Raw genomic sequence first — 56,103 nt, 5'->3', positions numbered from 1 at the left:
CTCCCATCGAGACCGGCCCCTGATCGATCGAGGCCCGCAGCCCGCCGCCATTCGCAATCGCGATCGCAATCCCCTGATCCTTGACCCGATCCAGCATCGCATCGGCGACAAGATTGCCCATCGCACATTCGCCGCTGCGACAGCTTTCGCGGCTGCCGTCGATCTCGGCCGCGGTTTCGGCCACGACCCGGGCGCGAAGCTCTTCCAGCGGGGCAGCCAGATCCTTCACCCGGGCCAGCGTCGCCGCATCCTCGGCCACGGACGCATCCAGCAGGCGCGGCGCACCCTCGGCCCGGATCACCTCGCCCGCGTCATCGAAGGTCACCGTCAACTCGCCCAGATACTTGCCATAGGCATAGGCGGTGACGATGGCCACCTTGCCCACCATCACCGGATAGGGGCCGGCGGCACCGTCGAACTGGCCCAGAAGGGTGTGGGAATGGCCGCCGACGATCACATCCACCCCGGTCAGCACCGACGCGATCCGCAGATCGGCCTCATGGCCCAGATGCGACAGCAGCACGATCTTTGTCACGCCCTCGGCGGTCAGGCGGTCGATCTCGGCCTGCGCGGCCTGAACCGGCTCGGTGAAGATCACGTTCGGGCCGGGGCTGGCCAGATCCGCGGTATCCAGCGGCGCCAGCCCGACAAGGCCGATCTTCTCGCCTGCCTTCTCGATCACGGCCGCTTTCACCACCTCGTCGCGCAACGCGGGTTCGGCCGTCAGATCGGCATTGGCCATCAGCAGCGGCGCCGAAAGCTGGCGGGCGAACTCGGTCAGCACCGCAGGCCCGTCGTCGAATTCGTGGTTGCCCACGGCCATCGCCTCATAGCCCAGCGCGTTCAGGAATTCGGCCGCCAACTGGCCCCTGTAGCGCGCGTAGAACAAAGAGCCCTGAAACTGGTCGCCCGCATCCACCAGAAGCGTCTCGTCCCCTTTCGCCCGCGCCTCGGCCACGGCCGTCACCAGCCGGGCGATGCCGCCGAAACACCCGCCCGCGGCATTGTCTTCGGGGGCGCAGGTCGAATCGGATTTCGAGATCGGCTCGAAACGGTCATGGAAATCATTGGTATGCAGGATGGTCAGCGCAAATTCGGCCCGCGCCGCCCCCGCGGCCAGCGCAATCACCGCGGCCGAGGCGAGAAGGGTGACTTTCATGGCAATGCTCCTGTTGCGGATAATGCGGTCAGAGTGGGGCGCCCCGCCCGCGGTTGTCAAAGCCGAAGGCACATGACGCAAGGGCAGGCCGGCGGGCGCCCGGCCATCCGCCGTATTGACCGGGGCGCAGGCAGGGTGCATGAGGCTTGCATGCTGATCTTCAAGATTTTCCGCCGAGCCGAATGGGATGACTTCCGCCTTGCCGGCGAAACCGCAGGCGCGCCGGTCGATCTGGCGGATGGCTTCATCCATTTCTCGACCGCGGCACAGGTCGCCGAGACCGCCGCAAAGCATTTCGCAACGGAAAGCGACCTTGTTCTGGTCGCGCTGAACCCCGACGCCCTCGGCCCCGCCCTGAAGTGGGAGCCGTCGCGCGGCGGTCAGCTGTTTCCGCATCTTTACCGCCGGTTGACGCTGAAGGATGTCGTCTGGGACAAATCCCTTCCGCTGGGCGCCACCGGCCATATTTTCCCCGAGGGCCTGTGGTGAACATTCTTGAACGCGCGGCGCTGACCGCGCTGCACCGAATCGACCCGGAACGCGCCCATGACCTGTCGTTGTCGGCCCTGCGCGCGAACCTTGTGCCACTGGCGGGGCCGGTCACCTCGGCCCGGCTGCGCACCACGCTGGCGGGGCTGACCCTGCCCAATCCGGTCGGGCTTGCGGCGGGATATGACAAGAATGCGGTGGCACTTCCGGCGCTGATGCGGGCGGGCTTCGGCTTCATCGAGGTGGGCGCCGCCACCCCGCGCCCGCAACCCGGCAACCCGCAGCCGCGGCTGTTCCGGCTGGCCGAGGATCGCGCCGCGATCAACCGTTTCGGCTTCAACAACGATGGCGCCGCCACGATCTGCGCCCGCCTTGCGATGCGCCCGCGCGGGGCGGTGCCGGTGGGGTTGAACCTTGGCGCGAACAAGGACAGCGCCGACCGCGCCGCCGATTTCGCCGCGGTGCTGGCGGCTTGCGGGCCGCATGTCGATTTCGCGACGGTCAATGTCTCGTCGCCCAACACCGAACGGCTGCGCGATCTGCAAGGCAAACAGGCGCTGGCTGCCCTGCTGGCCGGCGTGATGGATGTGCAGGCCGGCCTTGCGGTGCCGGTTCCGGTGTTCCTGAAGATCGCCCCCGACCTTGCCGACGACGATCTGGCCGAGATCGCCGAAGTGGCCCTTGCCTCGGGCATCGCCGGCATCGTCGCCACCAACACCACCCTTTCGCGCGAAGGGCTGCGCAGCCCGCATGCCTGCGAGGCCGGCGGCCTGTCCGGCGCACCGCTGTTCGAGCGATCGACCCGGGTGCTTGCCCGCCTGTCGCACCTGACCGAGGGCCGCCTGCCGCTGATCGGCGTCGGGGGCATCGCCAGCGCCGAACAGGCCTATGCCAAGATCCGCGCCGGGGCCTCGGCGGTGCAGCTTTACACCGCGATGGTCTATGAAGGGATCGGCCTGGGCGCCCGCATTGCGCGCGGTCTTGACTCCTTGCTGGAACGCGACGGTTTTGCCACCGTGGCCGAGGCAACGGGCACCGGGCGGGGCGACTGGCTTTGACCCGACGGGGGGCCATCGGCGGGCCGCGTCAGGTCAGCCGGTAAAGGTGTATCCCACGCCATGCACCGTGCGGATGAAGGGCGGCCGCCCCTTCTTCGGCGGGATCTTGCGACGCAAGCGGCTGATGATGCCATCCACCACGCGGTCATAGCTTTCCCACTGCCGGCCCTTGATCGCATTCATGATCTGATCGCGGCTGAGAACCTGCCCGCGGTGGGCGATCAGCGCCGCCAGCAGTTCGAATTCCGATGTGGTCAGCGCGATCTCCTGCCCGTCGGCGTTCCAGACCTGCCGGGCGACAAGGCTGACGGCATAGCCCTCGAACTCATGGTCGATCCGGGGCCGCACGGGCGCCGCCGCCGCCGCCTTCCCGGTCCTGCGCAACACCGCCGTCACCCGCGCCACAAGTTCGCGCTGGCGCAACGGCTTCACCAGCGCGTCATCGGCGCCGATCTCCAGCCCGTGCAGGCCGTCGCCCTCGTTGCGTCGGTCCGAAAGCAGGATGATCCCGCGATCGGACGCCTGCCGCAATTCGCGGACCAACGACAGGCCATTGCCGTTCGCCAGCGTGGTGGCGATCACATAAAGGTCGACCGCTTCTTCGGCATCGATCTTGCGAAACTGCGGCAGCGTGCGGGCGGGGATGACCCGGCACCCACGCTCTTCAAGCGTTTCCTGCACCAGCTTCAGAACCGACGCCTCGTCGTCCAGCACAAGAATGCATGGGGTCATGCGAACACTCTTCACCGTCAACTCTTATCAGGAAGACAACCTTAGCGTGTTTTCCGGCCAAGGCAACCGCTGGCATCACAGCGGACATGGCTTCAACGGAACATACCGTCCCGCCTGCCAAGGACCGATTCCCGCAACAGGCGGCCTTCCACCTTGCGGGCGCCCAAACCGATGGACTTGTATGCAATGATTGTAACGGAAATCGCGTTACAAACTTTAGACCCCGCCCGCAACAATCTTTCAAGGCACTGATTTTCTTACGACTATGCCGATAGTTGCATTTCTGCACTATGGATCAGGAAAACATCAGATGTATGCAATTAGCCATACCTGCCGCACATTCGTCGCAAACTTGTATACTACTCAGGATAGCGCGAAAGGGCCGCGAATCATTCTCGGGGTGAGAGGCGCAGGGGGCGCGCGCACTCGCCACCGGGGCAGGCCGATCGCACACGGACGAGGACCAAGGAGACGACACTTGAAACACGACTTCGACTTCAAGACCGACGGCACGCAGGGCTTCAGCATCGCCTGGCCGTTCCGCCGGAAGCCCCGCACAGACGCCGCCGCCGAACCGAAACTGCTGACCCGCGATGAGATGCGCGAGCTGTTCTCGATCCAGTCCCCGGCCCCCCGCACAACCGGCTGCGGCGGCCGCTTTCGTCCCGAAACCGACGAAGACCGGCGCTGACCACGCCCCATTTCCGCTGTCCTACGGTCGCATATCTGGTATTCCTAGCGGCGTGACCGCTATCGGAGGCCCCAGATGCTGACATACCTCTGCCTGCGCGAGACCGACGGAACCGGCCGGTTCTACCGCGTCGAACTCGGCTATAACCTGTTTGGCGAATATACCGTCCTGCGCGAATGGGGACGCCGCGGCGCACGCGGCACCGGACGCCGGCTGGTCACATGGTTCTCAAACCTGCGCGAAGCCTGCCTTGCCGCAGAACGCTGGCATCAGCGCGCACGGCGCCGCGGCTACCGCACCAGCATCGAAAGCAGCGCATGACGCATCTCTGGGTCCGGGCCGAACAGCGGCCGAACGAGGAACGGGTCGGACTGACCCCCGAAGGCGCAGCCGCGCTGATCGCCCGCGGCATCGCGGTCACGATCGAGGCCAGCCGCAGCCGTGCCATCTCGATCGAGGGCTATGCCGCCGCCGGCTGCGCCATCGCGCCCGAAAGCTCGTGGCCCGACGCGCCCCGCGACGCGATCATCTTCGGCTTGAAGGAACTGCCCGAAGACGGCACGCCCCTGCCCCACCGCCACATCCTGTTCGGCCATGCCTACAAGGGCCAACCCGCAGGCCGCATCCTGCTGCAACGATTCAAGGCGGGCGGCGGGACGCTTTACGACCTTGAATCTCTGGTCGATGACAGCGGCCGCCGCGTCGCCGCCTTCGGCTACTGGGCCGGCTACGCCGGCGCCGCCGTCGCGCTGAAATGCTGGGCGGCGCAAGCGCGCGGCGGGATCTGCGATCCGGTCTCGACCTGGCCGAACCGCGAGGCGCTTCTGGCCGACCTTGCCGCCGAACTGGCCGCCTCGGGCGCCGCACAACCCCGCGCGCTGGTGATCGGCGCCAAAGGCCGCGTCGGCACCGGCGCCGCGGATCTCTGCGAATCGATGGGCCTTGCCGTCACCCGCTGGGACATGGAAGAAACCGCCCACGGCGGCCCCTTCCCCGAGGTGCTGACGCATGAGATCTTCCTAAACTGCATCCTCGCCCGCCCCGGCTGCCCGGTCTTTGTCCCGGCAGATGCCTCTGCCGCCCCCCGCGCCCTGCGGGTCATCGGCGACATCGCCTGCGATCCGACCTCGGACTTTTCGCCGGTCAAGGTCTACGATCGCACCACCAGCTGGACGGCACCCGCACTGCGCACCCATGCCGACCCGCCACTTGACGTAATGGCAATCGACAACCTGCCCTCGCTTCTGCCCCTCGAAAGCAGCGAGGATTACGCAGCCCAGCTTCTGCCGTCGCTTCTTGCCCTTGCCGAACTGGATCAAGGCGTCTGGGCCCGCGCAAGAACCGAATTTGACCGCCACGCAGCCACGGCCTGATGCCGTCTGCCTTCAGTCTGGCTCAATATCCCGGGGTCGGGGGCACCCCAGCCATGACGATACATGTCAGAGGCCGCGCCCCCGGCGCGACCTCGTATCACGCCGCCGGACGGATCATTCCCGACTTCACCATCTTTTCGAGGCTGGTGATTCAGGCAGCAATAAACCAGACCCCTCCGGCGTAGGCCGTGGAGGGTCTCTGCCCCGCCCATCGCGGCCTGGGCCACCTCATGCAGCCGGTCGAGCCTGATCTTCCGCGGCACCGCGATCTGACGCATCGGCTGCGGATCGACATCGTTCAGGATGCCCCTTGTGGCGCGCTGCCTTCATCGCCTGCTGGCCTGCCGGCATCGGCTGCGGATCGGCATCGTTCAGGATGCCCCCTGTGGCGCGCGATCAGAGCCATGCGGCGATCCAGACCTTCACTCCGGCAGGAAACGCACTCATCGCGGCGCCATAGCCCAACCATTCGTGTGCGCCCTGCGCCTCTTCGGCGGTCAGCCAGGCCAGCGCGAAACAGGCGGCAAGGCCCCGATGGAAAAGGCGCACGACAAGATCCCAGACGCGGATCATGTTCTTTTACTCCTTTTGCTTGTCCGGACGGTCCCGGCCATTCCGCCCGTCGTCGTGGTCGGTCTCGATCTCGATCACTGCCAGCGTAGCCGGATCGAGCGTCACCTCGACCTTGATACCGTCGCGATCCCAGCCCTTGATCTCGTAGCAGCCGTCGTCCACCTTCAGCCGCCGGATCGTCCAGCCCTCGGTCACCGCCAGCGCCTCGACTGCGGAACGGGGTTGCCAGTCGGCCACCGGCACGTTGCAGTCGTCGTCGGCCCATGCCGACGTCGCCAGAGCCATCGCAAACATCGCCATCGTCGGCAGTCCGGACCTCATCCTGTTCGCCTCCATGGGATCGTCCCCGCCCTTATCCCCGGCGCGCCTTACGGCCACCTGACAGGCGGCAGGAAAAGCTGTCAGCATGCCGTCAGGCAAGCGGCCGAATATGACCGGGAACGGTATCGAGAGTGACATGCGCATCCTGCTGGTTGAAGACAACGAGGTTCTGGGAAATGCGGTGGCGGACCACGTCGCCGACGATGGGCACACGATCGACCGGGCGCGGCGGCTGTCCGAGGCCGCCGACGCGCTGGCCGTCGCGGCCTACGACCTGATTCTGCTGGATCTCATGCTGCCCGACGGGCTTGGCATTCCGTTCCTGCGGGGGCGGCGCGCGCGGGGCGACACGACGCCGGTGATCATCCTGACCGCGCTCGACCAGATCACCGAGCGGATCGACGGGCTGAATGCGGGCGCCGACGACTACGTTGTAAAGCCCTTCGATCTGGCCGAGCTTTCCGCCCGCATCGGCTCGGTCGCGCGGCGCTATTCGGGGAACCCCAACCCGCTCATCCGTGTCGGCCCGTTCGAGGTGGACCTCGCCGCCCGCAGCATCCGCCGTGAGGGCCGGCCGATCCCGCTTACCGCCCGCGAATGGGTGCTGTTCGAGGCGTTCCTGTCCCGCCCGAACCAGGTTCTGTCAAAAGCGCAACTGGAAGAGCGGCTCTGGTCCTTCGATGCCGAGGTCGAAAGCAACGCCATCGAGGTCTATGTCAGCCGCCTGCGCCGCAAGCTTGACCATACGGTGATCGAGACGGTGCGTGGCCTTGGCTACAAGCTCGGCTGCCCATGAGGGTGCGCTCGCTTCAGGCGCGCCTTGCGCTGATGCTCGGCGTGGGGGTGACGGCGCTCTGGGTCGGCAGCGCGACCGTGACCTTGCGCATCCTGCACGGCGAACTGGACGAGGTGTTCGATTCGACACTTGAGGAGACGGCGCAGCGCATCCTGCCGCTCGCAGTGATGGAGATCATGGGACGCGAGGAGCCGGCAACCAGCCAGCGCATCGCCGCGCTCCGCGCCCACGAGGAGTTCTACACCTACCTCGTGCGCGATGCAGGCGGTCAGGTGCTGATCGCCTCGCACCGGGCAGAGCCCGCCGATTTCCCGCCCTGCGCCGCGCCGGGCTTCACGCAGACCGCGACGCATCGGCTTTATTGCGATCTGGCGCTGCGGGGGACGGTGACGATCGCCGTGGCCGAACCGCTTGCCCACCGCGCCCGGATCGCGCGGGATCTGGGCATGGGGCTGGGGCTGCCGCTGGTCGTCATCATCCCGCTGGCGCTGGCCGGGATCGTGGCGGTGGTCCGTTGGAGCTTTCGCCCCGTCCGGGTCCTGCGCGACGCCTTGGCCCGCCGCGGCGCCGGCGACCTCGCCCCGGTGGGCGAGGCCGGACTGCCGGCCGAAATCGCGCCGGTCGCAGCCGCGGTGAACCAGCTGCTTTCGCGGCTGCGCACCGCGTTCGAGGCGGAACGGGCCTTCGCCGCCCATACCGCGCACGAGTTGCGAACGCCGGTCGCCGGCGCCACGGCGCAGGCACAGCGCATCCGCATCGAGACCTCGGACCCCAAGGCCGCCGCGCGCGCCACCGACATCGAGACGACGCTGAAGCGGCTGACGCGGCTCTCCAACAAGCTGATGCAGCTGGCGCGGGCCGAGGGCGGCCGGGCGCTGGCCGAGCAGCCCATTGACCTGCGCCCGATCCTGTCGCTGGTGGCCGAGGATTTCGCCCGCGCGGGTGCGGGGGATCGCCTTGCGCTGACCCTGCCCGAAACGCCGGTGTCCAGCCGGATCGACCCCGACGCCTTCGCGATCCTCTGCCGCAACCTGATCGAGAACGCGCTGCGCCACGGCGCGTCCGGCGCTCTGGTCGAGGTCACGCTGACGCCGGACCGACGGCTCCGGGTCCGCAACGGTTGCACGCCGGTTCCGCCCGATGCGCTCGCCGGCCTCACCCGCCGCTTCGAACGCGCGCCAGGTGCGGGCGAGGGGTCGGGCCTCGGCCTCTCCATTGTGCGGGCGATCGTCGAACGCACCGGCGCGACGCTCGACCTGCACTCACCGATCCCCGGCCGGGCCGACGGCTTCGAGGCGACGGTCCGGTTGCCGGACTGACCGGCGCTCGCCTCGCCATCCCGCCCTTGGCTTCCTGCGGCAGATCCCGGCCACGCCCCGCGCGCGGCCGGGATCTGTCGCAAGCCGGATCGAGGTCTCAGTCGTCGTCAAAGGTTCGCTTTTGGCGCCGGCATGGCGGGCCACGCGGTTGGCCATGGCCTTGGCCCTTTCCCGCATCCGCGGCGTCACCTTTTCCGAGTGTTCCCGCTTGAACCGAGGCCGTTCCGAAATCCTGCGCGGCGTATCAATGACCAGCCAGAAACAGATTGCGGCAGGCCAGGGCCGCGCCGGCCCGCCCCTTGACCGGCCGCCGGTCCCGCTCCACGAAGGATGTGGCGGAGGAGACCCCATGCGCATCCTGCTTGTTGAAGACGATCCCGGCCTCGGCGGCGCGATCCGCGACCAGATCGCCGCCGAAGGCCATGCCGCCGACTGGATGACCGGCGTGGGCGATGCGGCGGCGTCGATGTCGACCGCGGCCTACGATCTCGTCCTGCTTGATCTGAACCTGCCGGATGGCAGCGGACTCGACTTCCTGCGCGGCCTTCGGGCGCGGGGACATGCCATGCCGGTGATCATCCTGACCGCGCGCGACCGGGTGACCGACCGCATCGCCGGCCTGAACGCGGGCGCCGACGACTACATGGTCAAGCCCTTCGACCTCACAGAACTGTCGGCCCGCATCGGGGCGGTCTCGCGCCGCTATGCCGGGAACCCGAATCCGCGCCTTGCGATCGGCCCCTTGCAGGTCGATGTGGCCGACCGGCGGATCGACGGGCCAGAGGGCGAGATCACACTAAGCCAGCGCGAATGGGCGATCTTCGAGACGCTGCTCCGCCGGCCCGGCGTGGTGGTCCCGAAAAGCCAGCTTGAAGAGACGCTCTATGCCTTCGACGCCGAGGTGGAAAGCAACACGATCGAGGTCTACATCAGCCGCCTGCGCAAGAAGCTTGGGCGCGACCGGATCGAGACCCAACGCGGCATGGGCTACCGTCTGGTGCGGAAATGAGCCGCCCGCGCAGCCTGCGCCGCGATCTGTCGCTGGGCCTTGCCGCGGGCATCGTGCTGACCTGGACGCTGGCAACGCTGGGCACGGCCTGGGTGGTGCGCGAGGAGATGGACGAGACCTTCGACAGCGCGCTGCAAGAGACGGCCGAGCGTCTGCTGACGCTGGCATTGGCTGACGACCCCGCCAGCACAGGCGCCAGGCCGCGCCGCATCGCGCACGCCGGTGAGCACGGCGATAACCTGACCTGGATGGTGCGCGACCGCGATGGCACGGTGCTGGTGTGGTCGCAGGATGCCGAGCCATCGACCTTTGCCGGGCCGACCCCCTCGGGCTTCTCGACGACCGCCGACCACCGGCTCTATGCCGTGTCGGACCGAAGCGGGCGCTGGACGCTTGCGATCGCCGAGCCGCTTGCGAACCGGCGCGAGGCGGTGCGCGAGACGCTGCTGACCTTTCTGGCGCCGCTTCTGCTGCTTTTGCCGCTGACGCTGGTGCTGGTCGCGTGGCGGACCCGGGCGGGGCTGGCGCGGCTGGGCGATCTCTCGTGCGAGGTGCAGGGCCGGGACGAGACCGATCTGAGGCCGCTGGCCACCCAGTCACTTCAGATCGAGCTTCTGCCGCTGCGCGATGCGGTGGACCGGCTGATGGCGCGGCTCGGCCGGGCGCTGGCGACCGAGCGGAGCTTCACCGCGAATGCGGCGCACGAGCTGCGGACCCCCATCGCCGCGGCGCTGGCGCAGGCCCAGCGGCTGATGGCCGAGGCGCCCGAGGCGTTGCAGCCGCGGGCGGCACGGCTTGAACGGGAACTGAAGCGCCTTGCCCGGCTGTCCGAAAAGCTGCTGGAGCTGTCGCGGGCCGAAGGTGCGGGCGTGCTGAGCGATGCGCCGCAGGATCTGGCGCCGATCCTGGGCTTTGTGATCGAGGACGCGCGGCACGGGCCGGAAGGGCATCGGCTGCGCTGCGACATCCGCCCGCTTGCGGCGCGGCTGGACCCGGATGCCTTCGCGATCCTCGCGCGGAACCTTGTGGAAAATGCGCTGCTGCATGGCGAGGGGCCGGTCGAGGTGGCACTGGGGGACGGCGGCCTTCGCGTCACGAACGGCGGGCCACCAGTCGCGCCGGACCTGCTCGATCGGATCACGCTGCGTTTTCAGCGCGGCACCAGCCCGCGCGAAGGGTCGGGCCTTGGCCTTGCCATCGCGGCCGGGATCGCGCGGGGCGCGGGGTGGCGGCTTGACCTTCTCTCGCCCGCGCCGAGCCGCGTCGACGGGTTCGAGGCGCGGGCGATCCCGCCTCAGGTGGCCAGCGCATAGACGAGGAAGGCGAGGTTCGCGCCGATCAGGCAGAGGACGGCCAGCGAGCCCAGATCCTTCGCGTCGCGGGCGAACTCGGCCCAGCCGGGGGCGAGATGGTCCACCACCACCTCGATCGCCGTGTTCAGCGCCTCGGTGGCCAGCAAAAGCAGGAAAAGGACGGCCGCGCCCATGATCTCGGCAAGGCTCGCCCGCGCTGCCAGCAGCAGCGCAAGGCCCGCGGCGCCGGCAAACATCTCGTGGCGAAACGCCGTCTCGTGTGACAGACGCCGCAGCCCGCCCAGCGAGTGCCGGGCCGAGGCCAGCAGGTGAGACGCCCCCTCGGCGCGCGGCGGACGGGGCAGATCGGCATGGTCGGTCATGGGCGGCCTCCTCAGGACGCGCGGCAGGTCGAGACGCGGTCAAGCGCCGCGTCCCGCGCCGTGGTGCGGATGTCCATCAGCCCAAGGACCGAATGGAACATGTTGTCATGGCTTGCGGGCTCCGCCGCGCGGTCGCGCAGGCACCCCTGATCCAGCGCCATCGCGGCGCGGAACGGCTCGGACAGCCACAGCACCATCGGCACGCGGGTCTGCGTCTCGGGCGCCATGAAGCGCGGCGCGCCATGCAGATACAGCCCGTTCTCGCCCAGCGACTCGCCGTGGTCCGAGACATAGACCAGCGCCGGGATCGCCCTGTCCTGCGCCGCCATCCGGTCGATCATCGCGGCCAGCACATGGTCGGTGAAGGCGATGGTGTTGTCATAGGCGTTGCGGATCTCTTCGTCGGTGCAACGCGAAAACTCGGCGCTGTGGCAGGCGGGCGAAAATCGCTCGAACGCCCTCGGATAGCGCAGGTGATAGGCCGGCCCGTGGCTGCCGATCTGGTGCAGCACAAGGACCGTGTCGCGATCGATCGTGGCCAGCGTCCGATCAAGCAGCGGCAGGAAGGCCGCATCGGTGCATTCGCCCTCGGCGCAGGCCTCGCGAACCTCGGGCAGGCGGGCCGAGGCGACCCGTGCCGCGATGTCCTTGTCGCCGGTGTTGTTGTCCCACCATTCGACCGCGACACCGGCATGGGCCAGCACGTCAAGCAGGTTCTCGGTCGCAAGGCCCTTCTCCTGGCTATAGCCGCTGCGCGACAGGACCGAGAACATGCAGGGCATCGAGACCGCCGTGGCGGTGCCACAGCTTTCGACCGCGGGGAAGTTGACGACACCGCGGCGGCGCAGTTCCGGCGTCGTGTCGCGCGCATAGCCGTTCAGCCCCCAGTTCTGCGCCCGCGCCGTCTCGCCCACGACAAGAACGGTCAGCACCGGCTTTTCCGCCGCGGCCAGCAGCGGCCCCTTCCGCGCATCAAGCCCGAGGGGCGCCACCGCCACGTCGCGCGTCCGCAGCGCCAGCTTTGCATAGCGGATGGCCGAGCCGATCGGCATTGCCGGCTGCCAGGCCGCGACCAGATCCTTGCGTTCGCGCAAAACGGCCGAAAAGGTCTTGAAATCGCTGAGAATCAGGCCCGCGCCAAGCGCCAGCGCCAGACAGGCCGCAAGCGTCGATCGCATGAACCGGCCCCACCCTTTGTCCCGCACCGGCAGGCGCAGCACGACAAGGGCGGGCAGAAGGCCGAAGGCCACGAGATGGAGCAGGAAGCCCGGCGTGACGAGATGGCGCCCCTCGGCGACGGTTGTGGTGACGACGTTCTCGATCATGTCCCGGTCGATGGTCACGCCCAGCCGGTCCTGGAACCATCCGGTCGCGGCCCCGAGGATCAGAAGCGCCGCCAGCATCGGGCGCCGCAGTGGCCCGATCCCGAAAAGCGCGACGATGAAGAAGGTCAGCGCCCAGATCGCCGCGCCGAAGACAACAAGCTGCGGACCCGCCCCGAAGATGTCGAGGCAGCGCCGCCAGAAGGTGGCATTGTCCGCAACGAGAAGGAACCCCGCCACCACCAGGTTGACCTGAAAGACCGAGGGAAGCGCCCTTGCAGCGAAATCGACAGGAACGCGCGCGGTGGCCGCGCGCAGTTGGAATTGGAACATCCGGATAGACCTCTTGCCCGATCCGCTCCTGCTGATCGGGCAAGCTGACGCGAGGCTGAACTTGCACGGAAAACTTCGGATTTACGACGCCGTGTTCGCCGGTGACCGCCTTTCCACGGCGATCCCGGGGATCAGGCGGCACCCCGAATGCGCGGCAGTGGGGGGGCCAACAAGAACTGACCGCGAAGCCGGCTAACGTTATGGGAAGACCACGTTTTTTCCGAGCCGCCATCTTATTTGGGCCTTGGAGCGTGAGACACTTGCCGCCCTCTTCGCCAACAGCCCACGATTCAACGGAACAGCTGCCGCCAAGGCGCCATCAAAATGCATCATAATCCACCCTGACGCACAGGGGCCATCAACATGTATGTAATGGCTGGGGGTTGCCCCTTCAGGGACGATGGGGCGGTGGGGGGCAGACAGCCCCCCTTCTTGGTCCAGCTTCAGCGCCGACCGACCAGACGGAAGAACAGCCCGTCCGGCAGCAGTTGCGAAAACCGGAAGAATGCCGAGAACAGCGCCGGGAAGTTGCGGCGGAAGTTGTCCGAACACATGTGCTCGAACATGCACAGCGCCGCGGCTTCGGGCTCCATGATGAAGGGCATCCGGAAGCTGTTCTTGTCGGTCATCCGCGTGCGCACGAAGCCGGGGTTCACCAACTGCACCTCGACCCCGGTGCCACGCAGATCGGCATGCAGCGATTCGGCCAGGCTGACCACGCCGGCCTTGCTGGCGGCATAGCCGATCGCCCCCGGCAGGCCGCGGAACCCCGCGATGCTGCCCGTGATCACCAGATGCCCGCAGTCACGCGCGATCATCCCCGGCAGCACCGCCGACACCACCCGCACCAGCCCCATCAGGTTGATGTCAAGCATGGCATCCACCTGTTCGCGGTCCCACTGCTGGGCCGTCATTGGCCAGTAGACCCCGGCGTTGAACACGATGCCGTCGACATCGCCGATCTTTTCCAGCGCGGCGCGGATCGACTCGTCCGACCGCACATCCATGGCCACCGCCTCGGCGCGGCCCGGCATCGCCTCGACCGCCTCGGCCAGACGCGCCTCGTCGCGGCCCGACAGGACAACCTTTGCCCCGGCGCCGCTCAGCTTCTTCGCCAGCGCAAGGCCCAGTCCCTCGCTGCCGCCGATGAGCCAATACCGTTTACCAACAAAATCTCTCATCTCTCGATCCGTCGCATTGTCGCCACAAGCTCGGCAACCTTGATCCCGAACTTGCGGAACTGGCTCCGATTGATGATCGTGCCATTCTCCAGCAGGTACATCCAGTCAATCACATCCAGCACATGCCCCCCTGCGTCATCTTGAAGCCGCAGCCGATAGCGCAGGCAAAGCGCCGATCCTTCGGCTTTTCCGGTGCCCGTGCCCACCAGATCGGCAGCGTCTGCACGCAGGGTTCCATCGTTGGCCAGACTGAAGCGCCACTCGCGATGATCGACCGCGCCGCTGTCATAGCGGAAGCGTTCGGTCAGGGTGCCGGTGTTGCCCTGCCACGTCCCTTCCATGTCAGCGACAAAGCGCGAGGTGACCCGCCCGGTCGGGCCATAGATCACCCCTTCGCACAGGATCGGCCCCGACAGGTCGCGCCGCAGATCCAGCACCGGCCCCTTGGCGGCATAATCGGCGCTTTGCTGCCCCGCGAAGGCAAAGGCCCGCCCGCGCAGGATGACAAGGCCAAGGCACAGCAGGAACCCCAGGGCAAGGAACAGGACAGACATCACGGGTTCAGGTCTCCGGTATGGGGGTCACAAGAAGAAGGCCGATCGCCAGCAGCTTCAGCCCGCAGGGCACCAGCGCATACAGCACCGACAGCAGCGCCAGCGCCTGATCCGGCGCACCCGCGCCGGGGGTAAAGCCCGCCAGCTGCAACAGCGGCAGCGCCCCTGCCGCCGCCAGCGCCAGCGCCAGTTTCGAGGCGAAGGACCACAGGCCGAAGCCCGCCGCCTCGCCGCCCTCGCGGCCCGACAGGTGGCGCGCGAAGATCGCCGGCAACAGCACCATGTCCGCCCCCAGCGCCGCCCCCGAGGCCGCAGAGATCAGCGCAAAGGCAACCACATCGCCCGCCCCCAGCGTGTAGGCAAAGATGAAGGACAGGATCGCCAGCACCATCCCCGCCAGCAGCGTCCGCTTGGCGCCGATGCCGCGGGCAAGACGGCTCCAGCCCGGGGCGCTGGCGGCGGCGGACAGGAAGAACAGCAAAAGCAGCGGGCCTTCCATCCCCGGCGCCTGAAGCCGGCTTTCGACAAAGAACAGAAACAGCGTCGAGGTCACCGCCACCGGCGCCGCATTGACCAGCGCCAGCAGCAAAAGCCGCCGCACCATCGGATCGGCCAGCAGCCCGCGCAGATCCGGCGCCACGGCCGCGGCGCCGGCCCAGTCGCGCCGCATCGCCAGCACAGCCAGCAGCGCCAGCCCGGCAAAGATCCAGGCGAAGGCGGCGAAACTGCCCAAGACCACCGGCGCCACCGCCGCGACCGAGACACCCACCAGCGCGCCGGTTTCGCGCCAGCCGGCAAGCCGCAGGTGCCCCTTGGGGCCAAGACTGCGGGCCTTGCCCACGCCTTCGGCATAAAAGGCGATGGTCAGGAACGAGAACGCCGAAAACAGCACCGTCAGCACCAGCGCGAACCACAGCAGCGGCGCCACCGGCGGCGTCACGGCAAACAGCCCCAGCATCGCCAGCGCCATCAGCCCCGCCGCGCCCGCAACCATCGCCCCGCGCCGCGCCCGTGTCCGCTCGGCCAGCCAGCCCAGCGCCGGGTCTTGCACCACATCCACCAGCCGCAGCCCTGCCAGAACAAGGCCGAGCGCGCCCAGACCCACACCATATTGATCGACATAGACCTTCGGCGCATGGATATAGATCGGCAGGCCGGCCGCCGCGATCAGGCCGGCGAACAGCGACCACGGCGCAAGGTCTGCCTTCACCGGGTGACGTCTTGCGCAGGCGGCGTCGGGCGGCTGCGATAGCGCGCGCCCTTCAACGCCAGTTTCAGCGCCTGCCAATGGATCAGCGCCAGCACCCGCCGCGATCCGAACGGCCGGCGCAGGCAGGCGCGCAGGATCGCCCGATTGGTCAGAGGCACCCGCTTGCCGGTCAGCGTGGCATAGAGCCCGCCGCCCTGAAAGCTGAAGTCGATCCAGATCCCCACCCGCCCCGGCGCAATGTCGAAGCGAAAGCGATAGCCGCCCTCGATCGGCTGGAACGGCGAGACATGCATGATCTTCGTCGCCTCCAGCGTATCCTCGCGGGTGATGGGCGCGCCGTTTTCCTTGGCGCAGAGATACCAGTGCCGGTCGCCAAAGGTGTTGGACACTTCGGCGATCACCGTCCGCAACTCGCCGCAGTCATCGTGGCACAGCCAGAAGCTGACCGGATTGAACACATGGCCCAGAACCCGCGGCTGGGTCAGCAAAAGGATGCGATCCGACCCTGGCATCGCATGAGCGGCCAGAACCTCGCGCACCCAGGCGGTGCCGCGGCCCTGGCCCGGCGCGCCACCATAATCGGTCTCATGCACCGAAATCAGGTTGCCGCGGTTCTTCGACAACAGCGAAGGCCCCTCGACCGCATCGGGGTCAAGCAGCAGATAATCCACCCCATAGCGAAAGCTGTTTCCCACGGCGCCCTTGCGGCCGTGGAAGGTCTCGCCTGCGATATGCTCGACCTTCATGCCGCAACCGCAACGCCGATCCGGCGGCGCATCGCCTCGACCACATCGACGGCGCTGGCAAAGCCATCCTCGTGAAAGCCGTTGCGCATCCAGGCGCCGGCAAACCAGGTGTTGTGCTTGCCGTTCATCATCCGCAGCGCCGCCACCCCCAGTTGGGCGTTCAGATCGTAGACCGGGTGACGGAAGGTCACCACGTCATGCACCAGATCCTCGCGCACGGTGCGGTTGCCGTTCAGCGTCACAAACAGCGGGTCATCGTGCGGGATCGGCTGAAGCGAGTTCATCCAGTAGGTGATGTCGATCGGCGCCTGCGGATCATCCGGCTCGACATAGACCCACGAGGCCCAGGCGGCCTTGCGCTTGGGCATCACCGAGGTGTCGGAATGCAGCACCGCATGGTTCGGCTGATAGCGCACGCTGCCCAGCGCCGCGCTTTCCTCGGGCGTGGCGTCCGACAGCAGGCGCAGCGTGTCGTCGGAATGGGTGGCAAAGATCACCTCGTCAAAGGCTTCCCAGTCGCCACCCTCGCAGCGGACCTGCACGCCGTCGGGAAGGCGCCGCACCCCGGCGACCGCTGCCCCCGTGCGCATGTCCACGCCCGCCGAACCCATCGCCGCCTGAAGCCGGCTGACATATTCGACCGAACCGCCGGCAACGGTATACCACTGGTGCTGGTCACGATGCGACAGCAGCGCGTGGTTCTGAAAGAACCGGATCAGCGCCTGCGCCGGGAAATCCAGAATCCCGCGCGACGGCGTCGACCAGATCGCCCCCGAAACCGGCAGCAGATAGTAATCGCGGAACCATGCCCCCAGATCCAGCCGTTCCAGCAGGTCGCGGATCGTCATCACCGGATCGTCAGCATGTTCGGCCGCATGGGCGTTGAAGCGCAGGATATCCATCAACATGCCCAGAAACCGCGGATCAAGCGCGTTCTTCTTCTGGGCAAAGACCGCGCCCAGATCCTTCAAGCCGTATTCCAGCCGCCCGCCCCGGACCGAGGCGCCAAAGCTCATGTCGCTTTTCACCACCGGCACCTGAAGATCGTCGAACAGCCGCGTCAGATGCGGATAGTTGACCTTGTTATAGACGATGAAGCCCGTATCCACAGGCTGATCGCCGCGCTTGCCGGCAATCACCGTGCGGGCATGGCCGCCCAGACGCTTTTCCGCCTCGATCAGCACCACGGAATGATCGCGCGCCAGCAAATGAGCCGCCGCCATCCCCGAGATCCCCGCACCGATCACCGCAACGCGCCGACGCGCGAACTCAGACGTCTCGAAAGGCATGGCCCTCAACTCTCCCGCTTGACTTCACCTTGATACGGCGCCGGACGCCCGGCGGATCAACCGCGGGCAGGTTTTTTTGCCACCACCCCAAGGGCGGAAAAAGATCGATCCGATGCGACATGCCAGTGATCCAGTCACACGAAGGGCGCGTATCAGGTTCGTTGTCATGTCGCTTCCCACTCGAAAAAGCGGATGCATGCGGGAGAACCGGGGCATATGTTCTCCCGCAGGCGACGAACGGAAGGCCGACGTGACGGGGCAAACGGAAGAAACGGACTGGGTGGCGCTGATGCTGGCGATCCGGGATCACAGGGACGAGACGGCCTTTGCGCGGCTGTTTCAGCACTTCGCCCCACGGGTGAAGGGGTTCCTGATGAAATCGGGCACCGCCAGCGCACAGGCCGAGGAATACGCACAGGATGTCATGGCCGTGGTCTGGCAGAAGGCACATCTTTTCGATCCGTCGCGGGCATCGCTTTCGACATGGATCTTCACCATCGCCCGGAACCGGCGCATCGATGCGATCCGCAAGGCGCGCCATCCGGAACCGGAAGAGCTGTTCTGGGGCCCCGAGTCGGAACCGGATCAGGCCGATGTCTATGAAATGCAGCAGGAAAACGCGCGCCTGACCCGCGCCGTGCAAAGCCTGCCGGAAAAACAGCGTGCCTTGATCGAAAGGGCCTTCTTCGGCGACCTCTCGCACCGGGAGCTGGCCGACGAGACCGGCCTGCCGCTGGGCACGATCAAGTCACGGATAAGGCTGGCGCTGGAACGTCTGCGCCTTCACATGAGTTGAGCAAGCATGACGATCCGGCACCATATCTCTGACTCTTTGCTTATGGCCCATGCGGCGGGAACGCTGCCCGAGGCCTTCGGGCTGGTCGTGGCCACCCATATTTCGCTCTGCGACGACTGCCGCGCCCGTGCCGGCGCCTTTGACGCCGTGGGCGGCGCACTGATGGACGAGGCCCCCGCCGCAGCCATGTCCGAAGGCAGCCTTGCCGCCGTGATGGCCCGGCTTGATCGCCGGATCGAGATCCAAAGGCCCATCCCCCGCCGCGATCCGCGCGTGCCCGCGCCGCTGTCGGACTATATCGGCGGCAGCCTTGATACGGTGCGCTGGCGCCCCCTCGGCGGCGGCGTGCGTCAGGCGATTCTGCCCACCGGGCGCGAGGCCGTCGCGCGGCTGCTGTGGATTCCGGGCGGCCAGTCGGTGCCCGACCATGGTCACCGCGGGATGGAGCTGACACTGGTGCTGCAAGGCGCCTTCCGCGACGAGACCGACCGCTTCGGCCCCGGCGATCTGGAAATCGCCGACGAAGAGATGGAACATACGCCCGTGGCCGAACCCGGCCCCGATTGCATCTGCCTTGCCGCGACCGACGCGCCGCTGCGCTTCAACAGCCTGCTGCCGCGGCTGGTCCAACCCTTCGTGCGGATCTAGGCGCCAGCCGGCAACACGCCTGCGGGACCCAGGCCCCAACCGCACCGTAAGGGCCTGGGTCCAACAGACCCAGCCCGGCAGCCGGCGCTATTCGGCGGCGTCGCGAGACGGGGCCAGTTCCTCGAAGTCGAAATTGTCCAGCCGGCGCGCCTTCTTGCCCGCCTTGCCGGCAGAGGTGCGGATTTCCTCGACATCGCGCGCGGCTTGCGCGAAATGCCGGTCCAGGTTGCCGACCCTTTCCACCAGACGGTCAATCTCGCGCCCAAGCTCTGCCAGTTCGCGCCGGATCGCCCCCGCCTGCGCCCGCATCCGCGCATCCTTCAGAACCGCCCGCATCGTGTTCAGCACCGCCATGCAGGTGGTGGGCGACACGATCCAGACCTTCGCCGCGAAGCCTTCGCGCACGATATCGCCAAAATTGGCGTGCAACTCGGCATAGACCGCCTCGGACGGCAGGAACAGCATCGCACCGTCGGCCGTCTCGCCATCCAGAACGTATTTCTCGGCGATCGCGCGAATATGGGCGCGCACGGCCACCCGCATCAGGCGCTGCGCCTCCATTGTCTCGGCCGGGCCTTCGGCCTGGCGCAGCATCTCATAGGCTTCCAGCGGGAATTTCGAATCGATCACGATCGGGCCCGGCGGCTCGGGCAGGTGGATCAGGCAATCGGCGCGGCGGCCGTTCGACAGCGTGGCCTGCATCGTATAGCTGTCAGGAGGCAGCGCCTTCTTCACGATGTCATGCAGCTGGATCTCGCCAAAGGCGCCGCGGGTCTGCTTGTTCGACAGGATGTCCTGCAAGCCCAGCACGTCGCCCGACAGTTTCTCGATGTTGGCCTGCGCGCGGTCGATGGTTTCCAGCCGCTGGTGCAGATCACCGAGCGAGCGCGCGGTGCGCACCGCCGTTCCGTGCAGGCTTTCGGACATGCCGCGCTGCACCTCGGCCAGCCGCCGCTCCATCAGTTGCAGCATCGCGCCCTGACTGGCGGCCTGCGCGTCCGAGACATGGTGCAGCCCGCCCGCCAGCCGCTCCTGCCCGTCCGACAGCATCTGCACCTGTTGCGCCAGCCAGCCCAGTTCGCGCAGCACCGGCGCCGAGCCCCGCGCCCCCGCACGCCAGATCAGCAGCAGCACAACAAAAACAGCCCCCCCCGCCGCGGCCAGAACCAGCGGATCGTTCAGGGCGTAACTTTGGCCGCCGATGACGATCATCGCCGCCCGAACAGCCGTTCGATATCGGCCAGCTTCAGCTCGACATAGGTCGGGCGGCCGTGGTTGCACTGGCCGGCCAGCGGCGTGGCCTCCATCTCGCGCAGCAGCGCGTTCATTTCCTCGGCCCGCAGCTGCCGCCCCGACCGGACCGAGCCATGGCAGGCCATCCGGCTTAACACCGCATCCATCCGCGCCTGAAGCCGGTCGCTGGCGCCGGTCTCGGCCAGATCGTCCAGGATGTCGCGCAGCAGCGCCGCGGCATCCAGACGGCCAAGGATCGCCGGCACCTCGCGCACAGCCACCGCCGAGCCGCCGAAGGGTTCGATCACCAGCCCAAGATCGGCCAGCGGCGCGGCCGCGTCCAGCAGGCGGCCGGCGTCGGTGGGCGAAAGCTCGACGATCTCGGGGATCAACAGCGCCTGCCGCGCGATCCCTGCGCCGTCGCGCTGGCGTTTCAGCCTTTCATAGACCAGCCGTTCATGCGCCGCGTGCTGATCGACGATCACCATGCCGGTGGCGGTCTGGGCGATGATCCAGTTTTCATGGATCTGCGCCCGCGCGGCACCCAGCGGGCGGTCGTCGTCGGTCGGTGCCGGCTCGGCCGTGCGGACGGCGGGGGGCGCCTCGGCCAGTCCCGGCATGGCCGGCGGCGGCGCCTGAAAGGCAAAGCTGCGCGCAAGGGTCGGCTGCGAGGGGCGGTCCATCTGATAGATCCGCGGAGGCTCGGGGCGGAAGGCCGCCAGTGTCTCGCCCGCCACGGTGGTCGAGGCGCGATGCCCCGCCCCCGCCAGCGCCTGCCGCAAGGCCGAGACCACCAACCCGCGCACCTCGCCCGTCTCGCGAAAGCGCACTTCGGCCTTGGCGGGATGCACGTTCACATCCACCCGGTCCGGCGGGCAGATCAGGTTCAGCACCGCCGCCGGGTGCCGGTCGCGGCTGAGAACATCCATATAGCCCGCCCGCAACGCGCCGATCAGCATCCGGTCCAGCACCGGCCGGCCATTCACGAACAGGAACTGCGCCACGGCCGAGCCGCGGGAATAGGTCGGCAGCGCGGCGTAACCGATCAGCGCCAGCCCGTCGCGATCGACATCGATCCGCAGGGCATTTTCGGCAAATTCGGCGCCCAGCACACGGGCCACCCGGCCATGCAGCGCGTCGAACAGATCGCCGGTTTCCGGCTCGACCCGGAACAGGCTGCGCTGCTCGCCGCCCGAGACATCGGTCAGCGCAAATCCCACCGAAGGCTCGGCCAGCGCCAGCCGGCGGATCACTTCGGAAATCGCCTGCGTCTCGGCGCGATCGGTGCGCAGGAACTTCAGCCGCGCCGGCGTAGCGAAGAACAGGTCGCGCAGTTCGACCACCGTGCCGCCCGACAGCGGCGCCGGCCGCACCGGCCCGATGCGCCCCCCCGTCACCGCAACCGAGGCGCCATCTTCCCCCGCCGCGCGCGAGGTGATCGTCAGCCGGCCCACCGCCCCCAGCGAAGGCAGCGCCTCGCCGCGGAACCCGAACGAGCGGATGTCCAGCAGATCCGATCCGTCGATCTTCGATGTGGCGTGCCGCGACAAGGCCAGCGGCAGGTCGGCCGCCGTCATGCCGCAGCCGTCATCCGTCACCCGGATCAGCGTCTTGCCGCCGTCGGCAATCTCGACCGCGATCCGCCGCGCGCCGGCATCCAGCGCGTTTTCCACCAGTTCCTTCACCGCCGAGGATGGGCGCTCCACCACCTCACCCGCCGCGATCCGGTTGATCGCGGCTTCGTCCAGTTGCCGGATCACCGGACGGGCGGGGCTTATGTTGGGGCTGGCAAGGGTCATGCCACCAGAACTAGCACGACTCGTCCCGCCATGCCACAGGCTCTGCGGGGCTAGCCGCCTTGGGCGATGCCGTCGGGCTGGCCGACGACCACGAAATGCAGCGCCTCCGGCCGCAAAAGCCGTGCGGCCACGCGCTTCACATCGTCCAGCGTCACCGCCTCGATTTTGGCGTTGCGCGTCACCGGATAGTCGATCGGCAAACCTTCGGCCTGAAGCCCGACCAGAATCGAGGCAATCGGCCCGTTGCCGTCAAACCGCAGCGGATAAGAGCCGGTCAGGTAGGTTTTCGTCGCCGCCAGTTCCTCGGCGGTGACGCCTTCGGTCGCGGCGCGGCGCCATTCGTCGCGCACGATCTGAATGGCCTGACCGGCGCTGGCATTGGCGGTGGCAAACTGGCCCGACAGCAGTTCGGCATGGTCCATCGGCGCCAGATAGCTGCCGACGCCATAGGTCAGCCCGCGCTTTTCGCGCAGTTCCGACATCAACCGCGAACCGAAGCGACCGCCGCCAAGGATCTCGTTCAGGATATAGGCGGCGAAGAAATCGGGATCGTCGCGCTTGATGCCGGCGTGACCGAACAGCACCGCAGACTGTGGCGTGGGGAAATCGATCACCGTAACGCCTGCGGCCACCTGCCACTCGGCCCGTTCCGGCAAGGGCGCCCCCGTCGCGGGCAGGTCGGCCAGCAGCCGGTCGATCAACGCGCCCAGTTCGGCCGGGGTGATGTCGCCCGCGGCCGAGATATACACTCGGTCGCGCGCCAGCGCCGCGCGATGCGCCGTCAGAAGCTGATCGCGGGTCAGCGCCGCCACGCTGTCGGGCGTGCCATCCCCGGCCGAGCCATAGGGGTGATCGCCAAAAGCCAGCCGGTCGAAGGTGTCGCCCGCAATGCGCGCGGGGTCTTTCGCATCCGCGGCCAGCCCCGACAGCACCTGCCCGCGCACCCGTTCCACCGCATCGGCATCGAATCGCGGCGCGACCAGCGCCAGCCGCAGCAGATCAACCGAGGCATCGCGGTTTTCGGTCAGGAACCGGGCCGAGACCGCCACCGAATCGACGCCGGCCTGAAAGCTGAATTTGGCCGCCAGGTCATCGCGTGCCCGCGCAAAGCCCTGCGCGTCCAGATCGCCCGCACCTTCTTCCAGAAGCGCCGTCATCAGGTTCACCGCCCCCCGCGCGCCGGGGGCATCCACCGAGGTTCCGCCCTCGAACCGGATTTCCAGCGCGGTGAAGGGCAGTTCGTGCGATTCGACCAGCCAGGCGCGCAGCCCGCCGGCCGAGGTCACCTCCTTGATGTCGATCTCGGCCCGGACCGGCAGGGCGAACAGGATCAGGGCGAAGGCGATCCGCATCATCATTGGCTTTGCCCCTCTTGCTGCATCAGCCAGCCCGTCACCGCGCGGCGGCGGTCGAACACCTCTTGCGCGACGGCCATCACCTGCTCGGACGTCACCGCCTGCAACAACTCGGGCCACTGGTCCACATCCTGAACCGTCAGCCCCGTGGTCAGCGCCGCGCCATAGCGCCGGGCCAGCCCGTCGACACTGTCGCGGGCATAGATGTCCTGTGCGCGAAGCTGCGTCTTGATCCGGGCGAAATCCTCGGGGTCGGGGCCGTCCTTCAGAAAGCGGGCCAGCGCGGCATCCATCGCGTCTTCTGCGGCCTGAAGATCCACCCCCGGAATCGGCACGACGGCCAATCCGAGACTGCCGTAATCCAGCGCCCCGCCGTCATACCACGCCTGGGTCCAGACCGCTTTCGGCGACTCGCCGAACTGAAGCGCGCGGGCCAGAACAGAGGTGGTGGGACTGCCGCCCAGCAGTTCCGCCAGCAGGGTCAGCGCCGCCGCCTTTTCCTGCGCGCCGCTGTCGCGGGCGGGGGCAAGATAGCTGCGGGCGACATAGGGCTGGGCCACACGCGGATCGGCAAAGGCGATCCGACGTTCGGCCAGTTGCGGCGGCTCTTGCGGGCGCAGGCGCTCGGGCAGGTTCGGCGTCGGCTCAAGGCCGCCGTAATGCGTTTCGGCCAGCCGGCGCACCTGATCTGGGGTCACGTCGCCCGCCACCACAAGGATGGCGTTGTTCGGCGCGTAATAGGTCCGGTAAAAGCTGAAGGCATCCGCGCGGTCAAGCTGTTCGATCTCGTGCCGCCAGCCGATGATCGGGGTGCCATAGGGGTGGTTCAGATACAGCGCGGCCTGCCTTTGTTCGGAAAACAGCGCGCCGGGATCGCTGTCGGTGCGCTGGCTGCGTTCCTCCAGCACGACCTGCCGTTCGGTCAGCACATCGTCTTCGGTCATCTGAAGGTCGCGCATCCGGTCGGCCTCCATCTTCATCATCAGATCCAGCCGATCGGCCGCAACCCGCTGAAAATAGGCGGTATAATCCCACGAGGTGAAGGCGTTGCCGTCGCCGCCCTGCGCCTCGACCACGGCCGAGAACTCGCCCGCGGCCATCTCGTCGGTGCCCTTGAACATGAGGTGTTCCAGGAAATGCGCGATGCCGGAATGGCCCGGCGGCTCGTCCGCGGCACCAACGCGATACCAGACCATGTGGGTGACCACCGGGGCGCGGTGATCCTCGATCACCACCACCTCCATGCCGTTCGCCAGTCGAAAATCGGTGACCGTATCGGCAAAGGCCAGCAGCGGGAACGTCATTCCCGCAACGGCCGCAAAAGCCAGTCGGCGCAGCATAGCCCTGTCCTTCCAGAAGATCGCGTCGTGCGGAAAGCTACCGTGCGCGTCCGGGCCTTCAAGTCCCCCTACGGGCTTGTGATCACTCGCCCGCCTGCGCCGGCGGCGCCGAAGGATTGCGTGCCCCTGCCGCGCGCCAGCGCGCCAGTTCGGCGTGCTGGTCAAGCGCCATGGGCTTGTAGGCCTGATAATAGACGTTCACGTTGAAGATGCGTTCCAGAAGGCGGCCGTCATTGCTGCGGCGCCATTCGTAATCTTCCGCGGCCAGCGTCTGGCGGATGCCCGTCTGCGCGCCATAGCGGCTGACATGCGAGACCACCGCCCCATCGGCTGCCGGAATGCTGCCCGCCCGGTTGGGGTTGCCGCCCAGCGCCGCGATGGCATCGGCCTCGGGGTTCGGATCGGCCAGATTCGCGCCGCCCGGCGTCGGTGCCGGCAGGGCCGCCAGCGTCTCGGGCATCTGAAGCGGACGCGACGGCAGGATCGAGAATTCGTCCGGACCCGCGCCGGTCGAGCGGAGGTTCATCAACTCCGGCTCGCCACCACCGCAGGCCGAAAGCAGCAGCAATGCCAGTGCCGCACCCGCCCCTGCGCCTGAAGCTGACCGCATTGCTTGCCTCCTTGCTGTCTGGACCCGTCTTTAGCGCAAAGGTTTGCAGCCGTCACGGGGTCTTTCCGCGGCCAGCGCCGCGCTTGCGTTCAGGTTTCGGTTTGGCGGGAACGGGGTCGGGCTTGATCTCGCGCGTGAACAGGACAAGACCGATGGCGCCGGCAAAGATCGCGATATCGGCCACGTTGAAGGCATAGGGATTTTCGATCCCGCAGCAGGACATGTTCAGGAAATCGGCCACCGCGCCGAAAAGCACCCGGTCCACCACATTGCCGAGCGCGCCGCCGATCAGCAACCCCCCCGAGATCCGCGACAGCCGAGAGGGCGCGCTGCGCGCCACCCAGCGCCAGACCCAGCCCGAAATGGCCAGCGCGACCAGGATCAGCCCCCAGCGCACAATGTCCTGATCGGAGCTGCCAAGGCCGAAGTTGATCCCGCGGTTCCACGCCATCCGCAGGTTCAGGAACGGCGGAACCAGATCGATGGCGCCGCGATGGGCCAGCCCCAGCCACCAGACGACCAGCCATTTGGTCGCCTGATCCAGCACAAAGACCCCAAGGGCGGTAAGGGCTGCCAGCCGCATGTCAGTGCCGGAAATGCCGCTGCCCGGTAAAGACCATGGCAAGGCCCGCCGCATCCGCCGCGGCGATCACCTCATCGTCGCGCATCGACCCGCCGGGCTGGATGATCGCCCGCGCACCGGCCTCGGCCGCGGCCAGCAGCCCGTCGGCAAAGGGGAAGAACGCATCCGACGCCACGACAGAGCCCTGCGTCAGCGGCTGCGCCAGACCCAGCGCCTGCGCCATGTCCTGCGCCTTGCGCGCGGCGATGCGGGTGGAATCGACCCGGCTCATCTGGCCCGCACCCACGCCGACGGTGGCGCCGTCCTTCACATAGACAATGGCGTTCGATTTCACATGCTTGGCCACGGTCCAGGCAAACAGCAGATCTGCCAGTTCCGCGTCCGAGGGTGCCCGCTTCGTCACCACCTTCAGGTCCGACAGCGCCACATGGCCGGCGTCGCGGTCCTGCACCAGAAAGCCGCCCGCAACCTGTTTGAACGCAAGGCCCGCGGCCCGCGGATCGGGCAGCGCGTCGGTCGTCAGCAGGCGCAGGTTCTTCTTGGCGGCAAAGATGTCGCGCGCGGCCTGATCGGCCCCCGGGGCGATCACGACCTCGGTGAAGATTTCGGTGATCTTCTCGGCGGTGGCGGCATCCAGCGGCTGGTTCAGCGCGATGATCCCGCCAAAGGCAGACACGCGGTCGCAATCAAAGGCGCGGGCATAGGCATCGGCCAACGAGGCGCCGCGGGCCACGCCGCAGGGGTTGGCATGTTTCACGATCACGCAGGCCGGACCCTGGGCCGGATCGAACTCGGCCACCAGTTCAAAGGCCGCATCGGTGTCGTTGATGTTGTTGTAGGACAGTTCCTTGCCCTGCCACTGTTTCGCGGTGGCGACGCCCGGACGATGGCTGCCGTCGGTGTAGAACGCCGCCTTCTGGTGCGGGTTTTCACCATAGCGCATGGTCTGGGCCAGTTGACCGGCAAAGGCGCGGCGGCGCGGCGTCTCGACCTTCAGCGCGCCGGCCATCCAGGCAGAGACGGCGGCATCATAGGCCGCGGTGCGCGAATAGGCGGTCAGCGCCAGCTTTTGCCGGAACGCCAGCGTGGTGGCGCCGTCATGGGCGCGCAGCTCGTCCAGCAGCGCCTTGTAGTCGGCGGTGTCGGTCACGACGTTCACGAAACGGTGGTTCTTGGCCGCCGCGCGGATCATCGCCGGGCCGCCGATGTCGATATTCTCGATGCAGTCATCGTAACCCGCGCCGCGCGCCACCGTTGCCTCGAACGGATACAGGTTCACCACAAGCAGGTCGATCGGCTCGATCCCGTGGGCGGCCATCGCCACCAGATGCTCGTCATCGTCGCGCAGCGCCAGCAGGCCGCCATGCACCATCGGATGCAGGGTCTTGACCCGGCCATCCATCATCTCGGGGAAGCCCGTCACCTCGGCCACGTCGCGCACCTTCAGGCCCGCCGCGCGCAGCGTCGAGGCGGTGCCTCCGGTCGAGATCAACTCGACCCCCAGATCCGCCAAAGCCCGTGCAAGGTCCAGAAGTCCCGACTTGTCGGAAACCGACAGAAGGGCGCGGCCAACAGGAACGAGGTTCTTCATCTTGAGTGCCTCCAGGTCAGTTTTGGGCCAGATCAGGTGCGGGCCAAGTCGGATCGGGGTCAGGTCGGGTCGGGTCCGTGCCGGTCGGGCGGATCGTCCCGGGACAGGTCGCGAATGGCCAGCGGAGTATCCTCTGTCTTGGCGAAGGTCCAGCCGATCCGGGCTTCGGCATCGACAAGAACGCCTGCCAGCACGATCTGCCGCGTGGCGCGCGGCAGCCGGTGGGCACGGTCAAGATAAACCGATGGCGCCAGCGTCAGCCGCGCCGGGCCTTCGGGGCGGAAGGCCCAGACCTCGCCGCTGGCCAGTGTCAGCGTGACGCCATGCCCGTCGGGCAGAATGTCGGCCGAAACGTCCGGATGCAGGTGAAACCGCAGCGCAAAGGCCAGACCGTGGCCTTTCGCGGCCCGAAGTGCCGCATCCAGCCGTTTGCGTTCGGGCGCGGTCAGGGCGGCCAGGGTGTCGGCGCCCGACAGGCTGCGCCCGTCCGGGGCCAGCACAAGATCGCGTCGGTGGGTCAGTCCGTGGGTCTGGGCCCAGCCGTCATGCAGCAGGTGCAGGTGCTGGCCGGCCGGCCCCTTCTGAAGGTGCGCGGAAAGGACGCGGGCCGTTTCGGCCATGTCGTCGCCGTCGCGCGCCAGACGGGACGACGAAAACCCCTCGATCATCAGCGTGGAATGGGATGCGGTCGCCCGGCCCGCGCGGTGCCAGCCCGGCCCCCAGGACCGCCCCGAGCCGCAGGAAACCACCAGAGGCCGCCGCCCCGATGACAGTTCGACCCCAAGGGTCGAGGCATGGGCATGGCCACCCGGCGGCGGCCCTTCGGCATCGACGATCACCGTGGTCCGCCCCGCGGCCAGCCGGGCAAAGCCCATGGCCAGCCCCTCGGTCGGCAGGGCCGGCCCGCTCAGGCCGGCCAGCGCCCGGTCCATCCGTTCGGGAAAGGCCCGGCCGCCGCCGTGAAAGCGCGGCAGACCGCCATCGCCATGGCGCAACGCCCGCACCACCGGCGCCATGCGCAGGATCGCGGCGCGATGCCCCTCGGCCACCGGGCGGCCAGCGGCGACAAGCGCGGCCGCGGTTTCGGCCAATAGCGTGAACAGGGCGGCCAGATCCTCGGGGCTGCGGCTGGCAATGGCGCCCTGGGGGTCGATCTGCGCACCAGCCTCGCGGCCCAGCGCCTGCGCGGCGGGGGCGACATGGGCGGCCATGCCCTCGAGTGCCAGCCCCGCCCGCAGGATCGCCGCCAGCGACTCGATCCGGGCGGGGCCGCTGGCCGAGGGCCACCGTTGCGCCAGATACAGCATCGTGCGCGAGGCCGCGCGGGCAAGGTCGGCTTCGCGCATCCCCGCCCCGTCCAGCAGAAAGCTGGCGTGGGCCATCCAGCGCCCCAGCCGTTGCGCCGCCAGCGCCGGCCCCCAGCCCGGACCGCGGCCCTGACCGAAGCGGGCGATCCAGCGGAAGGTCCAGTGCTGCGCGCGGGTCCGCGCCCCCCGGCCGCCCAGCGCGGCCAGATCGTCGAGCCAGCCGAAGCCATGGGCGTGGGCCAGCAACGCGGCATCGGCGCCCGGAACCTCCCACGGGGCGGCGCCGGGGGCCTCGACCAGACGCCCGGCCGTCAGCCACTGGCCGGCGATCAGCCAGCGACCACGCTCGGCCACGCCGATCAGGCCGGGGTCAGGCAGCGCGGCGAACCGGGTCGCCGGGCGCGAAAGCCGCGCCCGAAGCAGGGCGAGCCGATCCAGAAGGCCCGCCGCTGGCAGGGCCGGGCCGATCATCCAGCGGGCTTCCGCAGCCGGACCATGAAGAACCCGTCCATCCCGCCGCGCGCGGCCCAGTAATCGGGGCGCAGGCGAAGTGCGCCGGCTTCGGTGATCCAGTGGGGGTCGATCCCATCGATGCCCGGCCGCTCGACCGTCACGCCGGGATGGCGATCGAGAAGGGCGGCGAGGTGCCGCTCGCCCTCGTCCGGCAGAAGCGAGCAGGTGCAGAACACCATCCGCCCCCCCGGCCGCAGCAGCGCCAGCGCCCGGTCGATCATCGCCGATTGCAGCGCCACAAGACCGGCCAGATCGCTTGCGTCCTTGACAAAGGGCAGATCGGGGTGGCGCCGGATCGTGCCGGTGGCCGAACAGGGCGCATCCAGCAGCACCGCATCGAAGGGGCCGGCCTGCCAGTCGAGCAGATCGGCCACGACCACTTCGGCCTGAAGCCGGCAGCGCGCAAGGTTGTCATGCAGGCGGGCCAGTCGCGCGGCCGAGACATCGACGGCGGTGACCTGCGCCCCGGCCGCAGCCAGTTGCAGCGTCTTGCCGCCGGGCGCGGCGCAAAGGTCGGCCACCCTTTCGCCGGGTTGCGGGGCCAGCAACCGCACCGCCAGCGCCGCGGCGGCATCCTGCACCCACCAGTCACCCTCGGCATAGCCCGGCAGCGCCGAGACCTGCCCCGGATCGGCAAGGCGGAAGCTGCCGGTGGGCAGCGCCTCGCCCGGGGCGGTCGCGCCCGGCTTTGCAGTCAGATCGAGCGGCGGCGCTTCGGCCTGCACCGCCTCGATGGCCGAGACCGCCTCGCGGCCCCAGAGATGGACAAGCGGCTGACGCAGCCACATCGGCAGCCGCTGCGGCGGCAGACCGTCGAAGCTGGCGGGCACGACCTTGCGCAGGACGGCATTGACCAGACCGGCCAGATGGCGGGTTCTGGGTCCGGCGCGGGCGAGATCGACCGCGGAATTGACCGCGCCATGGGCGGGGGCGCCCAGGGCGGCCATCTCGACCATCGCAAGCCGCAGGATGTTGCGCACCGCCATCGGGGGGGCCTTGCGCAGATGCGGCGACAGCAGCCGGTCGGCGGGTTCCAGATGGCGCAGCACCGCCAGCGCCAGCCGCTGCGCGCGGGCACGCTGCGCGGGGGCAGCCGGAGGCAGATCCTCGATCGCCTGCGACAGCAGGCGGCCATCGTCCAGCACCGCATTGAGCAGGGCTACCGCCAAGCCTCGGGCCTCGTCTGCCATGCCGCCTCCTTGTTGTGTTGCTTTGCGGCGGTATATCATGGGTCGGCCCCGCACAAGGAACCCCAGATGACCGAGGATACCCCGAAGACCCTGCCCCCCGAGGCGCTGCGTGCCCTGGCCGAGGCAGAGGAACGCCGCCGCGCCGCCAAGGCACTGGATCTGCCGAAGGAGATCGGCGGACGGAACGGACCCGAGCCGGTGCGATTCGGCGACTGGGAGAAGAAGGGCATCGCCATCGACTTCTGAGCCGGGCGTCGCGGAAAGCCCGGGGCGCTGCCCCGGACCCCGGGATATTTGGGCCAGAATGAAAGGTCAGAGTCCGAGGACGTCGAGCATGTCGTATTGTCCGGGGCGTTTGTCCTGACCCCAGAGTGCAGCCTTGAGGGCGCCGCGGGCGAAGATGGCGCGGTCGGTGGCAATGTGGCGCAGCGTGATCCGCTCGCCCTCGGTTGCGAAGATCACATCGTGTTCGCCGACGATGTCGCCGCCGCGGATGGCCGAGAAGCCGATGCTGCCACGGGCGCGGGCGCCGGTGATGCCGTCGCGGCCCGAGACGCGGGCATGGTCGAGTGTGGTGCCGCGGCCTTCGGCGGCGGCGGCGCCGAGCATGAGGGCAGTGCCGGAGGGGGCGTCGACCTTCATGCGGTGATGGGCTTCGACCACTTCGATGTCCCAATCGGCATCGAGCGCCGCGGCGACCTTTTTCGTCAGTTGCACGAGGAGGTTGACCCCGAGGCTCATGTTGCCGGCGCGCACGATCACCGCGTGATGGGCGGCCCATTCCAGCCGGTCGAGATCGGCCGGTCCGAGTCCGGTGGTGCCGATGACATGGACGGCGCGGGCCTGGGCGGCAAGTTCGGCGAAGTGGGTGGTGGCTGCGGGGGCGGTGAAGTCGATCACCGCCTGGGCCTGGGCGAAGGCTTCGAGCGGGTCATCGGTCACGGTGACGCCAACCGCGGCGCCGCCCATCGCGGCGCCCGCGTCACGGCCGATCCAGTCGTGGCCGGGGCGTTCCACCGCGCCGACGAGGCGCGCCTTGTCAGAGGCGAGCACCGTCTTCATCAGCATCTGGCCCATCCGGCCCGAGGCCCCGGTGATGACGATTCCCGGCAGATCCGACATGGCATTCTCCTGTGGTTTTGCTGTCTCTGTAGCGGCTTCGCGCCGGCGGCGCAAAGGGCGTGAAGCATGGCGTTGCGGGCGCAGGCGAAAGCGCCTACATGGGCGGCATGGCACACAGATCGCATTCCGGAACCGGCCCCTCGCAACGTCAGCTTCGCGTCGGCGAACTGATCCGGCGCACGCTTGCGGACGTGCTGAACCGGGGCGATATTCACGACCCCGATCTGAACCGGATGTCGATCACGGTGGGCGAGGTGCGCTGTTCGCCCGATCTGAAGGTGGCGACGGTTCATGTCATGCCGCTGGGTGGCAAGGATGTCGAGGCCGCCATTGCGCTGCTGTCGAAGCACCGGGGCGAGTTGCGCCACCACATCACCCGGCAGATGACGCTGAAATACGCCCCGGACCTGCGGTTCCGCCCTGACGAGACCTTCGACCGGCTGGACGAGACGCGGCGGCTGTTCTCGGACGAGGTGGTTCAGCGCGACATTCGCGGCGGCGAGGCGGATGAGGGCTAGGTTGGCGGCCCTTGCGCTGGCCTTGTGGCCGGCGGGTTGTGCAACCGCCGAGCCCGCCTGTCGGGCGGTCAGTTTCGAGGGCATCCCCTTCACCGTCTGCGAGGCCGAAGCGGGCGACGACCTGCGGCTGTTCCAGACTGCGCCGGACGGGCGGCCCTATGGCAGTTTCGCCCGTGTGAACGACGCGCTTGCGGCCGAGGGGCGGGTTCTGGCCTTCGCGATGAATGCGGGGATGTATCATCCCGACCGCCGCCCCGTGGGGCTGATGATCGAGGGCGGAGAGACGCGCGCGGCACTGGTGACCGGGGCGAGCGACGGCAATTTCGGCCTGCTGCCCAACGGGGTGTTCTGCATTGGCGAGGATGGCTTTCGCGTGATCGAGACCCGCGCCTTCGCGGCCGGGCGGCCGGCGTGCCGCCATGCCTCGCAATCGGGGCCGATGCTGGTGATCGGGGGCGCGTTGCACCCGCGGTTCCTTGTCGACAGCGATTCGCGTTACATCCGCAACGGCGTCGGCGTCAGCGAGGACGGGCAGCGGGCGGTGTTTGCGATCTCGGACCGGGCGGTGACGTTCCATCAGTTCGGGCGGTTCTATCGCGATGCGCTGGGGCTTCGGGATGCACTTTACTTTGACGGGTCGATCTCGCGGTTGCATGACGCGGGGGCACGACGGTCGGACTGGGGGGCGACCATGGGGCCGATCGTGGGGCTGGTCGTCGCGAAGCGTTGACGGGGCTGGCGAAGGGGTCTAGCAGGCGGGCCTTCTGTCAGAAGGGGACGACGATGGGACGGACGCGCAAGGGCCGGGCGATCTCGGGCTGGCTGGTGGTGGACAAGCCCGCGGGCATGACCTCGACCTCGGTCGTGAACAAGGTGCGCTGGGCGCTGGATGCGCAGAAGGCGGGCCATGCCGGCACACTGGACCCGGATGCGACCGGCGTTCTGGCCGTGGCGCTGGGCGAGGCCACCAAGACCGTGCCCTACATCACCGATGCGCTGAAATGCTATCGCTTCATGGTGCGCTTTGGCGTGGCGACCCGCACCGACGATGCCGAGGGCGAGGTGATCGCCACGTCGGACGCGCGGCCGTCGGATGCGGACATCGAGACGGCGCTGGCGGCCTTCCGCGGCGAGATCATGCAGGTGCCGCCGCAGTTCTCGGCGGTGAAGGTCGAGGGCGAGCGCGCCTATGATCTGGCCCGCGAAGGCGAGGTGCTGGATCTGGCGGCGCGGCCGTTGTGGGTGGAAAGCCTGGACATGATCGCGCGCCCCGATGCGGATCATGTCGAGTTGGAGATGGTCTGCGGCAAGGGCGGCTATGTCCGCGCCATCGCCCGCGATCTGGGGCAGGCGCTGGGGTGTTACGGCCATGTCGAATGGCTGCGGCGCACCTGGTCGGGGCCGTTCGATGCCGAGGACGGGATCGCCATCGCAACCATCGACGAGCTGGCCAAGACCGATGCGCTGCTGGCGCATGTGCTGCCGCTGGAAACGGGGCTGGCCGATCTGCCGGAACTGCCGGCGACGGCCGAGGGCGCGGCGCGGCTGAAGAACGGCAATCCGGGGATGGTCATCGCCTCGGACGTGGAGTTCGGTGACGAAGCCTGGGCCAGCTATCAGGGCAAGCCGCTGGCGGTGGGGATCTACAAGGCGGGCGAGTTGCATCCCAGCCGGGTGTTCAACCTGTGACGTCCGTTCGCGCGTGACGGCGGCGCGCGGCGCGCGGCGGCCCACCGCCGTCACGCGGGCTGACGGCGTTCCGCCTGCGGGCGCCCTGCGCGGACGGCGATCCACGCCGGCTGCGAAATTCGGGAAACACGCCGCGGAAGAACGGGTTAAGCTGCGGTCGCAAAGACTGACAGGAGAAGCATCATGGATGCGCCAAAGATCCGCACCACCGCAGGCCGCGGCCGGCTTTATGACAGCGTGCTGGACACCGTGGGCGACACGCCGGTGATCCGGATCAACAACCTTTCGCCCGAAGGTGTGACGATCTACGTCAAGGCCGAGTTCTTCAATCCCGCCGCCTCGGTGAAGGACCGCCTTGCGCTGAACATCATCGAAGCGGCCGAGCGGTCCGGGAAACTGAAGCCCGGCATGACGGTGGTCGAGGCCACAAGCGGCAATACCGGCATCGGGCTGGCCATGGTCTGCGCGCAGAAGGGCTATCCGCTGGTCATCACCATGTCCGAGGCGTTCTCGGTCGAGCGGCGGCGGCTGATGCGGCTTCTGGGGGCGAAGGTGGTGCTGACGCCGCGGGCGGCCAAGGGCTTTGGCATGTATCGCAAGGCGCAGGAACTGGCCGAGGCGAACGGCTGGTTCCTGGCCAGCCAGTTCGAGACCGACGCCAATGCCGAGATCCACGAGGCCACCACCGGGCGCGAGATCGTGGCCGATTTCGCGGGCCAACGGCTGGACTGGTTCGTGACCGGCTATGGCACCGGCGGCACGGTGACGGGTGTCGCCCGCGTGCTGCGCCGCGAACGCCCCGAGGTGAAGATCGCGTTGTCCGAACCGGCCAATGCCCAGCTTGTCGGGTCGGGAATCGCACAGGAGCGCCACGCCGACGGCACCGCCGCGACCAGCCATCCGGCTTTCGAACCTCATGCGATCCAGGGCTGGACCCCGGATTTCATTCCGAAGGTGCTGCAAGAAGGGCTTGATGCGGGGGCCTATGACGAGCTGATCCCGGTAACGGGCGACGAGGGCATGACCTGGGCGCGGGAACTGGCGGCAAAAGAGGGCATCCTGACCGGGATCTCGGGCGGGTCGACGTTTGCGGTGGCGCGGAAGGTGGCGGAACGGGCGCCGAAGGGCTCGGTCATTCTGGCGATGCTGCCCGACACGGGCGAACGCTACATGTCGACGCCGCTGTTTCAGGCCATCTCGGAGGATATGGACGACAGCGAAAAGGCGCTGTCGGCCTCGACCCCCGGCTTCCAGCTGTAAGGGGGCGCCGCGCGAGGGGGCATCGAACCCCCTCGCGCGGCCCTGCCGGGGACAGGCGCCCAGGCGTCGCGATGCGGCCGGCCGGATCTGGGGCGCGGCGCGCATGGGTCTGACCGCGCCTGCGGGGGCGGCGGATCCGAGCGGATTGAAAGGGCACCACGCAGGGGCACCCGTCCTGCAATGCGGGCGGGCGGATCTGCCCTTTGCCACAGCAGACCACGGGGGCTGAGGATCCATCCGTGTTGTCGTGCGGGCGGGCGGATCTGCACATGGCTGCGCAAAGTCTCTTTGGCGGATCGGCCGGGGTGGTAGGGCTTGCCCTTGGCCGGCGCGCTGCCTAGGTGGGCGGCATCCGCGCAGGAGGGCAGATGATCACGCGCAGTTTCGTGAAGGGCGATGCGCCCTCGACCGCGGTCTATTCGGATTGCGAACGCTATCGCTTTATGTTGACGCGGGTCTGGGACCCGGCGGGGCCCAAGGCGCTGTTCGTGATGCTGAACCCCTCGACCGCGACGGAATACCAGAACGACCCGACGGTGGAACGCTGCGAGCGGCGGGCCCGCGCGCTGGGGTTCGGCGCCTTCCGGGTGTGCAACATCTTTGCCTGGCGCGACACCGATCCGAAGAAGATGCGCGCCGCCGCCGATCCGGTCGGCAATCCCGAGAATGACACAGCCATCGCGGACTCGGCGCCCTGGGCCGATCGCATTGTCTGCGCCTGGGGGGCGCATGGGGCGCATCTGGATCGCGGACGGCAGGTCGAGGCGCTGCTGCGGGCGACCGGCCTTCCGCTTTACCATCTGGGCCTGAACCGCGACGGCCAGCCCAAACACCCGCTGTATGTGGGCTATGACCGGCAGCCTGTGCCGTGGCACCCCTGAGCCAGTCGGCGGTCCGGGCACATGCCGCCCGACACGCCGGCCGAGAAAGGCGCTTTCCTTCAAGGCGATTTTCGCCTATATGCGCGCATCTGCCCGGCTTTCGGGCAGAGTTCCAAGGGCCCTGCTGGACGACATCCCGGCTTGTGCCGTCACCCTCAGACCAGGAGATCCCGATGTCGATCACCGTCGAAGAAAAAGCCCGCATCATCAAGGACTATGCCACCAAGGAAGGCGACACCGGCTCGCCCGAGGTTCAGGTGGCGATTCTGTCGTCGCGCATCGCGACGCTGACCGAGCATTTCAAGACCCACCGCAAGGACAACCACTCGCGTCGGGGCCTGCTGATGATGGTGGCGCAGCGCCGCAAGCTGCTCGACTACCTCAAGAAGAAGGACGAAGGCCGCTACACCGCGCTGATCGCGCGTCTGGGCCTCCGCCGCTGACCTTGAAGCGCGCCCTCCGGGGCGCGTTTTCCTATTCCGGGCGCGGGGATGATCCCTGCGCGTGACGGCCCTCCCGACGGGCTCCGCGGGACCGGCCTCGGCATCATACAGGGGCCACGGGCATACGGCCCGTACGCAACAGGCCGGGCGGAGGGTCCCCCGGTCAGGACAGGAAAAGACATGTTCAACGTTACAAAGAAATCCATCCAGTGGGGCGGCGAGACGCTGACCCTCGAGACCGGCAAGGTTGCCCGTCAGGCCGACGGATCGGTGATCGCCACGCTGGGCGAAACCTCGGTCATGGCCAACGTGACCTTCGCGAAATCGGCGAAACCGGGGCAGGACTTCTTCCCGCTTACCGTCCACTATCAGGAACGCTATTATGCTGCGGGCAAGGTGCCCGGCGGCTTCTTCAAGCGTGAAGCCCGCCCGTCCGAGAAAGAGACGCTGACCTCGCGCCTGATCGACCGCCCGATCCGCCCGCTGTTCGTGGACGGCTTCAAGAACGAAGTGCTGCTGATCGTCACCGTGCTGTCGCACGATCTGGTGAACGAGCCCGACATCGTGGCGATGATCGCGGCCTCGGCGGCGCTGACGATTTCGGGCGTGCCCTTCATGGGCCCGATCGGCGCGGCGCGCGTCGGCTTCTCGAACGGCCAGTATGTGCTGAACCCCGATGTCGACGACATGCAGAAGCTGCGCGACAACCCGGACCAGCGGCTGGATCTGGTCATCGCCGGCACCAAGGACGCGGTGATGATGGTCGAATCGGAAGCCTACGAGCTGTCCGAGGCCGAGATGCTGGGCGCCGTGAAGTTCGGCCATGACGCGATGCAGCCGGTGATCGACCTGATCATCGACTTCGCCGAGGAAGCCGCGAAAGAGCCCTTCGATTTCAGCCCGCCCGATTACGCCGCGCTTTACGCCAAGGTGAAATCGCTGGGCGAAGAGCAGATGCGCGCCGCTTTCGGGATCAAGAACAAGCAGGACCGCGTCAACGCCATCGACGCCGCCCGCGCCGCGATCAAGGCGCAGCTTTCGGAATCCGAACTGGCGGACGAGAACCTCGGCACCGCGTTCAAGAAACTGGAAAGCGCGATCCTGCGCGGCGACATCATCAACGGTGGCGCCCGCATCGACGGCCGCGACACCAAGACGGTGCGCCCGATCATCTCGGAAACCGGCATCCTGCCGCGGACCCACGGCTCGGCGCTGTTCACCCGCGGCGAGACCCAGGCGCTGGTGGTGACCACGCTTGGCACCGGCGAAGATGAGCAGATCATCGACGCGCTGCACGGCAATTCGCGGTCGAACTTCCTGCTGCACTACAACTTCCCGCCCTATTCGGTCGGTGAAGTGGGCCGCTTCGGCCCGCCCGGCCGTCGCGAGATCGGCCATGGCAAGCTGGCGTGGCGTGCGCTTCAGGCGGTGCTGCCGGCGGCGACCGACTTCCCCTACACGATCCGCGTCGTGTCCGAGATCACCGAGTCCAATGGCTCGTCCTCGATGGCGTCGGTCTGCGGCGGGTCGCTGTCGATGATGGATGCGGGCGTGCCGCTGAAGGCGCCGGTCGCGGGCGTGGCCATGGGCCTGATCCTGGAAGACGACGGCAAATGGGCCGTGCTGACCGACATCCTGGGCGACGAGGATCACCTCGGCGACATGGACTTCAAGGTGGCGGGCACCGAGAACGGCATCACCTCGCTTCAGATGGACATCAAGGTTGCGGGCATCACGCCCGAGATCATGGAGCAGGCCCTGGCGCAGGCCAAGGACGGCCGGATGCACATCCTGGGCGAGATGTCGAAGGCGCTGACCCAGGCCAACGCCTTCTCGGCCTATGCGCCGAAGATCGAAACGCTGACCATCCCGACCGACAAGATCCGCGAAGTGATCGGCTCGGGCGGCAAGGTCATCCGCGAGATCGTCGAAGTCTCGGGCGCCAAGGTCGACATCAACGACGACGGCGTGATCAAGATCGCGTCGAGCGATCAGGCCGCGATCAAGAAGGCCTATGACATGATCTGGTCGATCGTGGCCGAGCCGGAAGAAGGTCAGATCTACACCGGCAAGGTGGTGAAGCTGGTCGATTTCGGCGCCTTCGTGAACTTCTTCGGCAAGCGTGACGGTCTGGTGCACGTTTCCCAGATCGCCAACAAGCGCCTGACCCACCCCAACGAGGTGCTGAAGGAAGGTCAGGAAGTGAAGGTCAAGCTTCTGGGCTTCGACGAACGCGGCAAGGTGCGCCTTGGCATGAAGATGGTCGACCAGGAGACCGGGCAAGAGATCGCGCCCGAGAAGAAGGAAGAGGCCACCGAGGCCTGATCCGTCCCGAATGTGGACAAAGGGGCCCCCGGCAAGTGCTGATGCATTCCGCACGGAGGGACACGAGCGAACAGAGCCTGCCGCGCGCGCCGCGGCAGGCTTTTGATTTGGGTGCACCTTCTGCCGAGGTTTGGAATGAACCGACGTGAGGACTGCGTGGAAAAACCTACGGTCACACTGCGCCAACCTTTTTTCGAGGTCAGGCGGCGCACTTTTCTTCCAGACCCAAGCCTGAGGCCAATATAGGCTCCGCAGAAGCTTGACCGCCCCACGATGGTGACCTGCCCCCCGGTCGTTCCGCGTTCATAACAAGAGTCCTTGGGGTGGACGGGCATCGGTTTCGGGCTTGGCAAGTGCGCGGGGCGCGTTGCCATCAAATAGCCCGAGCGTCCGGCGCGCTTCTGCCGGTGGCATGTTGCCCAGCGAGGAATGCGGCCTGACGTGGTTGTAGTCGTAACGCCAGAGGGCCAGTTTGCGCCGAGCATCGGCCAGGCTGTCAAAGATCCCCTCGTTCACCCGACTCGAAAAGATCAGGGTCGGCTGATCCGGCCCTGTCTTGTGTCCCACCCCACGAAATGCGTCACCACGCCGGGGCTTTTTCGTGCGTCAGAAGAAATCGAGATTGGTCTGAAGCAGATCTTCAAGACTGGCGGCCGAGAGTCCGCGGAACAAGGTGGCGTTGCCGCCCCCCAGATCAAGCAGGCAGTCGCCGCCAAGATCCGTGATCCGGCCGATCAGATCCTCGACGCTCACACGTCCGGTTTCGCCGCCGATCCCGTTGATGTTGCGGGTCAGGATCAGCCGATCTTCGGATGTGAAGTCGCTGACGATGTCGAAGCCATAGGCGCTGCGGAACTGGAAGATGTCGCAGCCCGCACCGCCGGTCAGGAAATCGTCACCGGCACCGCCGTTCAGCACATCGTCGCCGTCGCCGCCGTCGAGCTGGTCGCAGCCGCGGCCGCCGTAAAGCGTATCATTGCCACCCTCGCCGAAGATCACGTCGTCGCCACGACCGAAATCCTCGGTCGCGGCCGCAAGATCGTTGCCCTCTCCCAGCCAGATCAGATCGTCGCCGCCGCCGCCATCCACCCGGTCGTTGCCATCGCCCGACCGGATCCTGTCGTTGCCATAGCCGCCGTCGATCGAATCCTGGCCGGCGCCGCCGCTGATGTCGTCGTCGCCATTGCCGGCGGCGATCCGGTCGTTTCCATCGCCGCCGTCCAGCAGATCGGCGCCCAGACCGCCATCCAGCTCGTCATTCCCGGCGCCACCGATCAGGGTATCGGCCCCTGCGTCGCCGCGCAGGCTGTCATTGCCATCGCCGCCATCCAGCCGATCGTCGCCATCCTGACCGCGCAGGGAATCCTCGCCGGCATCACCGAACAGCAGGTCGTTTCCGAACGAGCCTTCCAGAACATCGTTGCCGTCACCGCCGTGAAGTTCGTCGGTGGCGCCCAGCTTGGTCGCGCGCCAGCTTTCAAAGGACAGGCCGCCACGGTCGGGATCCGTCGCCCAGCGCACATCCAGCACGTCATCGCCATCGCCGCCGATCAGCAGGTTCGCGCCGACACCGCCGTGCAGGCTGTCAGCGCCCCCCCCGCCGATCAGCAGATCGTCGCCCAGCCCCCCAAGGATCAGGTCGGTGCCGGCACCGCCAAATGCCACGTCCGATCCCGAATTCCCGAAAATGCTATCGGCCCCGCCCAACCCAAGCAGCAGGTCGCTGGCGCCACGCCCGACCAGTTCGTTTCCGTTGACCGAACTGACCAGAAGATCAGTGCCTTCCGTTCCCGAAACGGAAACACTGTCGGTTCCGGCAAACACCGCCGATTCGAACCTTAACCCCGCGCCGGGCACGCCACCGAAGCGGGCAATAAAGTCTGAAAGACCCGTGACAAGCGTTGCATATGTCTGATCCAAGGAAACCTCCCGCTGCACCCGCATGCTTCGGCCCGCTGCCGAAGCCATCCCGCGCCGCAGTCAAGGCCCCCCACCCTTAGCGAGCGGTTAACATCCGAAGGCGGCCCCGCCCCAGTTGCCGCAAACTTTAAACAACCCATGGCTGATCTTAAGACCTCATTAAGAGGCAGGCGGCACATCTTGCGGCTGCAGAAAATGCAGTTTCAGGAGGGGTTCCATGGCCACGATACCAGGAGGCGCGTTCAGCGACTTCATATTCGGAACATCCGCCGGCGATTACATCATCGCCAGCACCGGCAACGACACCGTGTCAGGCGCCAGCGGCGACGACATCCTTTTGGGCGGGGATGGGGACGATCTGCTCAACGGCGGATCGCACAACGACCGCCTGTTCGGGGAAGAGGGCGACGACCAGTTGCTCGGCGGCTCGGGCGACGATCTGCTGGATGGCGGGACGGGCAGGGACACGCTGTCCGGCGGGGCGGGCAACGACCTGCTGCGCGGTGGCATGGGCGACGATCTGCTTGCGGGCGGGGCCGGCGACGACACGCTGGACGGCGGCGAAGGCCAGGATGCGCTTCTGGGCGGCGCCGGACAGGATCTGCTGACGGGCGGCACCGGCGACGACACGCTGGCGGGGGATGCCGGCGACGACACCCTGCAAGGCGGAGACGGCGACGACCAGCTTTTCGGCGGGGCGGGCGACGATCTGATCCTTGGCGGCGCGGGTGATGACACGATCGACGGCGGTGCGGGCGACGATGTGATCTATGGCGGCGCCGGCAACGACCTTGTGGTGTTCTCGGGCGGCGGCGATGTGGTCATGGATTTCTCGGATGGCGACATGCTTCAGATCTCGCGCAACATGGACGGGGTCGAACTGACTTCGGCCGAGGATGTGATGGGCTTTGCTTCGGATCTGGGCGCGGCCGGCACGCTGATCGAGTTCGGCGAAGGCAACAGCCTGCTGCTGCATGGCGTGGCCTATGATGACCTTGCAGGCGATCCGTCGCGCTTCTTCTCGATCGTCTGATCGCTTCGGCCGGGCGTGCCCTGCGCGCCCGGACCCTGACCCTGACCCGACGCAGGACAGCCGGAACCGCCCCATGGACATGAGACACCAAGCCTTTGCCGATCTCGCGCCCCCTTTGCACCGGCCCCGCCTGCTGGACGAAGCGCGGATTGTGCCGCTGTGCAACCGCCTGACGGCGCTTTTCTTCGACCGCCCGGCCGAGACGGGTCGGCGCGCCCGGCTGACTGCCCTGCTGGACGGCCGGCCGGCGCCGGCGCCCTGCATCGGCACCGCACTGGCCCTGCAATCGGGCGGATTGCGGCATCTGATGCTGCTGATGCTTCCCGTTGCCGAGGTGGTCGGCGCCCGGATCGACCTGGTGCTGGATGGCCGCCCCGAAGCCGCGGCCGAACCTGACTGGCTGCAACCGCCGCTGCGTCCCTTGCCCGTGCTGCTGGCGGGCCTTGGACCGGCGGGCCGGACGCAGATCCTGAAGCTGATGCTGACCACCGGCGCATCGCTGTTTGCCGGGGCGGGCGGGCCTGATCTGGCCGCGCTTGGTCGCCAGCTTCTCGACCTGTGTCAAGTGCCACAGGTGCCGGCCCAGGGCTGGACCACCTTCGGGGACGGCGCTGCCATCGTCTCGCATCGCTGGGAAGGCGCTGCCCCGCCCCAAGGCGCCGCCATGGCCGTCCTGCCCGACCGCATTGGGCGACAAGAAACCGAGACACTGGCCGAGCCCGAAGCAGGACGGCTGCATCTGCATCTGAACGGCCGCCCCCCAGAGAGCGGAGAGGTGGTGATCTTCGCCCCCGGGCCGGTGCGGCTGATGCCCCCCCCTGCCGGGGATCTTCCCCAGCCTCTGGCACTTTGGCTGCAAGGCCGCAGCGATGCGGCCCGCGGCTGGGCGCTGGGTCATGTCCGCACGGCCGCAGCCCGCAGCCCGGCCGCCGCGGCGCTGCTGCGAGAGTTGCGCACGCCAGACCTGCCGATCCGGATCGATATGCTGTCGCTGTCGGCCGCGCCGGGGGGGCTGCTGTATGCCTTCAGGCTGGAGGATGCCGAACGGCTGGTTCGCACGATCCGGTTTCAGGCCGGCAGCCGGTTCGTCGAGATCGCGCCATCGGTCGGGCCGGACGGCATCGCCCTCGACGCCGGCTTCGCCCCCCTTGCAGAGGCGACCGAGGGTGAGCCTTGCCAGATTCACCTGATCCTCGGCTCCGGGCGGCAGCGGCACCTGCCCGAGATGCGGCCCCAGCCCTATCGTGGTGGTATCCCTGACGGCTTCGCCGAAGCCTGGGCGGTGGCGCGATCCGATGGCCCCGCCGCTGCGCTGGCGCGGGTCCGTGCCGTGCTGCCACGCCAGCCCGCCGCGGTTCGGATCGAACGCTTCGGACCTGCCGGCCAGGCGCGGCTGGCGCTGATCGCAGCCGTCGGGGCCAACCCGGACCTGATCCCTGCACGCGCCGCCCTGATCGGGGCCGAGCCGGCCGCCCACCGTGCCGAAGTCATTCTGACTGTTCCTGAAGGCCCGCGGGCCGAACAGGCGCGCAACCTTGCCGCGGTCGCGGCCGAGGTGCATGGCACTGGCCATCACATCCTGTCCCATGCCGCCGACGCAACCCCGGCCGAGGTGCTGCGCGCGGCGCTGGCGCTGTGTCCGGGGGCTGCCCTGCTTCTGGGCCCGGATGTGTTGCCTGCCATGCCGGGATGGCTCGGCAGCTGGCTGGATCATCTGCTGCGGGCAGAGGTGCCTGTCACGGCGGGTGTCCTGCTTGACCATGACGGCGCCGTTGCCGAGGCGATGACCACCATCGAAACCGGCGCGATCAGGCGCCCGTTCGACGGATTGCCTCCGGACCGGCTGCCGTCAACCGGCGGTACGGCCATTGTGTCAGGCAGTTGCGCCGGACTGACGCCCGCGGCCATCGCGCGCATCCTTGCCATGCCGGATGGCCCGGCCGATCTGCCGTTGGTTCTGGCTGCGCTGACGGCGGGTGCGCCAGTCACGGTTCGCGCCGCCGCACCCTTTATTCGCTTCGGCTGCGCCCCCCCGCCCGACCCGTTCACCGAGTCGGTCCTGATTCACGGCCTGGGGTTGCTTGCGCCCACGGGCACCATTCCCGAGACCGCATGATGGCCACACCCCGCATCCTGACAATCGCGCACGATCATCCGGACTGGACGCCCGGCGGCACAGAGATCGTCGCCCACGATCTGCACCGCGCGATCGAACGGCGCGGGCTGCAATCGACCTTTCTGGCCGCCGCCACATCCTTGCAGCGCCCCGAGGCGCAGGCCGGCAGTCTGGGCCGACAGGGGGCGGACATGGTGCTGCAAACCGGCGGTTATGACCGTTTCCTGATGAACCGGCATGACGGGCTGCGCTGGCTGGACTCGCTCGGTCGGCTGATGGGCGAGCTTCGGCCGGATGTGGTCCACCTGCATGGCCTTGACCGGATCGGCGCCGAAGTGATCCCGGCACTGCGCCGCATCGCGCCGAATATCCGCATCCTGTTGACCCTGCACGATTATCAGGTGATTTGCCCGAACGAGGGGCTGCTTCTGACCCGACCCGAAGTCGGCCGCTGCCGCGGCGCGGGCCCCGACGCCTGCCGCGCCTGCTTTCCCGAACTGGGGGCCTCGCGCCACGCGCTGCGCAAGACCTATCTGACCACGGTCCTGCGTGGGGTGGATCTGTTCCTGGCCCCCAGCCGCTTCCTGCGCGACCGTTTCCTTGACTGGGGCCTGCCGGCCGAGCGGGTGATCCTGATGCCGAATGCCGTCGCCCCGCTGACGCTGATGCAGGATCGACCGCGCTCGCGCCGCGACCGTTTCGCGTTTTTCGGCACCATCACACCGCACAAGGGCGTGCTGACGCTGCTGGATGCCGCGGCGCAGGTGCAACAGCAAGGGACGGCGCTGCGCCTGACGCTGAACGGCGGGATGCGCCACGCCGACCCCGCCTTCCGCGCCGAATTCGAGACCCGCCTTGCGGCGGCCCGGCCACTGGCCCAGCATCTCGGTCCCTACGACCGGACGGCGCTGGCCAGCCGGATGGCGGACGTGGATTGGGTCGTGGTGCCGTCGCTTTGGTGGGAGAACGCACCGCTGGTGATCCTGGAGGCGCAGGCCGCGGGCCGGCCGGTGATCGCCTCGGGGTTGGGGGGCATGGCCGAACTGGTCAGGGATGGCGAAACCGGGCTGCTGGTGCCGCCGGGCGATGCCGCGGCACTGGCCGAGGTGTTGCGCACCGCCGCACGCGATCCGGGCCTTTGGCCCCGCCTTGCCGCGGCACAGCCGAAGGCCAGCCATGAGGCATTCGTGGATGCACATCTTGCGCTCTATCGCAACCTGACCAACGGAAGGATCGCGGCATGAGCCCGGCAGACGGTTCCACCTGCGCGCTCACCAACTCGGCGCAAGCCGCCCTTGCGGTAATCCTGCCGGGCGGGCGCAGCCTGCTGGCCCTGACGGCGGCGGCCTGTCCACCGGCCGAGGGCATGCTTGACCCCGAAACGCGCTGGCAGGCCGAAGCCTGGCCGGTCGCATCGGGGTGGGCGGGGCTTGCGCTGACCGGCGCCGCCCTGACCGAGGCCACGACACTTCAGGGCGCCTGCGGCACGCTTTGGCACATCGGCCGCCCGCCGCGGATCGAGATCGCGCCCGAACCTCTGGCCGAGTTCGTGGGGAAGGCGGGCCTCAACTCGCGGGACGTGCTCGATTTCCTGCTGCGGGTGCTGCCCGATGGCACCGAAGCGCAGGCCGCCGGCGCCTTTCTGGCTGGTTTCGTCACGGCAACCGCCACCACCGATGGCTTCATCGAGATGCTCGCGATTCCCGATTGTGGCGGGCTGTTCGCGCAGGGGTGGTCGATGTCGCTTGCGCCCGGGCAGGCGTGGCTTGGCAAGCTGGATGCCGCCCTTGGCTTTGCCGAGGTCGAGGTCGCCACCTTCGCCCGGGACGACATCCTGCCCCCCGGTCAGGGCTTTGCACTGTTCAGCCGCGACTGGCGCGGGCAGGATCTTGCCGCGCTGCAATCGCTGGTCTTCGATCATCAGGGCACGCTGCGCCGGCTTGAGGGGCTGGCCGGCGCGACCCAACATCTGCATGCCGCGGCCGCCAATGCCCATGTCGCGCAGATGCTGCCGCGCCTTGCCGGCCCTGAAAGCACGATCCGCGCGATGCGCCGGATCTGCCGGCCGCGCTTTACCGGCACGGATACGCTGAGTTCGACGCCCCTGCCCGTCGCGGCCGCGCTGGATGCGGTCTTTCAGGCCCCCGATGGCGGCATCCTTGCCATGGGCTGGCTGCTTGATCCGCTTGCCCGGGTCGACAGGGTGATCCTGAAAAGCACCGACGCGCTCTATGCCCCGCTTCAGGACCGCTGGCACAGCATCCCCCGCCCCGACCTGTGCGAGGGCTTTGCCAATGATCCGCGCTTCACGCGCCTGCTTGATCCCCGCGATGCCATGCACGGCTTCATCGCCTATGCGCCGGGCCGCAAGGGCGCTGCGGAAAATACCAATGCCTATCTGGAACTTGTGCTTGATGACAATTCCTGTCTGTTCCGCCCTGTCCCGGTAACACCGCTTCAGTCTCGGGACCGCCTGCCCGGCATCCTTGCCGGCGTATCGCCACAGGATCCGGCGCTTGGCCCGCTGGTCGAACGGGTGCTGGCGCCGTTTCTGGCCGGTTTGCCAGCCACACCCCCACGCGCGGGTCACCGCCGCACCGCCACGGTTCCGCTGAAAGACCCCGCGCCCGCGCGGGACATTGCCGCCATCATGCCCTTCCGCACACTGACCCAGCTTCAGCCGGTGTTCGCGCTGCTTGGGGGCACCCCCGAGGCCACGGCCCTTGACCTGACGCTGGTGACGACACGCGACACCGCGACCGGCCTTGCCGAAAAACTGGCTGAGGCGTTCCGCTTTTATGACCTGTCGGGACGACTGCTGGTGCTGCCGGAAAACGAAAGTCTGCTGGCGCAGTTCGAAGCCGGGATCGCCGCCACCGACGGCTCGCGTCTGCTGCTGTGGGAACCCTCGGTGCTGCCCACACAGGCCAACTGGCTGGTGCGACTGGTGCGCGAACAGCAATGGGCCCGGCCGTCGGGGCCGATCTCGCCCCGGCTGGTCTACGAGGACGGCTCGATCTGTTTCGGCGCCGGCGAGAGCAGCGGCGACGGGCTGGAAACGCTTTGCCCGCAGTTGGGGTATCCGGCCGAATGGCTGGCCCATGGTCGGCCGACACGCGTTCCGACCGGCGCCCCCGAGATCGCGCTGATCGCGCGCGACGATCTGCTGCGCGCGGGCGGGCTTTCGGGCCGGCTGTTCACCGACAGGCTGGCGCACCGGGATCTGGCCGACCGCCTGAAGGCGACGGGCGCGGGGGTCTGGTGCTCGGGCGGGGTAACCTTCTGGGCGTTGCAGGATCAGACGCAGGCCACAAACGATTCCTTCACCTCCCTCATGGCAAAGGTGGACGGCGCGCTGATCGCCGCGCGGATGAAGGAAAGGCCAGCCTCGTGAAAGCCCTCGTCCTCAGCCATGCCCACCCGGCCTTTTCGATCGGCGGGGCGCAGGTGGCGTCTTACAACCTGTTCACAGGGCTGAAGAACATGCCTGGATGGGACGCGCATTACATGGCAGGGATCGGCCCGCCCGTCGCGCGCCACGCCGCAACCCCGCTGATGTCCCTGGGGCAGGCACCGGACGAGACGCTGTTCTGGACCAACGACTACGACTGGTTCCACCTCGGCTCGAACGGGCTTGACGAGCTGATGCTGCATTTCGAGCGTTTTCTTGCCGATTGCCGCCCGGATGTGGTGAACTTTCATCACATCATGGGCTTCGGCATCCAGGCGCTTCACGCGACCCGCCGCGTTCTGGGCGATGTGCCCATCGTGTTCACATTGCACGAATATCTGCCCATCTGCGCGCACCACGGCCAGATGATCAAGGCCCGCTCGCACGGGCTTTGCCTGCGGGCCTCGGCGTCGGATTGCGGGATCTGTTTCCCCGAAATCGGCGCGGCGGCGATGAAACGTCGCGAACTGTTCATCAAGGCCTTCTTCGACCGCGTCGATGCCTTCGTCAGCCCCAGCCGCTTCCTGCTACAGCGGTTCGAAGACTGGGGCCTGCCGCGCCAGAAGCTGGTGATGATCGAGAACGGTCTTGACGGCGGCGCCCAGGCGCCCGCACGCGTGCTTGCCCCAGGCGGCAGGCGCAACCGTTTCGCCTATTTCGGCCAACTCAACCCATTCAAGGGGATCAAGGTTCTGGTCGATGCCGTGACGCGCATCCCCGAAAAGACATGGGGGGATTCGATCCTTTATATCTTCGGCGGGAACCTCGAACATCAACCGGCCGAGTTTCAGCAACAGGTGAAAGAGTTGTTTCGCCTTGCCGGCCGCAGGTTGCGCTTCATGGGGTCTTACAAAAGCGCCGACCTGCCCCATCTGATGCGCGAGGTGGATTGGACCATCGTGCCCTCGACGTGGTGGGAAAACGCCCCCGTGGTGATTCAGGAGGCATTCCACCACCGCCGGCCGATCATCGCGTCAGATATCGGCGGAATGGCCGAAAAGGTGCGCGACGGGATCGACGGGCTGCATTTCCGCGCATCAAACCCGGAAAGTCTCGCGGAAACCATGGCGCGCGCCATCAGCGATCCGCTTCTGTGGGACCGGCTGCGCTCCGGGATCGAGCCTCCGACCGATACCGCGACCGCGGCGAACCTGCATGCGGACCTGTTCCTGCGGCTGATCGAACGTCAGGGCAGCCGTGAGGCGCGACATGGCTGAACCCGCCCCCCCCGACCGCGGTCATTCCGCGGCACTGCGCGAACTGGCGGTCGGGGCCGGGGCGGCGGCGTTTGTCGGATTCTTCGTCAACCTTCTGCATCTGGCGCTGCCGCTTTACAACGCACAGGTCTATGATCGGGTCATCGGTTCGGCCAATCTCAATACGCTGGTGGCGCTGACCCTGCTGGTGACGATGCTGCTGATCTTTGGTGCGGTGCTTGATGTGCTGCGATCGCGGATCTTCGCGATTCTTGCGGCCCGGCTGGCGGCCCGCCTGGGGCGTCCAGTGTTCGAGGCCGCGATCGAGACCTCGCTTCGGGACGGGCCGGCCGCCGGGGCCGACGCGCTGCGCGACGTGTCGGACCTGCGCGGCTTCATCTCGGGCGGCGCAATCGGCCTGCCCATAGACCTGACCTTCACTCCGATCCTGATCGGCGTCCTGTTTCTGATGGACCCGCTTTACGGGTGGATCGGCTGCGTCGGGGCACTGCTGTTGACCGGGGCCGGTCTTGCGACAGAACTTCTAGCCCGCCGCCCGGTCGCCCGCGCCAGTGCCGCCGGCGGTCGCGCGCAGGCCGAAACGGCAACTGCGATCCGCAACGCCGAAATCATTGCCGCCATGGGCATGTTGCCAGATATCGCACGGCGCTGGCACCGCACCCAGGCGCGCTCGCTTGATGCCGTCGAAGCGGGACAGTCGGTCGCCAAGACGCTTGGCGCGATCGCACGATTTCTACGGACCGCAATCCAGATCGCGGTGATCTGCGCCGGAACCGTGCTCGTCGTTGGGCAAGAGGCGACCATCGGCACGATCATCGCCGCCATGGCGATCATGTCACGCCTGCTGCTGCCGTTTGAACATCTGATCGAAGGGTGGCGACAATGGGTGGATGCGCTGTCCGCGCACGGCCGACTTCTGACACTTCTGCGCGAGGGGGCAACCACACGCTCATCCGTTCCCGCCCCGATCGGCGGCGCGACGCTGATGGCCGACCGGGTCACCTACATCCCGCCCGGTCAGGACACACCGCTGCTGCGCAACGTCTCCTTCCGGCTTGACGGCGGCGAACTTATCGGTGTGATCGGCCCGTCCGGGGCCGGCAAATCGACACTTGCCCGGCTTGTCGTGGGGCTATGGGCGCCGAATGCGGGGGGCATCTATCTCGATGGCCAAAGCACTTTCCTGCATGAAAGATCCAGCTTCGGCGCGGCGGTCGGCTATCTTCCACAAGAACCGATGCTGCTGGATGGGACGGTACGAGAGAACATCGCCAGATTTCGCGATGCGCCAATGGAAGAGGTGATCGCCGCCGCCCGTCAGGCAGGTGTTCACGATCTGATCGGGCGGTTGCCACAGGGCTATGGCACGCGCCTGTCCGAAGCCGGCGCCCGGCTGAGCGGCGGGCAGCGCCAGCGGCTTGCGCTGGCCCGCGCCATCTTCGGCGATCCGCGCCTTCTGGTGCTGGACGAGCCGAACTCCAGCCTCGACGCCGACGGCGAAGCCGCCCTTGTCGATGCCATCGACGCCGCGCGCGCGCGCGGCGCCGCAGTGTTCGTCGTCGCGCAGCGGATGTCGATCCTGGCCAAGGCCGACCGCCTGCTTGTGCTGCGCGAGGGCGCGGTCGCCCAGTACGGCCCCCGGCTTGAGGTGCTTTCAGCCGTCGGGCCCCAGCGCAGATCGAAGACAGGCGGCACCCTCCACGCTCTCGCCGCCGAGGCCACCCCATGAGCGCCGCAACCGACTGGGGCGAGACCGCACCGCCGCGCTACGGGCCGGTCTTTCGCACGGCCCTGATCCTGATCCTGTCGCTTTCGGTCACACTCGGCGGCTGGGGCAGCTACGCCCGGCTCGATGGCGCCGTGATCACTCAGGGCGTCGTGCTGGCCGAAAGCCGGCGGAAAACGGTCGAAAACCTTGAAGGTGGGATACTCGAACGGCTGCTTGTCCGGCCCGGGGACCGGGTGGCGGCAGGTCAACCTGTGGCACAACTCGCCACGGTCCAGGAACGCGAACGGCTTTCGCAACTGGGTTCGGAACGTGCGGCGCTTCGCTTCGATATCTGGCGCCTTGAAGCCGAAAGCGCGGGGGGGGAACGCCTTGATCCCGCGTCAGCCCCCTGGCCTGACGTCAAACGGATTTCCAGCCAGACACGGCTTTTTCAAACGCGGGTGCGGGCGCACCGGGACCGTATCGGCTCGCTTCAACGCGAGATCGAACAACTTCAGGCACAGGTTGCGGCGAACGAAGCGCAGGCCCGTGCCACGACGATCCAGCTTGAAAGCTGGCAGGCCGAACGGTCCGACAGCCTGACTCTGGTCGAACGCGGGGCGGCACCGCGGCAAAAGCTGGTGGAACTCGATCGGAACATCGCCGTGCTGACAGGTAGCCGGGACCAGTTTCTTGCGCTGGCCGAAGCTGCGCAGGCTGACGCTGCACGGGCACGGATGGACATTGCCGCCGCTGAACAGATGCGATTGGCCGAAGTGGCCGAAGAACGTGCGGCCGCCGAGCGGGCTCTGCCCGGGATCGAGGCGCAAATTCGGGCCACAGAAGACGTGCTGCTGCGTCGGACACTTCGCGCGCCACAGGATGGTCTGGTCGTCGAGGTGCCGACCGTCACCCCCGGCGCGGTCATTGGCTCGGGCACCCCGGTGATGGAGATCGTGCCCGACAGCGACCTTCTGGTGATCCAGATCCGACTGCCACCGGAGTCGATCGACACCGTCCAGCAAGAGCGTCCGGCACGCGTCCGCCTGACGGCCTATCGTCGCGCCATGGCTCCGGTTCTGGATGCGACTGTCACTTTCGTTTCACCCGACCTTGTCGAGGATCCACGTGACGGCAGCACCTATTTCGATGCCCGTGTGACACTCGACCCCGACGGGCTTGCCGCGCAGCCGTCATGGGTGCGGCTCAGCGCAGGCATGCCGGTCGAAGTATCGATCAGCACTGGCGAGCGCCGGGCAGGCGACTATCTGCTGGAACCAATCCTGCGACACCTTCGCCACGCCCTTGATGAACCATGAACCATGAACCATGAACCATGAACCATGAACCATGAACCATGAACCATGAACCATGAACCATGAACCATGAACCATGAACCATGAACCATGAACAGCCACCGCCGTATGCTGCATGCAAGCCGGGTGCAGCGGTTCCTTGGACGATGGCACCACCCACAGATGCACCGGGGAAGTAGGGCCGACCCGTCCTTCTGGATCAATGCAACCCTGCGCGGTATACGAGGCTGAACCGTCTTTCCTGACGGGCTTGCGAGTGTATAGGGACTACAAGGTGCCAGCCAGAACCATGTTGCAGGCAGACCCCGGCAAAACGCGGGCAGAAATATATGATTGCGGACTGATATCGGGACGCAAAGATCTGTGGGGACATCGTTGAAACAAACCGAGATCGCGGATAAATCAGTCAGTTACGGAAGCTACCGTCTTTCTGTGGCCCCGATGCTCGACTGGACGGATCGACACTGCCGGTTCTTCCATCGGCTGATGACGCAGCGCGCCATGCTTTATACCGAAATGGTTGCCGCGCCGGCGGTCATCCACGGCCCGCGCGAAAGACTGCTGGGGTTCCACGACGCGGAACATCCGGTGGCGCTGCAACTTGGCGGCTCTGACCCGGCGGAACTGGCGCAGGCGGTGCGGCTTGCGGTGCCCTTTGGTTATGACGAGTTTAACCTTAATGTCGGCTGCCCCTCGGACAAGGTGCAGTCGGGCTGTTTCGGTGCGGTGCTGATGCAAAGGCCGCAACTGGTGGCCGACTGCGTGGCGGCGATGATCGCAGAAAGCCCGGTGCCGGTAACGGTGAAATGCCGGATCGGGGTGGACGATCAGCGGCCCGAAGAGGTGCTGCCCGCCTTCCTCGAAACGGTGGCCGAGGCAGGCGTGCGCCATTTCGTGATCCATGCCCGCAAGGCATGGCTTCAGGGCCTTAGCCCGCGCGAAAACCGCGAGATCCCGCCGCTTGACTATCCGCTGGTGGTAACGATGAAGCGCCGCTTCCCCGAGCTTGTGATCTGCCTGAACGGCGGCGTGACCAGTCTTGCGGAGGCTCAGTCACTGCTGGATCAAGGGCTTGACGGCGTGATGATCGGCCGCGCCGCCTATAACGAGCCCGAACTGCTGCTGGGCGCCGATCGGCTGTGGGGGGATCAACCTCCGCGCGATCTGGGCGAGGTTCTGGCGGCGATGCGTCCCTATATCGCTGACCATCTGGCAGCCGGCGGGCGGTTGCACCAGATCACCCGGCATATGCTTGGGCTTTTCACCGGGCGTCCCGGCGCGCGTCACTGGCGCCGGCTTTTGTCCGAGGGCGCTGCGCGGCCCGGGGCAGGGCTGGATCTGTTCGATCAGGCCGTGGGCGAAATGCAAAGCCGCGCCGCCTGAGATCTGGCGTTCCGAAGGGCAGCGCGCTATGGCGGGGCGCTTGTTGCGAAAGGCCATGCCCGATGCCCGACCTGTCGATCCTTCTGCCGATGCTGGCCCTGCTGATGGGCATCGGCGCCTTTGCTGGCGTGATCGCGGGACTTCTGGGGGTGGGCGGCGGCCTCGTCCTTGTGCCGGCCTATCTGTATGCATTCGAGGCGCTGGGTTACGACAGCCCCGGCCTGATGCGGATCTGCCTTGCCACGTCGCTGGCCACGATCATCGTGACCTCGCTGCGGTCGGTCCATGCCCATCACGGTAAGGGCGCGGTGGATCTGCCGATCCTGAAAAGCTGGGGGCCATGGATCGCGGCGGGGGCCGTGGTGGGCGTGCTGGTTGCGTCAAGCCTGCGGTCTGTGGCGCTTCAGGGGATCTTTGGCGGGGTCGGATTGATCGTCAGTCTTTACATGGCCTTCGGCCGGGCGCACTGGCGACTGGGCGAGGCCATGCCCGGCGGCGTCGGGCGTGGCGCAACCGGCTGTTCGGTCGGGTTCCTGTCGGTGCTGATGGGCATCGGCGGAGGAACTTTCGGCGTGCCGTTGATGAGCCTTTTCAGTGTTCCGATCCACCGCGCCGTCGCCACCGCGGCGGGGTTTGGCGTGATCATCGCGCTGCCCTCGGCGGTGATGTTCCTGTTCACTCCGATCGAGGCGGCGCCGCCCTTCACCGTGGGGGCGGTGAACCTGCCCGCTTTCGCCATCACCATCGCCATGACGCTGCTGACGACTCCGCTGGGCGTTCGGCTGGCCCATGCGATGAATCCGCAGCCGTTGAAGCGGGTGTTTGCCTTTTTCATCATGATTGTCGCCCTGAACATGCTGCGCAAGGCGCTGGGTTGGTGACGGTCAGCGCCCGGTTCTGCGCCCCAGGTTGATCGACACCAAAGGGGCTGATAAGGCGGAACAATCGGGCCCATACTCCAATAGGTAGAGAGAGTGGACTTAAACTCCATACAGTCTGGGTTCGAGTCCCAGTGGGCCCACCAAACCTGATTTTTATCCTGACCTGCCACCGGTCTTTCATCCAGCTGTGACTGGAGCCGGTAGCTGGTTTGCGCCTTTCGGCGCGGGTTGAGCAATCGCCCGGCGCGCGGAACTTTCATTGCGTGTAGCGGGTCGGGCGATTGCGGTGGTCAGGTGCAGCGCGAAGCCTTCGGGGGTCTGGCGGGCTCTGTTGCACAAATCGGCTGAGGGCAAGAACTCCCCTTTCACCGGACAGACTTATCCCTTGGCCTCAGTGCTGGGTGTGCCGAGGTCGGTGAAGCCTTTGAGCACGGCGACACGGATCTGGAACTCGGCGACCTGACGGTCGAAGTCGCGTGCAGAGAGGCGCTGTCCCAGTAGTCCGGCCTGAACAACGGCGAAGTGGTTGATGCATCGATAGAAACTGGAGGTTTCTGTCGCCATGGCCTGCAGGATTTCATAGGATTTAGCCCAGAACCCTGCAATTTCGGCTCACCGCATGAAGCACCGCTCCCGTCCTCCCGAACAGAACGATTTCTTCCGACCCCGCCTCGTCGACATGATCGACCTGCGCCACGAGCTGGTCGCGTTGGCGGCACTGATCGACTGGGACTTCTTCGAACGGGAATGGGCGGGCTTCTTCCCGTCCTCGACCGGACGTCCGGCGACCTCCCCGCGGCTGGTGGCGGGGCTGCTCTACCTGCAGCACGCGTTCCGGCTGTCGGATGAGGCCGTGATCGCGCGGTGGGTCGAGAACCCGTACTTTCAGCACTTCACCGGCGAGACCTTCTTTCAACACCGCCCGCCGATTGACCCGACATCGCTGATCCGGTGGCGGAAGCGGATCGGGGAAGAGGGGGTCGAATGGCTGCTGACAAAGACCATCGAGGCCGGGCGGAAGTCGGGCACCGTTGATGATGCCAGCCTGGACGAGGTGGCGGTCGATACCACCGTCATGGAGAAGAACATTGCGCACCCAACGGACTCCCGTCTCTACGAGCGGGCGCGGCGCTTCTCGGACTGCTCGGCCGCGCGCAGCGGATCGTGGGCCACGATCAGCCGGTGGCCCGCGAAGCCGGCCTCGACGAGGCCCGCCTCGTCGAAGGCAAGGCCCCGGAAGGTCTCGACCAGCTCGCCATAGCGGCGGGCGGGGACGGCCAGGATGAACTCGAGCTTGCGGCCGCCCTGATCGGCGAGCGTGGTGAGGGCATCAATGTTGTCGAGGCTGAGGAGCCCTCGGTCGGCGACGAGGATCACCCGCTGCACCGGGAAACGCTGCAGGACGGTGGTCAGCATGGCCTGCAGCGTCTTCGTCTCGGCCACATTGCCTGGGTGGACGGTGTGCATGAGCGGCAAGCCGTCAGCGGTCTGCACGACGCCCAGCACGAACTGGCGGGCGATGCCGCCCTTTTCCTTGTTCATGCCGTAGGCGCGGAGGTCGTCATCCACCTCCGCCTCGCCATGGATGCGCACGGTGGTGAGGTCGTAGAAGACCACCGCCAGATCGCGATCGACCAGCGGCCGGATCTGGCGGGCCAGTTCGATCTCGACACGCTCGGCGTGGTCCATCAGCGCGTCCATGGCGCGGAGCAGGTGCTGATGCGTGACCGTCTCGGGCATCGCCGGCATGGCCACCGTCTCCAGCCAGCGCAGGCAGCCGAGCTTGCTGTCGGGGGCGCAAAGCCGGTTGAAGACCATGGCGCGCACCAGGGCTTCGACGTCGGTCTTGCGGCGCCCGGATCGCATCCCTGCGGCCAGCGCGCGGTCGAAGCCGAGATCCTTCCACAACTCGTGCAGGGCGATAGGCTCTGTTGCACAAATCGGCTGAGGGCAAGAACTCCCCTTTCACCGGACAGACTTATCCCTTGGCCTCAGTGCTGGGTGTGCCGAGGTCGGTGAAGCGGTTGAGCACGGCGACACGGATC

The 56,103-nt window shown here is 67.5% G+C and carries 50 protein-coding genes, 1 tRNA gene and 5 pseudogenes (1 of these 56 only partly in view); 30 read left to right on the top strand and 26 right to left on the bottom strand.

Annotated features, from left to right (window positions below; translation table 11 throughout):
- A protein-coding gene (locus CRO07_RS02410; RefSeq protein WP_097029100.1) for a bifunctional metallophosphatase/5'-nucleotidase crosses the window boundary here: on the bottom strand, window positions 1-1,159 show its 5' portion. 410 nt of this gene lie to the left of the window's left edge; the window shows 1,159 of its 1,569 coding nt (coding positions 1-1,159); its start codon is at window positions 1,157-1,159; its stop codon lies beyond the left edge, outside the window.
- Between the two features lie 150 nt (window positions 1,160-1,309).
- Between CRO07_RS02410 and CRO07_RS02405 the strand changes: the two genes are divergently transcribed.
- Together CRO07_RS02405 and CRO07_RS02400 are read left to right on the top strand one after the other, a co-directional pair.
- Window positions 1,310-1,648, top strand: a complete 339-nt coding sequence (locus CRO07_RS02405; RefSeq protein ID WP_097029099.1) for a DUF952 domain-containing protein — start codon at window positions 1,310-1,312, stop codon at window positions 1,646-1,648.
- Window positions 1,645-2,706 (top strand): quinone-dependent dihydroorotate dehydrogenase, encoded by a 1,062-nt coding sequence (locus CRO07_RS02400; RefSeq protein WP_097029465.1) that lies wholly within the window; start codon window positions 1,645-1,647, stop codon window positions 2,704-2,706. The genes CRO07_RS02405 and CRO07_RS02400 overlap by 4 nt, the downstream gene beginning before the upstream one ends.
- Window positions 2,707-2,739: 33 nt before the next feature.
- On the opposite strand, the gene CRO07_RS02395 is transcribed toward CRO07_RS02400, so the two are convergent.
- Entirely contained in the window at window positions 2,740-3,438 is a 699-nt protein-coding gene (locus tag CRO07_RS02395) for a winged helix-turn-helix domain-containing protein (RefSeq protein WP_097029098.1), read from the bottom strand.
- A gap of 478 nt (window positions 3,439-3,916) precedes the next feature.
- Here CRO07_RS02395 and CRO07_RS02390 point away from each other — a divergent pair, with 478 nt between their 5' ends.
- From CRO07_RS02390 to CRO07_RS02380, 3 genes are all read left to right on the top strand, one after another.
- Complete coding sequence (locus tag CRO07_RS02390; protein WP_097029097.1) at window positions 3,917-4,129, top strand: hypothetical protein; 213 nt, start codon at window positions 3,917-3,919, stop codon at window positions 4,127-4,129.
- Between the two features lie 75 nt (window positions 4,130-4,204).
- The gene (locus CRO07_RS02385; protein ID WP_097029096.1) at window positions 4,205-4,450 is read left to right on the top strand and encodes a WGR domain-containing protein; all 246 of its coding nucleotides are present in this window, start codon (window positions 4,205-4,207) and stop codon (window positions 4,448-4,450) included.
- Window positions 4,447-5,502: a saccharopine dehydrogenase gene (locus CRO07_RS02380; protein WP_097029095.1), complete on the top strand. Its 1,056-nt coding sequence runs from the start codon at window positions 4,447-4,449 to the stop codon at window positions 5,500-5,502. The genes CRO07_RS02385 and CRO07_RS02380 overlap by 4 nt, the downstream gene beginning before the upstream one ends.
- A gap of 396 nt (window positions 5,503-5,898) precedes the next feature.
- Here CRO07_RS02380 and CRO07_RS18595 read toward each other — a convergent pair whose 3' ends face one another.
- Both CRO07_RS18595 and CRO07_RS02370 read right to left on the bottom strand, forming a co-directional pair.
- Window positions 5,899-6,075 (bottom strand): hypothetical protein, encoded by a 177-nt coding sequence (locus CRO07_RS18595; RefSeq protein WP_176504470.1) that lies wholly within the window; start codon window positions 6,073-6,075, stop codon window positions 5,899-5,901.
- A gap of 6 nt (window positions 6,076-6,081) precedes the next feature.
- Window positions 6,082-6,396 carry a PepSY domain-containing protein gene (locus CRO07_RS02370; RefSeq protein WP_097029464.1) on the bottom strand — a complete coding sequence of 105 codons (315 nt, stop codon included), beginning with the start codon at window positions 6,394-6,396 and terminating at the stop codon, window positions 6,082-6,084.
- Window positions 6,397-6,532: 136 nt separating this feature from the next.
- On the opposite strand from CRO07_RS02370, the gene CRO07_RS02365 reads away from it, so the two are divergent.
- From CRO07_RS02365 to CRO07_RS02350, 4 genes are all read left to right on the top strand, one after another.
- Window positions 6,533-7,192, top strand: coding sequence for a response regulator transcription factor (locus CRO07_RS02365; RefSeq protein WP_097029463.1), 660 nt, complete (start codon window positions 6,533-6,535; stop codon window positions 7,190-7,192).
- A complete protein-coding gene (locus CRO07_RS02360; protein ID WP_097029093.1) occupies window positions 7,189-8,511 on the top strand; it encodes an ATP-binding protein in 1,323 nt (440 codons plus the stop codon). Before CRO07_RS02365 ends, CRO07_RS02360 begins: the two co-directional genes overlap by 4 nt.
- 349 nt (window positions 8,512-8,860) lie before the next feature.
- Window positions 8,861-9,520 carry a response regulator gene (locus tag CRO07_RS02355; protein ID WP_097029092.1) on the top strand — a complete coding sequence of 220 codons (660 nt, stop codon included), beginning with the start codon at window positions 8,861-8,863 and terminating at the stop codon, window positions 9,518-9,520.
- On the top strand, window positions 9,517-10,833 hold the full coding sequence (locus CRO07_RS02350; protein ID WP_097029091.1) for a histidine kinase dimerization/phospho-acceptor domain-containing protein: 1,317 nt from the start codon (window positions 9,517-9,519) through the stop codon (window positions 10,831-10,833). The genes CRO07_RS02355 and CRO07_RS02350 overlap by 4 nt, the downstream gene beginning before the upstream one ends.
- Here CRO07_RS02350 and CRO07_RS02345 read toward each other — a convergent pair.
- The 7 genes from CRO07_RS02345 to CRO07_RS02315 all read right to left on the bottom strand — a co-directional run bounded on the left by CRO07_RS02345 (window position 10,815) and on the right by CRO07_RS02315 (window position 17,830).
- Window positions 10,815-11,195 carry a diacylglycerol kinase gene (locus CRO07_RS02345; protein ID WP_097029090.1) on the bottom strand — a complete coding sequence of 127 codons (381 nt, stop codon included), beginning with the start codon at window positions 11,193-11,195 and terminating at the stop codon, window positions 10,815-10,817. The genes CRO07_RS02350 and CRO07_RS02345 overlap by 19 nt on opposite strands.
- Before the next feature lie 11 nt (window positions 11,196-11,206).
- Entirely contained in the window at window positions 11,207-12,850 is a 1,644-nt protein-coding gene (locus CRO07_RS02340) for a phosphoethanolamine transferase (RefSeq protein WP_097029089.1), read from the bottom strand.
- Between the two features lie 443 nt (window positions 12,851-13,293).
- On the bottom strand, window positions 13,294-14,031 hold the full coding sequence (locus tag CRO07_RS02335; RefSeq protein WP_097029088.1) for an SDR family NAD(P)-dependent oxidoreductase: 738 nt from the start codon (window positions 14,029-14,031) through the stop codon (window positions 13,294-13,296).
- Window positions 14,028-14,588: a DUF3833 domain-containing protein gene (locus CRO07_RS02330; protein ID WP_097029087.1), complete on the bottom strand. Its 561-nt coding sequence runs from the start codon at window positions 14,586-14,588 to the stop codon at window positions 14,028-14,030. Before CRO07_RS02330 ends, CRO07_RS02335 begins: the two co-directional genes overlap by 4 nt.
- Window positions 14,589-14,592: 4 nt before the next feature.
- A complete protein-coding gene (locus tag CRO07_RS02325; protein WP_097029086.1) occupies window positions 14,593-15,795 on the bottom strand; it encodes an MFS transporter in 1,203 nt (400 codons plus the stop codon).
- Entirely contained in the window at window positions 15,792-16,541 is a 750-nt protein-coding gene (locus CRO07_RS02320; protein ID WP_097029085.1) for a DUF1365 domain-containing protein, read from the bottom strand. The genes CRO07_RS02325 and CRO07_RS02320 overlap by 4 nt, the downstream gene beginning before the upstream one ends.
- The gene (locus CRO07_RS02315; protein WP_097029084.1) at window positions 16,538-17,830 is read right to left on the bottom strand and encodes an NAD(P)/FAD-dependent oxidoreductase; all 1,293 of its coding nucleotides are present in this window, start codon (window positions 17,828-17,830) and stop codon (window positions 16,538-16,540) included. The genes CRO07_RS02320 and CRO07_RS02315 overlap by 4 nt, the downstream gene beginning before the upstream one ends.
- A 289-nt stretch (window positions 17,831-18,119) precedes the next feature.
- Between CRO07_RS02315 and rpoE the strand changes: the two genes are divergently transcribed.
- Together rpoE and CRO07_RS02305 are read left to right on the top strand one after the other, a co-directional pair.
- Window positions 18,120-18,626: an RNA polymerase sigma factor RpoE gene (gene rpoE / locus CRO07_RS02310; protein ID WP_176504482.1), complete on the top strand. Its 507-nt coding sequence runs from the start codon at window positions 18,120-18,122 to the stop codon at window positions 18,624-18,626.
- A 6-nt stretch (window positions 18,627-18,632) separates the two neighbouring features.
- Window positions 18,633-19,274: a ChrR family anti-sigma-E factor gene (locus tag CRO07_RS02305; protein WP_097029083.1), complete on the top strand. Its 642-nt coding sequence runs from the start codon at window positions 18,633-18,635 to the stop codon at window positions 19,272-19,274.
- Between the two features lie 87 nt (window positions 19,275-19,361).
- Here CRO07_RS02305 and CRO07_RS02300 read toward each other — a convergent pair whose 3' ends face one another.
- The 9 genes from CRO07_RS02300 to CRO07_RS02260 all read right to left on the bottom strand — a co-directional run bounded on the left by CRO07_RS02300 (window position 19,362) and on the right by CRO07_RS02260 (window position 30,795).
- Window positions 19,362-20,486 carry a DNA recombination protein RmuC gene (locus tag CRO07_RS02300; protein ID WP_097029082.1) on the bottom strand — a complete coding sequence of 375 codons (1,125 nt, stop codon included), beginning with the start codon at window positions 20,484-20,486 and terminating at the stop codon, window positions 19,362-19,364.
- The gene (gene mutL, locus CRO07_RS02295) at window positions 20,483-22,306 is read right to left on the bottom strand and encodes a DNA mismatch repair endonuclease MutL (protein WP_097029081.1); all 1,824 of its coding nucleotides are present in this window, start codon (window positions 22,304-22,306) and stop codon (window positions 20,483-20,485) included. The genes CRO07_RS02300 and mutL overlap by 4 nt, the downstream gene beginning before the upstream one ends.
- Before the next feature lie 50 nt (window positions 22,307-22,356).
- Window positions 22,357-23,664 (bottom strand): M16 family metallopeptidase, encoded by a 1,308-nt coding sequence (locus CRO07_RS02290; protein WP_097029080.1) that lies wholly within the window; start codon window positions 23,662-23,664, stop codon window positions 22,357-22,359.
- Window positions 23,661-25,001, bottom strand: a complete 1,341-nt coding sequence (locus CRO07_RS02285) for a M16 family metallopeptidase (protein ID WP_097029079.1) — start codon at window positions 24,999-25,001, stop codon at window positions 23,661-23,663. Before CRO07_RS02285 ends, CRO07_RS02290 begins: the two co-directional genes overlap by 4 nt.
- A gap of 82 nt (window positions 25,002-25,083) precedes the next feature.
- Window positions 25,084-25,611, bottom strand: coding sequence for a DUF3035 domain-containing protein (locus CRO07_RS02280; RefSeq protein WP_097029078.1), 528 nt, complete (start codon window positions 25,609-25,611; stop codon window positions 25,084-25,086).
- A 52-nt stretch (window positions 25,612-25,663) separates the two neighbouring features.
- Window positions 25,664-26,194: a signal peptidase II gene (lspA, locus tag CRO07_RS02275; protein WP_097029077.1), complete on the bottom strand. Its 531-nt coding sequence runs from the start codon at window positions 26,192-26,194 to the stop codon at window positions 25,664-25,666.
- A 1-nt stretch (window position 26,195) separates the two neighbouring features.
- The gene (gene purH, locus CRO07_RS02270) at window positions 26,196-27,785 is read right to left on the bottom strand and encodes a bifunctional phosphoribosylaminoimidazolecarboxamide formyltransferase/IMP cyclohydrolase (RefSeq protein ID WP_097029076.1); all 1,590 of its coding nucleotides are present in this window, start codon (window positions 27,783-27,785) and stop codon (window positions 26,196-26,198) included.
- A 59-nt stretch (window positions 27,786-27,844) separates the two neighbouring features.
- Complete coding sequence (locus CRO07_RS02265) at window positions 27,845-29,563, bottom strand: heparinase II/III family protein (RefSeq protein ID WP_097029075.1); 1,719 nt, start codon at window positions 29,561-29,563, stop codon at window positions 27,845-27,847.
- Window positions 29,560-30,795: an RsmB/NOP family class I SAM-dependent RNA methyltransferase gene (locus CRO07_RS02260; protein WP_097029074.1), complete on the bottom strand. Its 1,236-nt coding sequence runs from the start codon at window positions 30,793-30,795 to the stop codon at window positions 29,560-29,562. Before CRO07_RS02260 ends, CRO07_RS02265 begins: the two co-directional genes overlap by 4 nt.
- 66 nt (window positions 30,796-30,861) lie before the next feature.
- On the opposite strand from CRO07_RS02260, the gene CRO07_RS02255 reads away from it, so the two are divergent.
- On the top strand, window positions 30,862-31,041 hold the full coding sequence (locus tag CRO07_RS02255) for a DUF1674 domain-containing protein (protein WP_097029073.1): 180 nt from the start codon (window positions 30,862-30,864) through the stop codon (window positions 31,039-31,041).
- A 66-nt stretch (window positions 31,042-31,107) separates the two neighbouring features.
- On the opposite strand, the gene dapB is transcribed toward CRO07_RS02255, so the two are convergent.
- Window positions 31,108-31,917, bottom strand: coding sequence for a 4-hydroxy-tetrahydrodipicolinate reductase (gene dapB, locus CRO07_RS02250; protein ID WP_097029072.1), 810 nt, complete (start codon window positions 31,915-31,917; stop codon window positions 31,108-31,110).
- Between the two features lie 107 nt (window positions 31,918-32,024).
- Here dapB and rbfA point away from each other — a divergent pair, with 107 nt between their 5' ends.
- The 7 genes from rbfA (at window position 32,025) to pnp (ending at window position 39,033) form a co-directional block, all read left to right on the top strand.
- Window positions 32,025-32,435, top strand: a complete 411-nt coding sequence (gene rbfA, locus CRO07_RS02245) for a 30S ribosome-binding factor RbfA (protein WP_176504469.1) — start codon at window positions 32,025-32,027, stop codon at window positions 32,433-32,435.
- Entirely contained in the window at window positions 32,425-33,165 is a 741-nt protein-coding gene (locus CRO07_RS02240) for a phosphodiester glycosidase family protein (RefSeq protein ID WP_097029071.1), read from the top strand. The genes rbfA and CRO07_RS02240 overlap by 11 nt, the downstream gene beginning before the upstream one ends.
- A gap of 53 nt (window positions 33,166-33,218) precedes the next feature.
- Window positions 33,219-34,124: a tRNA pseudouridine(55) synthase TruB gene (truB, locus tag CRO07_RS02235; RefSeq protein ID WP_097029070.1), complete on the top strand. Its 906-nt coding sequence runs from the start codon at window positions 33,219-33,221 to the stop codon at window positions 34,122-34,124.
- Between the two features lie 183 nt (window positions 34,125-34,307).
- Window positions 34,308-35,384, top strand: a complete 1,077-nt coding sequence (gene cysK, locus CRO07_RS02230; RefSeq protein ID WP_097029069.1) for a cysteine synthase A — start codon at window positions 34,308-34,310, stop codon at window positions 35,382-35,384.
- A 368-nt stretch (window positions 35,385-35,752) separates the two neighbouring features.
- Complete coding sequence (locus CRO07_RS02225) at window positions 35,753-36,265, top strand: DUF1643 domain-containing protein (RefSeq protein ID WP_097029068.1); 513 nt, start codon at window positions 35,753-35,755, stop codon at window positions 36,263-36,265.
- Window positions 36,266-36,438: 173 nt separating this feature from the next.
- On the top strand, window positions 36,439-36,708 hold the full coding sequence (gene rpsO / locus CRO07_RS02220; protein ID WP_097029067.1) for a 30S ribosomal protein S15: 270 nt from the start codon (window positions 36,439-36,441) through the stop codon (window positions 36,706-36,708).
- A 180-nt stretch (window positions 36,709-36,888) separates the two neighbouring features.
- Window positions 36,889-39,033, top strand: a complete 2,145-nt coding sequence (gene pnp / locus CRO07_RS02215) for a polyribonucleotide nucleotidyltransferase (protein ID WP_097029066.1) — start codon at window positions 36,889-36,891, stop codon at window positions 39,031-39,033.
- Window positions 39,034-39,336: 303 nt separating this feature from the next.
- Here the strand turns inward: pnp and CRO07_RS02210 are convergent.
- Window positions 39,337-39,549, bottom strand: a pseudogene (locus CRO07_RS02210) (integrase core domain-containing protein); the annotation flags it as partial.
- A gap of 90 nt (window positions 39,550-39,639) precedes the next feature.
- On the bottom strand, window positions 39,640-40,953 hold the full coding sequence (locus CRO07_RS18360; protein WP_235840919.1) for a calcium-binding protein: 1,314 nt from the start codon (window positions 40,951-40,953) through the stop codon (window positions 39,640-39,642).
- A gap of 217 nt (window positions 40,954-41,170) precedes the next feature.
- On the opposite strand from CRO07_RS18360, the gene CRO07_RS02200 reads away from it, so the two are divergent.
- From CRO07_RS02200 to CRO07_RS02155, 10 genes are all read left to right on the top strand, one after another.
- Window positions 41,171-41,986: a calcium-binding protein gene (locus CRO07_RS02200; protein WP_097029065.1), complete on the top strand. Its 816-nt coding sequence runs from the start codon at window positions 41,171-41,173 to the stop codon at window positions 41,984-41,986.
- A 73-nt stretch (window positions 41,987-42,059) separates the two neighbouring features.
- On the top strand, window positions 42,060-44,102 hold the full coding sequence (locus tag CRO07_RS02195; protein ID WP_097029064.1) for a hypothetical protein: 2,043 nt from the start codon (window positions 42,060-42,062) through the stop codon (window positions 44,100-44,102).
- On the top strand, window positions 44,102-45,346 hold the full coding sequence (locus CRO07_RS02190) for a glycosyltransferase family 4 protein (RefSeq protein WP_097029063.1): 1,245 nt from the start codon (window positions 44,102-44,104) through the stop codon (window positions 45,344-45,346). Before CRO07_RS02195 ends, CRO07_RS02190 begins: the two co-directional genes overlap by 1 nt.
- Window positions 45,343-47,496, top strand: coding sequence for a hypothetical protein (locus CRO07_RS02185; protein WP_097029062.1), 2,154 nt, complete (start codon window positions 45,343-45,345; stop codon window positions 47,494-47,496). The genes CRO07_RS02190 and CRO07_RS02185 overlap by 4 nt, the downstream gene beginning before the upstream one ends.
- A complete protein-coding gene (locus CRO07_RS02180; RefSeq protein WP_097029061.1) occupies window positions 47,493-48,770 on the top strand; it encodes a glycosyltransferase family 4 protein in 1,278 nt (425 codons plus the stop codon). The genes CRO07_RS02185 and CRO07_RS02180 overlap by 4 nt, the downstream gene beginning before the upstream one ends.
- A complete protein-coding gene (locus tag CRO07_RS02175; RefSeq protein WP_097029060.1) occupies window positions 48,763-50,499 on the top strand; it encodes a type I secretion system permease/ATPase in 1,737 nt (578 codons plus the stop codon). The genes CRO07_RS02180 and CRO07_RS02175 overlap by 8 nt, the downstream gene beginning before the upstream one ends.
- Window positions 50,496-51,797, top strand: coding sequence for an HlyD family type I secretion periplasmic adaptor subunit (locus CRO07_RS02170; protein ID WP_097029059.1), 1,302 nt, complete (start codon window positions 50,496-50,498; stop codon window positions 51,795-51,797). Before CRO07_RS02175 ends, CRO07_RS02170 begins: the two co-directional genes overlap by 4 nt.
- A gap of 387 nt (window positions 51,798-52,184) precedes the next feature.
- Window positions 52,185-53,177 (top strand): tRNA dihydrouridine(20/20a) synthase DusA, encoded by a 993-nt coding sequence (dusA, locus tag CRO07_RS02165; protein WP_268876226.1) that lies wholly within the window; start codon window positions 52,185-52,187, stop codon window positions 53,175-53,177.
- 62 nt (window positions 53,178-53,239) lie between these two features.
- Entirely contained in the window at window positions 53,240-54,058 is an 819-nt protein-coding gene (locus CRO07_RS02160) for a sulfite exporter TauE/SafE family protein (RefSeq protein WP_097029057.1), read from the top strand.
- A 66-nt stretch (window positions 54,059-54,124) separates the two neighbouring features.
- Window positions 54,125-54,201 (top strand) — tRNA-Leu (locus tag CRO07_RS02155).
- A gap of 34 nt (window positions 54,202-54,235) precedes the next feature.
- On the opposite strand, the pseudogene CRO07_RS02150 reads toward CRO07_RS02155, so the two are convergent.
- Together CRO07_RS02150 and CRO07_RS02145 are read right to left on the bottom strand one after the other, a co-directional pair.
- Window positions 54,236-54,379: pseudogene (locus CRO07_RS02150) on the bottom strand (IS3 family transposase); the annotation flags it as partial.
- Between the two features lie 57 nt (window positions 54,380-54,436).
- Window positions 54,437-54,559: pseudogene (locus CRO07_RS02145) on the bottom strand (IS5/IS1182 family transposase); the annotation flags it as partial.
- A 118-nt stretch (window positions 54,560-54,677) separates the two neighbouring features.
- On the opposite strand from CRO07_RS02145, the pseudogene CRO07_RS02140 reads away from it, so the two are divergent.
- Window positions 54,678-55,187: pseudogene (locus CRO07_RS02140) on the top strand (transposase); the annotation flags it as partial.
- Here CRO07_RS02140 and CRO07_RS02135 read toward each other — a convergent pair.
- A pseudogene (locus CRO07_RS02135) lies at window positions 55,178-55,978 on the bottom strand (IS1634 family transposase); the annotation flags it as partial. The pseudogenes CRO07_RS02140 and CRO07_RS02135 overlap by 10 nt on opposite strands.
- Window positions 55,979-56,103: the final 125 nt, after the last annotated feature.

Source organism: Cereibacter ovatus (assembly GCF_900207575.1).
Lineage (GTDB): Bacteria > Pseudomonadota > Alphaproteobacteria > Rhodobacterales > Rhodobacteraceae > Cereibacter_A > Cereibacter_A ovatus.
Note: the sequence above shows the minus strand (reverse complement) of the source record. Positions and strands in the feature narration are given on the sequence as shown.

Excerpts from the sequence above, each read along its gene's own strand:
- CRO07_RS02405 (WP_097029099.1), top strand. The coding sequence starts at position 1,310 with ATGCTGATCTTCAAGATTTTCCGCCGAGCCGAATGGGATGACTTCCGC.
- CRO07_RS02395 (WP_097029098.1), bottom strand. The coding sequence starts at position 3,438 with ATGACCCCATGCATTCTTGTGCTGGACGACGAGGCGTCGGTTCTGAAG.
- CRO07_RS02385 (WP_097029096.1), top strand. The coding sequence starts at position 4,205 with ATGCTGACATACCTCTGCCTGCGCGAGACCGACGGAACCGGCCGGTTC.
- CRO07_RS02380 (WP_097029095.1), top strand. The coding sequence starts at position 4,447 with ATGACGCATCTCTGGGTCCGGGCCGAACAGCGGCCGAACGAGGAACGG.
- CRO07_RS18595 (WP_176504470.1), bottom strand. The coding sequence starts at position 6,075 with ATGATCCGCGTCTGGGATCTTGTCGTGCGCCTTTTCCATCGGGGCCTT.
- CRO07_RS02370 (WP_097029464.1), bottom strand. The coding sequence starts at position 6,396 with ATGAGGTCCGGACTGCCGACGATGGCGATGTTTGCGATGGCTCTGGCG.
- CRO07_RS02365 (WP_097029463.1), top strand. The coding sequence starts at position 6,533 with ATGCGCATCCTGCTGGTTGAAGACAACGAGGTTCTGGGAAATGCGGTG.
- CRO07_RS02360 (WP_097029093.1), top strand. The coding sequence starts at position 7,189 with ATGAGGGTGCGCTCGCTTCAGGCGCGCCTTGCGCTGATGCTCGGCGTG.
- CRO07_RS02355 (WP_097029092.1), top strand. The coding sequence starts at position 8,861 with ATGCGCATCCTGCTTGTTGAAGACGATCCCGGCCTCGGCGGCGCGATC.
- CRO07_RS02350 (WP_097029091.1), top strand. The coding sequence starts at position 9,517 with ATGAGCCGCCCGCGCAGCCTGCGCCGCGATCTGTCGCTGGGCCTTGCC.
- CRO07_RS02345 (WP_097029090.1), bottom strand. The coding sequence starts at position 11,195 with ATGACCGACCATGCCGATCTGCCCCGTCCGCCGCGCGCCGAGGGGGCG.
- CRO07_RS02340 (WP_097029089.1), bottom strand. The coding sequence starts at position 12,850 with ATGTTCCAATTCCAACTGCGCGCGGCCACCGCGCGCGTTCCTGTCGAT.
- CRO07_RS02335 (WP_097029088.1), bottom strand. The coding sequence starts at position 14,031 with ATGAGAGATTTTGTTGGTAAACGGTATTGGCTCATCGGCGGCAGCGAG.
- CRO07_RS02320 (WP_097029085.1), bottom strand. The coding sequence starts at position 16,541 with ATGAAGGTCGAGCATATCGCAGGCGAGACCTTCCACGGCCGCAAGGGC.
- CRO07_RS02315 (WP_097029084.1), bottom strand. The coding sequence starts at position 17,830 with ATGCCTTTCGAGACGTCTGAGTTCGCGCGTCGGCGCGTTGCGGTGATC.
- rpoE (WP_176504482.1), top strand. The coding sequence starts at position 18,120 with ATGCTGGCGATCCGGGATCACAGGGACGAGACGGCCTTTGCGCGGCTG.
- CRO07_RS02305 (WP_097029083.1), top strand. The coding sequence starts at position 18,633 with ATGACGATCCGGCACCATATCTCTGACTCTTTGCTTATGGCCCATGCG.
- CRO07_RS02300 (WP_097029082.1), bottom strand. The coding sequence starts at position 20,486 with ATGATCGTCATCGGCGGCCAAAGTTACGCCCTGAACGATCCGCTGGTT.
- mutL (WP_097029081.1), bottom strand. The coding sequence starts at position 22,306 with ATGACCCTTGCCAGCCCCAACATAAGCCCCGCCCGTCCGGTGATCCGG.
- CRO07_RS02290 (WP_097029080.1), bottom strand. The coding sequence starts at position 23,664 with ATGATGATGCGGATCGCCTTCGCCCTGATCCTGTTCGCCCTGCCGGTC.
- CRO07_RS02285 (WP_097029079.1), bottom strand. The coding sequence starts at position 25,001 with ATGCTGCGCCGACTGGCTTTTGCGGCCGTTGCGGGAATGACGTTCCCG.
- CRO07_RS02280 (WP_097029078.1), bottom strand. The coding sequence starts at position 25,611 with ATGCGGTCAGCTTCAGGCGCAGGGGCGGGTGCGGCACTGGCATTGCTG.
- lspA (WP_097029077.1), bottom strand. The coding sequence starts at position 26,194 with ATGCGGCTGGCAGCCCTTACCGCCCTTGGGGTCTTTGTGCTGGATCAG.
- purH (WP_097029076.1), bottom strand. The coding sequence starts at position 27,785 with ATGAAGAACCTCGTTCCTGTTGGCCGCGCCCTTCTGTCGGTTTCCGAC.
- CRO07_RS02265 (WP_097029075.1), bottom strand. The coding sequence starts at position 29,563 with ATGATCGGCCCGGCCCTGCCAGCGGCGGGCCTTCTGGATCGGCTCGCC.
- CRO07_RS02260 (WP_097029074.1), bottom strand. The coding sequence starts at position 30,795 with ATGGCAGACGAGGCCCGAGGCTTGGCGGTAGCCCTGCTCAATGCGGTG.
- CRO07_RS02255 (WP_097029073.1), top strand. The coding sequence starts at position 30,862 with ATGACCGAGGATACCCCGAAGACCCTGCCCCCCGAGGCGCTGCGTGCC.
- dapB (WP_097029072.1), bottom strand. The coding sequence starts at position 31,917 with ATGTCGGATCTGCCGGGAATCGTCATCACCGGGGCCTCGGGCCGGATG.
- rbfA (WP_176504469.1), top strand. The coding sequence starts at position 32,025 with ATGGCACACAGATCGCATTCCGGAACCGGCCCCTCGCAACGTCAGCTT.
- CRO07_RS02240 (WP_097029071.1), top strand. The coding sequence starts at position 32,425 with ATGAGGGCTAGGTTGGCGGCCCTTGCGCTGGCCTTGTGGCCGGCGGGT.
- truB (WP_097029070.1), top strand. The coding sequence starts at position 33,219 with ATGGGACGGACGCGCAAGGGCCGGGCGATCTCGGGCTGGCTGGTGGTG.
- cysK (WP_097029069.1), top strand. The coding sequence starts at position 34,308 with ATGGATGCGCCAAAGATCCGCACCACCGCAGGCCGCGGCCGGCTTTAT.
- CRO07_RS02225 (WP_097029068.1), top strand. The coding sequence starts at position 35,753 with ATGATCACGCGCAGTTTCGTGAAGGGCGATGCGCCCTCGACCGCGGTC.
- rpsO (WP_097029067.1), top strand. The coding sequence starts at position 36,439 with ATGTCGATCACCGTCGAAGAAAAAGCCCGCATCATCAAGGACTATGCC.
- pnp (WP_097029066.1), top strand. The coding sequence starts at position 36,889 with ATGTTCAACGTTACAAAGAAATCCATCCAGTGGGGCGGCGAGACGCTG.
- CRO07_RS02200 (WP_097029065.1), top strand. The coding sequence starts at position 41,171 with ATGGCCACGATACCAGGAGGCGCGTTCAGCGACTTCATATTCGGAACA.
- CRO07_RS02195 (WP_097029064.1), top strand. The coding sequence starts at position 42,060 with ATGGACATGAGACACCAAGCCTTTGCCGATCTCGCGCCCCCTTTGCAC.
- CRO07_RS02190 (WP_097029063.1), top strand. The coding sequence starts at position 44,102 with ATGGCCACACCCCGCATCCTGACAATCGCGCACGATCATCCGGACTGG.
- CRO07_RS02185 (WP_097029062.1), top strand. The coding sequence starts at position 45,343 with ATGAGCCCGGCAGACGGTTCCACCTGCGCGCTCACCAACTCGGCGCAA.
- CRO07_RS02175 (WP_097029060.1), top strand. The coding sequence starts at position 48,763 with ATGGCTGAACCCGCCCCCCCCGACCGCGGTCATTCCGCGGCACTGCGC.
- CRO07_RS02170 (WP_097029059.1), top strand. The coding sequence starts at position 50,496 with ATGAGCGCCGCAACCGACTGGGGCGAGACCGCACCGCCGCGCTACGGG.
- CRO07_RS02160 (WP_097029057.1), top strand. The coding sequence starts at position 53,240 with ATGCCCGACCTGTCGATCCTTCTGCCGATGCTGGCCCTGCTGATGGGC.